This window comes from Thalassobaculum sp., assembly GCF_040219215.1.
GTDB lineage: Bacteria > Pseudomonadota > Alphaproteobacteria > Thalassobaculales > Thalassobaculaceae > Thalassobaculum_A.
In genome coordinates this window covers 112,581-166,694 of the sequence record NZ_JAVJSX010000019.1, presented here as the reverse complement: position 1 = coordinate 166,694, position 54,114 = coordinate 112,581, and the positions used below count along the sequence as shown (strand labels likewise).

At 65.4% G+C, this 54,114-nt stretch carries 61 protein-coding genes (2 of these 61 running past the window's edge); 28 read left to right on the top strand and 33 right to left on the bottom strand.

What is annotated here, in order from left to right; genetic code table 11:
* Positions 1-285, bottom strand: the 5' end (the start) of a protein-coding gene (locus RIC54_RS14970; protein WP_350084993.1) for a Zn-dependent hydrolase. 957 nt of this gene lie to the left of the window's left edge; the window shows 285 of its 1,242 coding nt (coding positions 1-285); its start codon is at positions 283-285; its stop codon lies beyond the left edge, outside the window.
* Between the two features lie 117 nt (positions 286-402).
* Between RIC54_RS14970 and RIC54_RS14965 the strand changes: the two genes are divergently transcribed.
* Complete coding sequence (locus RIC54_RS14965) at positions 403-603, top strand: hypothetical protein (protein ID WP_350084992.1); 201 nt, start codon at positions 403-405, stop codon at positions 601-603.
* 53 nt (positions 604-656) lie between these two features.
* A complete protein-coding gene (locus tag RIC54_RS14960; RefSeq protein ID WP_350084991.1) occupies positions 657-1,460 on the top strand; it encodes a phytanoyl-CoA dioxygenase family protein in 804 nt (267 codons plus the stop codon).
* 14 nt (positions 1,461-1,474) lie between these two features.
* On the opposite strand, the gene RIC54_RS14955 is transcribed toward RIC54_RS14960, so the two are convergent.
* The gene (locus tag RIC54_RS14955) at positions 1,475-1,852 is read right to left on the bottom strand and encodes an Hpt domain-containing protein (RefSeq protein WP_350084990.1); all 378 of its coding nucleotides are present in this window, start codon (positions 1,850-1,852) and stop codon (positions 1,475-1,477) included.
* Positions 1,853-2,058: 206 nt separating this feature from the next.
* Between RIC54_RS14955 and hemA the strand changes: the two genes are divergently transcribed.
* Positions 2,059-3,324 carry a 5-aminolevulinate synthase gene (gene hemA / locus RIC54_RS14950; protein ID WP_350084989.1) on the top strand — a complete coding sequence of 422 codons (1,266 nt, stop codon included), beginning with the start codon at positions 2,059-2,061 and terminating at the stop codon, positions 3,322-3,324.
* A 4-nt stretch (positions 3,325-3,328) separates the two neighbouring features.
* Here the strand turns inward: hemA and RIC54_RS14945 are convergent, their stop codons facing one another.
* Positions 3,329-3,787, bottom strand: coding sequence for an Lrp/AsnC family transcriptional regulator (locus tag RIC54_RS14945; protein ID WP_350084988.1), 459 nt, complete (start codon positions 3,785-3,787; stop codon positions 3,329-3,331).
* Between the two features lie 117 nt (positions 3,788-3,904).
* On the opposite strand from RIC54_RS14945, the gene RIC54_RS14940 reads away from it, so the two are divergent.
* Positions 3,905-4,150, top strand: a complete 246-nt coding sequence (locus tag RIC54_RS14940; RefSeq protein ID WP_350084987.1) for a DUF6356 family protein — start codon at positions 3,905-3,907, stop codon at positions 4,148-4,150.
* A gap of 31 nt (positions 4,151-4,181) precedes the next feature.
* On the opposite strand, the gene RIC54_RS14935 is transcribed toward RIC54_RS14940, so the two are convergent.
* Positions 4,182-4,532 carry a DOPA 4,5-dioxygenase family protein gene (locus RIC54_RS14935; protein WP_350084986.1) on the bottom strand — a complete coding sequence of 117 codons (351 nt, stop codon included), beginning with the start codon at positions 4,530-4,532 and terminating at the stop codon, positions 4,182-4,184.
* 214 nt (positions 4,533-4,746) lie between these two features.
* Here RIC54_RS14935 and RIC54_RS14930 point away from each other — a divergent pair, with 214 nt between their 5' ends.
* Positions 4,747-5,541, top strand: a complete 795-nt coding sequence (locus RIC54_RS14930; RefSeq protein WP_350084985.1) for a hypothetical protein — start codon at positions 4,747-4,749, stop codon at positions 5,539-5,541.
* On the opposite strand, the gene RIC54_RS14925 is transcribed toward RIC54_RS14930, so the two are convergent.
* A complete protein-coding gene (locus RIC54_RS14925; RefSeq protein WP_350084984.1) occupies positions 5,538-6,416 on the bottom strand; it encodes a hypothetical protein in 879 nt (292 codons plus the stop codon). The genes RIC54_RS14930 and RIC54_RS14925 overlap by 4 nt on opposite strands.
* Positions 6,417-6,576: 160 nt before the next feature.
* On the opposite strand from RIC54_RS14925, the gene RIC54_RS14920 reads away from it, so the two are divergent.
* The gene (locus RIC54_RS14920) at positions 6,577-7,224 is read left to right on the top strand and encodes a hypothetical protein (protein ID WP_350084983.1); all 648 of its coding nucleotides are present in this window, start codon (positions 6,577-6,579) and stop codon (positions 7,222-7,224) included.
* Positions 7,225-7,257: 33 nt separating this feature from the next.
* Positions 7,258-8,199, top strand: coding sequence for an acetamidase/formamidase family protein (locus RIC54_RS14915; RefSeq protein ID WP_350084982.1), 942 nt, complete (start codon positions 7,258-7,260; stop codon positions 8,197-8,199).
* Between the two features lie 22 nt (positions 8,200-8,221).
* Here the strand turns inward: RIC54_RS14915 and RIC54_RS14910 are convergent, their stop codons facing one another.
* From RIC54_RS14910 to RIC54_RS14885, 6 genes are all read right to left on the bottom strand, one after another.
* Positions 8,222-8,872 (bottom strand): hypothetical protein, encoded by a 651-nt coding sequence (locus RIC54_RS14910; RefSeq protein ID WP_350084981.1) that lies wholly within the window; start codon positions 8,870-8,872, stop codon positions 8,222-8,224.
* Positions 8,873-8,923: 51 nt separating this feature from the next.
* Positions 8,924-10,549, bottom strand: a complete 1,626-nt coding sequence (locus RIC54_RS14905; protein ID WP_350084980.1) for an ABC transporter ATP-binding protein — start codon at positions 10,547-10,549, stop codon at positions 8,924-8,926.
* A gap of 25 nt (positions 10,550-10,574) precedes the next feature.
* Entirely contained in the window at positions 10,575-11,504 is a 930-nt protein-coding gene (locus tag RIC54_RS14900; protein ID WP_350084979.1) for an ABC transporter permease, read from the bottom strand.
* Positions 11,505-11,519: 15 nt separating this feature from the next.
* Positions 11,520-12,461: an ABC transporter permease gene (locus tag RIC54_RS14895; protein ID WP_350084978.1), complete on the bottom strand. Its 942-nt coding sequence runs from the start codon at positions 12,459-12,461 to the stop codon at positions 11,520-11,522.
* 58 nt (positions 12,462-12,519) lie between these two features.
* Positions 12,520-14,124 (bottom strand): ABC transporter substrate-binding protein, encoded by a 1,605-nt coding sequence (locus tag RIC54_RS14890; protein WP_350084977.1) that lies wholly within the window; start codon positions 14,122-14,124, stop codon positions 12,520-12,522.
* Positions 14,125-14,254: 130 nt separating this feature from the next.
* Entirely contained in the window at positions 14,255-15,022 is a 768-nt protein-coding gene (locus RIC54_RS14885) for an AraC family transcriptional regulator (protein ID WP_350084976.1), read from the bottom strand.
* Between the two features lie 90 nt (positions 15,023-15,112).
* Between RIC54_RS14885 and RIC54_RS14880 the strand changes: the two genes are divergently transcribed.
* A complete protein-coding gene (locus RIC54_RS14880; protein ID WP_350084975.1) occupies positions 15,113-15,649 on the top strand; it encodes a peroxiredoxin-like family protein in 537 nt (178 codons plus the stop codon).
* A 7-nt stretch (positions 15,650-15,656) separates the two neighbouring features.
* On the opposite strand, the gene RIC54_RS14875 is transcribed toward RIC54_RS14880, so the two are convergent.
* The 3 genes from RIC54_RS14875 to RIC54_RS14865 all read right to left on the bottom strand — a co-directional run bounded on the left by RIC54_RS14875 (position 15,657) and on the right by RIC54_RS14865 (position 18,571).
* A complete protein-coding gene (locus RIC54_RS14875; RefSeq protein ID WP_350084974.1) occupies positions 15,657-17,177 on the bottom strand; it encodes an HAL/PAL/TAL family ammonia-lyase in 1,521 nt (506 codons plus the stop codon).
* On the bottom strand, positions 17,174-18,175 hold the full coding sequence (locus RIC54_RS14870; protein WP_350084973.1) for an ornithine cyclodeaminase family protein: 1,002 nt from the start codon (positions 18,173-18,175) through the stop codon (positions 17,174-17,176). The genes RIC54_RS14875 and RIC54_RS14870 overlap by 4 nt, the downstream gene beginning before the upstream one ends.
* Before the next feature lie 72 nt (positions 18,176-18,247).
* Complete coding sequence (locus tag RIC54_RS14865) at positions 18,248-18,571, bottom strand: YkgJ family cysteine cluster protein (protein WP_350084972.1); 324 nt, start codon at positions 18,569-18,571, stop codon at positions 18,248-18,250.
* Between the two features lie 635 nt (positions 18,572-19,206).
* Here RIC54_RS14865 and RIC54_RS14860 point away from each other — a divergent pair.
* Both RIC54_RS14860 and RIC54_RS14855 read left to right on the top strand, forming a co-directional pair.
* A complete protein-coding gene (locus RIC54_RS14860) occupies positions 19,207-19,794 on the top strand; it encodes a hypothetical protein (protein ID WP_350084971.1) in 588 nt (195 codons plus the stop codon).
* A gap of 343 nt (positions 19,795-20,137) precedes the next feature.
* Positions 20,138-20,836: a class I SAM-dependent DNA methyltransferase gene (locus RIC54_RS14855; protein ID WP_350084970.1), complete on the top strand. Its 699-nt coding sequence runs from the start codon at positions 20,138-20,140 to the stop codon at positions 20,834-20,836.
* Positions 20,837-20,843: 7 nt separating this feature from the next.
* On the opposite strand, the gene RIC54_RS14850 is transcribed toward RIC54_RS14855, so the two are convergent.
* The 4 genes from RIC54_RS14850 to RIC54_RS14835 all read right to left on the bottom strand — a co-directional run bounded on the left by RIC54_RS14850 (position 20,844) and on the right by RIC54_RS14835 (position 23,624).
* On the bottom strand, positions 20,844-21,071 hold the full coding sequence (locus RIC54_RS14850) for a hypothetical protein (RefSeq protein WP_350084969.1): 228 nt from the start codon (positions 21,069-21,071) through the stop codon (positions 20,844-20,846).
* Between the two features lie 115 nt (positions 21,072-21,186).
* Positions 21,187-21,942 carry a MauE/DoxX family redox-associated membrane protein gene (locus RIC54_RS14845; protein ID WP_350084968.1) on the bottom strand — a complete coding sequence of 252 codons (756 nt, stop codon included), beginning with the start codon at positions 21,940-21,942 and terminating at the stop codon, positions 21,187-21,189.
* Positions 21,943-21,959: 17 nt separating this feature from the next.
* Entirely contained in the window at positions 21,960-22,442 is a 483-nt protein-coding gene (locus tag RIC54_RS14840; protein ID WP_350084967.1) for a DUF305 domain-containing protein, read from the bottom strand.
* Positions 22,443-22,595: 153 nt separating this feature from the next.
* A complete protein-coding gene (locus RIC54_RS14835) occupies positions 22,596-23,624 on the bottom strand; it encodes a trans-3-hydroxy-L-proline dehydratase (protein ID WP_350084966.1) in 1,029 nt (342 codons plus the stop codon).
* A 145-nt stretch (positions 23,625-23,769) separates the two neighbouring features.
* Here RIC54_RS14835 and RIC54_RS14830 point away from each other — a divergent pair, with 145 nt between their 5' ends.
* Complete coding sequence (locus RIC54_RS14830; RefSeq protein WP_350084965.1) at positions 23,770-24,438, top strand: RT0821/Lpp0805 family surface protein; 669 nt, start codon at positions 23,770-23,772, stop codon at positions 24,436-24,438.
* Between the two features lie 64 nt (positions 24,439-24,502).
* Entirely contained in the window at positions 24,503-24,670 is a 168-nt protein-coding gene (locus RIC54_RS14825) for a hypothetical protein (RefSeq protein WP_350084964.1), read from the top strand.
* On the opposite strand, the gene RIC54_RS14820 is transcribed toward RIC54_RS14825, so the two are convergent.
* Together RIC54_RS14820 and RIC54_RS14815 are read right to left on the bottom strand one after the other, a co-directional pair.
* Complete coding sequence (locus RIC54_RS14820; protein ID WP_350084963.1) at positions 24,664-25,539, bottom strand: alpha/beta hydrolase; 876 nt, start codon at positions 25,537-25,539, stop codon at positions 24,664-24,666. The genes RIC54_RS14825 and RIC54_RS14820 overlap by 7 nt on opposite strands.
* Positions 25,536-26,756 carry an OpgC family protein gene (locus RIC54_RS14815; protein WP_350084962.1) on the bottom strand — a complete coding sequence of 407 codons (1,221 nt, stop codon included), beginning with the start codon at positions 26,754-26,756 and terminating at the stop codon, positions 25,536-25,538. The genes RIC54_RS14820 and RIC54_RS14815 overlap by 4 nt, the downstream gene beginning before the upstream one ends.
* 271 nt (positions 26,757-27,027) lie before the next feature.
* Between RIC54_RS14815 and mdoH the strand changes: the two genes are divergently transcribed.
* The 3 genes from mdoH to RIC54_RS14800 all read left to right on the top strand — a co-directional run bounded on the left by mdoH (position 27,028) and on the right by RIC54_RS14800 (position 30,553).
* Positions 27,028-28,917 (top strand): glucans biosynthesis glucosyltransferase MdoH, encoded by a 1,890-nt coding sequence (gene mdoH / locus RIC54_RS14810; RefSeq protein WP_350084961.1) that lies wholly within the window; start codon positions 27,028-27,030, stop codon positions 28,915-28,917.
* Between the two features lie 68 nt (positions 28,918-28,985).
* The gene (locus RIC54_RS14805; protein ID WP_350084960.1) at positions 28,986-29,771 is read left to right on the top strand and encodes a creatininase family protein; all 786 of its coding nucleotides are present in this window, start codon (positions 28,986-28,988) and stop codon (positions 29,769-29,771) included.
* The gene (locus RIC54_RS14800; protein ID WP_350084959.1) at positions 29,768-30,553 is read left to right on the top strand and encodes a RibD family protein; all 786 of its coding nucleotides are present in this window, start codon (positions 29,768-29,770) and stop codon (positions 30,551-30,553) included. Before RIC54_RS14805 ends, RIC54_RS14800 begins: the two co-directional genes overlap by 4 nt.
* On the opposite strand, the gene RIC54_RS14795 is transcribed toward RIC54_RS14800, so the two are convergent.
* The 4 genes from RIC54_RS14795 to RIC54_RS14780 are packed head-to-tail and all read right to left on the bottom strand — an operon-like array spanning position 30,537 to position 33,792.
* The gene (locus RIC54_RS14795; RefSeq protein WP_350084958.1) at positions 30,537-31,319 is read right to left on the bottom strand and encodes a class I SAM-dependent methyltransferase; all 783 of its coding nucleotides are present in this window, start codon (positions 31,317-31,319) and stop codon (positions 30,537-30,539) included. The two genes, RIC54_RS14800 and RIC54_RS14795, sit on opposite strands and share 17 nt — an antisense overlap.
* A complete protein-coding gene (locus RIC54_RS14790; RefSeq protein WP_350084957.1) occupies positions 31,316-32,377 on the bottom strand; it encodes a glycosyltransferase family 4 protein in 1,062 nt (353 codons plus the stop codon). Before RIC54_RS14790 ends, RIC54_RS14795 begins: the two co-directional genes overlap by 4 nt.
* Positions 32,378-32,383: 6 nt before the next feature.
* Complete coding sequence (locus RIC54_RS14785; protein ID WP_350084956.1) at positions 32,384-32,782, bottom strand: 6-pyruvoyl trahydropterin synthase family protein; 399 nt, start codon at positions 32,780-32,782, stop codon at positions 32,384-32,386.
* An 8-nt stretch (positions 32,783-32,790) separates the two neighbouring features.
* On the bottom strand, positions 32,791-33,792 hold the full coding sequence (locus RIC54_RS14780) for a zinc-dependent alcohol dehydrogenase (protein WP_350084955.1): 1,002 nt from the start codon (positions 33,790-33,792) through the stop codon (positions 32,791-32,793).
* 213 nt (positions 33,793-34,005) lie between these two features.
* Here RIC54_RS14780 and RIC54_RS14775 point away from each other — a divergent pair, with 213 nt between their 5' ends.
* Together RIC54_RS14775 and RIC54_RS14770 are read left to right on the top strand one after the other, a co-directional pair.
* The gene (locus RIC54_RS14775; protein ID WP_350084954.1) at positions 34,006-34,614 is read left to right on the top strand and encodes an NUDIX domain-containing protein; all 609 of its coding nucleotides are present in this window, start codon (positions 34,006-34,008) and stop codon (positions 34,612-34,614) included.
* Positions 34,615-34,676: 62 nt separating this feature from the next.
* Positions 34,677-35,021 carry a RidA family protein gene (locus RIC54_RS14770; protein ID WP_350084953.1) on the top strand — a complete coding sequence of 115 codons (345 nt, stop codon included), beginning with the start codon at positions 34,677-34,679 and terminating at the stop codon, positions 35,019-35,021.
* Between the two features lie 47 nt (positions 35,022-35,068).
* Here the strand turns inward: RIC54_RS14770 and RIC54_RS14765 are convergent, their stop codons facing one another.
* Both RIC54_RS14765 and RIC54_RS14760 read right to left on the bottom strand, forming a co-directional pair.
* Positions 35,069-35,965, bottom strand: coding sequence for a lysophospholipid acyltransferase family protein (locus RIC54_RS14765; RefSeq protein ID WP_350084952.1), 897 nt, complete (start codon positions 35,963-35,965; stop codon positions 35,069-35,071).
* Positions 35,966-36,051: 86 nt separating this feature from the next.
* Positions 36,052-36,723: a Fe2+-dependent dioxygenase gene (locus tag RIC54_RS14760; RefSeq protein WP_350084951.1), complete on the bottom strand. Its 672-nt coding sequence runs from the start codon at positions 36,721-36,723 to the stop codon at positions 36,052-36,054.
* A gap of 180 nt (positions 36,724-36,903) precedes the next feature.
* Between RIC54_RS14760 and RIC54_RS14755 the strand changes: the two genes are divergently transcribed.
* Together RIC54_RS14755 and RIC54_RS14750 are read left to right on the top strand one after the other, a co-directional pair.
* A complete protein-coding gene (locus RIC54_RS14755) occupies positions 36,904-37,560 on the top strand; it encodes a hypothetical protein (protein ID WP_350084950.1) in 657 nt (218 codons plus the stop codon).
* A gap of 189 nt (positions 37,561-37,749) precedes the next feature.
* Entirely contained in the window at positions 37,750-38,442 is a 693-nt protein-coding gene (locus RIC54_RS14750) for an aspartate/glutamate racemase family protein (RefSeq protein WP_350084949.1), read from the top strand.
* Between the two features lie 109 nt (positions 38,443-38,551).
* On the opposite strand, the gene RIC54_RS14745 is transcribed toward RIC54_RS14750, so the two are convergent.
* Positions 38,552-39,082 carry a hypothetical protein gene (locus RIC54_RS14745; protein ID WP_350084948.1) on the bottom strand — a complete coding sequence of 177 codons (531 nt, stop codon included), beginning with the start codon at positions 39,080-39,082 and terminating at the stop codon, positions 38,552-38,554.
* Positions 39,083-39,563: 481 nt separating this feature from the next.
* Here RIC54_RS14745 and RIC54_RS14740 point away from each other — a divergent pair, with 481 nt between their 5' ends.
* From RIC54_RS14740 to RIC54_RS14715, 6 genes are all read left to right on the top strand, one after another.
* The gene (locus RIC54_RS14740; RefSeq protein WP_350084947.1) at positions 39,564-40,481 is read left to right on the top strand and encodes a fatty acid desaturase; all 918 of its coding nucleotides are present in this window, start codon (positions 39,564-39,566) and stop codon (positions 40,479-40,481) included.
* A 119-nt stretch (positions 40,482-40,600) separates the two neighbouring features.
* Positions 40,601-41,782, top strand: a complete 1,182-nt coding sequence (locus tag RIC54_RS14735; RefSeq protein WP_350084946.1) for an iron-containing alcohol dehydrogenase — start codon at positions 40,601-40,603, stop codon at positions 41,780-41,782.
* 157 nt (positions 41,783-41,939) lie between these two features.
* Complete coding sequence (locus RIC54_RS14730) at positions 41,940-43,283, top strand: arylsulfotransferase family protein (RefSeq protein WP_350084945.1); 1,344 nt, start codon at positions 41,940-41,942, stop codon at positions 43,281-43,283.
* 42 nt (positions 43,284-43,325) lie between these two features.
* Entirely contained in the window at positions 43,326-43,610 is a 285-nt protein-coding gene (locus tag RIC54_RS14725; protein WP_350084944.1) for a hypothetical protein, read from the top strand.
* Positions 43,611-43,619: 9 nt separating this feature from the next.
* Positions 43,620-44,342, top strand: a complete 723-nt coding sequence (locus RIC54_RS14720; protein ID WP_350084943.1) for a hypothetical protein — start codon at positions 43,620-43,622, stop codon at positions 44,340-44,342.
* 3 nt (positions 44,343-44,345) lie between these two features.
* A complete protein-coding gene (locus RIC54_RS14715; protein WP_350084942.1) occupies positions 44,346-45,500 on the top strand; it encodes a sulfotransferase in 1,155 nt (384 codons plus the stop codon).
* Here the strand turns inward: RIC54_RS14715 and RIC54_RS14710 are convergent.
* From RIC54_RS14710 to RIC54_RS14695, 4 genes are all read right to left on the bottom strand, one after another.
* Positions 45,478-46,140, bottom strand: a complete 663-nt coding sequence (locus RIC54_RS14710; protein ID WP_350084941.1) for an HAD family hydrolase — start codon at positions 46,138-46,140, stop codon at positions 45,478-45,480. The two genes, RIC54_RS14715 and RIC54_RS14710, sit on opposite strands and share 23 nt — an antisense overlap.
* A gap of 12 nt (positions 46,141-46,152) precedes the next feature.
* Entirely contained in the window at positions 46,153-46,533 is a 381-nt protein-coding gene (locus RIC54_RS14705) for a VOC family protein (RefSeq protein WP_350084940.1), read from the bottom strand.
* Between the two features lie 71 nt (positions 46,534-46,604).
* Entirely contained in the window at positions 46,605-47,414 is an 810-nt protein-coding gene (locus tag RIC54_RS14700) for a phosphate/phosphite/phosphonate ABC transporter substrate-binding protein (protein ID WP_350084939.1), read from the bottom strand.
* On the bottom strand, positions 47,411-48,292 hold the full coding sequence (locus RIC54_RS14695) for a helix-turn-helix domain-containing protein (RefSeq protein WP_350084938.1): 882 nt from the start codon (positions 48,290-48,292) through the stop codon (positions 47,411-47,413). The genes RIC54_RS14700 and RIC54_RS14695 overlap by 4 nt, the downstream gene beginning before the upstream one ends.
* A gap of 310 nt (positions 48,293-48,602) precedes the next feature.
* Between RIC54_RS14695 and RIC54_RS14690 the strand changes: the two genes are divergently transcribed.
* From RIC54_RS14690 to RIC54_RS14680, 3 genes are all read left to right on the top strand, one after another.
* On the top strand, positions 48,603-49,430 hold the full coding sequence (locus RIC54_RS14690; protein ID WP_350084937.1) for a fatty acid desaturase: 828 nt from the start codon (positions 48,603-48,605) through the stop codon (positions 49,428-49,430).
* 80 nt (positions 49,431-49,510) lie between these two features.
* Positions 49,511-50,848 carry an NAD(P)/FAD-dependent oxidoreductase gene (locus RIC54_RS14685; protein ID WP_350084936.1) on the top strand — a complete coding sequence of 446 codons (1,338 nt, stop codon included), beginning with the start codon at positions 49,511-49,513 and terminating at the stop codon, positions 50,846-50,848.
* A gap of 271 nt (positions 50,849-51,119) precedes the next feature.
* Positions 51,120-51,593, top strand: a complete 474-nt coding sequence (locus tag RIC54_RS14680; RefSeq protein WP_350084935.1) for a helix-turn-helix domain-containing protein — start codon at positions 51,120-51,122, stop codon at positions 51,591-51,593.
* Positions 51,594-51,679: 86 nt separating this feature from the next.
* On the opposite strand, the gene RIC54_RS14675 is transcribed toward RIC54_RS14680, so the two are convergent.
* Both RIC54_RS14675 and RIC54_RS14670 read right to left on the bottom strand, forming a co-directional pair.
* The gene (locus RIC54_RS14675; protein ID WP_350084934.1) at positions 51,680-51,901 is read right to left on the bottom strand and encodes a hypothetical protein; all 222 of its coding nucleotides are present in this window, start codon (positions 51,899-51,901) and stop codon (positions 51,680-51,682) included.
* A gap of 93 nt (positions 51,902-51,994) precedes the next feature.
* Positions 51,995-54,114 carry the 3' portion of a dipeptide ABC transporter ATP-binding protein gene (locus RIC54_RS14670; RefSeq protein WP_350084933.1) on the bottom strand. It continues 13 nt past the right edge of the window, so only the last 2,120 of its 2,133 coding nucleotides appear in the window; its start codon lies off the right edge, out of view; it ends in the stop codon at positions 51,995-51,997.

The window sequence follows — 54,114 nt, the reverse complement described above, 5'->3', positions numbered from 1 at the left end:
GAACCGGCCACCGGCGGCCTGGGTGTCCAGGTGGCTGCCGACCAGCACCGGCGGCAGGCTGTCGTCAGAGCCGCCGCGCCGCACGAAGGTGTTGCCGAGCCGGTCGACCGTGACTGAGTAACCATCGGCTTCGGCCCAGGACCGGAACAGGTTCCGCACCTGCCCGTCTGATTCCGACAACGTTAGGCGGGCCAGACCGCCGCGTGAGCCTTTTCCGATCTCGGCCGACGCCATCAGGGTGTTCCAGAAGCGTTCGCCGTCGACCGGTGAGAGGTTGCTGGCCATGTGAGGATCCTGATCGGTGGAATGCCGATGTTAACTCTTCGTTCACCCTGTCTGCCAAGGCTTCCTTCATCACCGTCGGGCATTCTTGGGACGCAACGACGTACGAGGAGTTCCGATATGAGCGACGGCGCATCCGATCCGGTGGACCAGCTCCAGATCATCATCACCGGACCGACCCGGAGTTCCTCGCCTTCAGGACTTTCGCCACGTTTCAAAGGCGCAGCGGTGTCCGGCCAGGCAGGCTCCGGATCCGTTCCCCGGTCCAGCGGCACGACGACCGCCCGGCCCCGTGGACAGGCGGTGAATTTCGCCGCCTGACCAGCGCCTGCCAGCCGCTTCGCCGGGCGGGGGCGTTCTGCTAGAAACGCTTCATGAACCGCCGCCCGCTCGCCCCCGTTTCCTCTGAGGCCATCACCGCCTACGAACGCGACGGCATCGTCTGCCTGCGCGGCGTCTTCGATGCTGACTGGATCGCGTACATGGGCGAGGCCGTCGACCGCGCGATGGCCGCACCCGGCAGCCATGGCGAGGAATACGCACGTTCCGGCGGCCGTTTCTTCGGCGACCTGGAGATGTGGCGGCGTCACGAGCCGTTCCGTCGCTTCGTGTTCGAGTCCCCGGCGGCCGGGGTTGCCGGCGCCATCATGGGAGCCTCGAAGATCAATTTCTTCTACGACCAGCTTCTGGTGAAGGAACCCGGGACCTCGGAACGCACCCCGTGGCACCAGGACCAGCCGTACTGGGCCGTCGCGGGCCGGCAGGTGTGCTCGCTGTGGGTGCCGTTCGATCCGGTCGCCGAGGACACCTGCGTGGAGTACGTCGCCGGGTCGCACGCCTGGCCAGAGTTCAGCCCGTACCACTTTGCCGATGGCACGCTGTACGCCGACACCGGTCTGCCGCCGCTTCCAGACATCGAAGCGGAGCGTGACCGTCATCGGATCCTGCGTTTCGCGCTGGAGCCGGGGGACTGCCTCGTGTTCCAGGCAATGATCGTGCACGGGGCCCCCGGAAACCGAAGCGCCAACCGTCGGCGTGCCCTGGCGACCCGCTGGACCGGTGACGACGCGCGCTACTGCGTGCGGCCCGGTGAGGTTGGATTCCCGACCTCAGATCCGGGTCTGGCCCATGGCGACGTCATGGATTGCGAGATGTTTCCCGTCGTCTGGCAGGCGTGATGATGGCGGCCGTATCAGGTGTCGGAGGCGTGGCGTCCAGCGTCGGCGGTATCGGCCAGTTCGTCGGCCAGCCCGACGGCAACACCGGTCGCAGCGGTAATCGCTTGCCGGAATTCGCCAAGCGCGTCGTTCAGCTTGTCGGTCGGCATTTCCGCAACGTCCTCTTCCAGCCGACGGCCGATGGTTACCAGGGTCATGAACCCAAGGCTGCCGGCTACGGATGCAACGGCGTGGGCGTGGTCGGCGAGTTCCTGGCGTCTGCCGCATCGCGCCGCCACGTCGAGCGCGGCCCGTCGTTGCGACAGTTCGTGCACGAACATCGACAGGAATCGCGCGATCTTCTCGTCGCCGAAGGCTGAGCGCTGGTTGTCGAAATAGGGGCGGTCGAACATGATCGACGTCCTTGCGTCGTACGGTTGTATTAGCGAACGGTATCCTCATTGCCCACGGTTTGCAGTAGCGTCGTGCATCGTGGAGGCATCATAGGTGCGGCGTAACGCCCGGTTGCGATTCGGACACGCGATTGTTACCGGCACTTCCGTCAGCCAGCGGTGACAGTTCGCCGATTTGCTGGCCGACGCCGCGCAGGAGCACGACCATGCCGCATTCCGCCCGACCGGCGACGGCCCGATCCCCGGAAGCAACGCCGGCGGATCACCATCGGTTCTTCGCCGACGCGCTCGATACTCTGAGAGCGGACGGCAACTACCGGGTGTTCGCGGACCTTGAACGCCGTGCCGGTTCGTTTCCGCGCGCCGATCATCACGATGGCCCGGTCGCGGAAGTGACGGTCTGGTGCTCGAACGACTACCTCGGCATGGGGCAGCACCCGAAGGTGTTGCAGGCTGTGCAGGATGCACTGATGAAGTCGGGGGCCGGAGCCGGCGGCACCCGCAACATCGCCGGTACCAACCACAATCACGTTCTGCTGGAAGCATCGCTCGCCGATCTGCACGACAAGCAGGCGGCGCTGCTGTTCTCGTCGGGCTATGTCGCAAACATGGCGGCGTTGGCTACCCTGGCGGCGCGGTTGCCGAACTGCGTGGTGTTCTCCGACGCCGCGAACCACGCGTCGATGATCGAGGGCATCCGCCACTCCCGGGCCGACAAGGTGATCTTCCGCCACAATGATCCGGCTGATCTCGACCGACGCCTCTCGGCGGTCGCACCGGACCGGGCGAAGCTGGTGGCGTTCGAGAGCGTGTATTCGATGGATGGCGACATCGCGCCGATCGCCGAGCTGTGCGACGTCGCCGAGCGCCATGGTGCGCTGACCTATCTGGATGAGGTGCACGCGGTCGGGCTATACGGGCCACGCGGTGGGGGGGTCGCTGAACGCGATGGCGTGGCCGGCCGCCTTGATGTCATCCAGGGAACACTTGGCAAGGCGTTCGGCAGCTTTGGCGGGTACATAGCCGGAAGCCGCGACCTGGTTGATTTCGTTCGATCCTTCGCTTCCGGCTTCATCTTCACCACCGCCCTGCCGCCGCATGTCGCTGCAGGTGCCCGTATGGCGATCGAGCATCTGAAGTCGTCCCGGACCGAACGGGAACGCCATCAGGAACGTGCCGCGATGGTCAAACGCCGTCTGGCCGAGCTTGGCCTGCCGGTGATGGACAATCCGAGCCATATCGTTCCGGTGATCGTCGGCGAGGCCAATCTATGCCGGCAGGCCAGCGACCGGCTGTTGGCCGAGCACGCGATCTACGTGCAGCCGATCAACTACCCGACCGTGCCGCGCGGTACCGAGCGGCTGCGGATCACACCGACTCCGCTGCACGACGACGATGCGATCGAACGCCTGGTGTCGGCGCTGGACGAGGTTTGGCGGGCGCTGGATCTTCCCAGGCGGCCGGTTCGCTGACCGGTCATACGTAGGTGAGCGGCAATGCGGTGGTCAGCTTGATCTCTTCCATCGCGAAGTTCGAGCTGACGTCCATCATTGGGACGCTGCCGATCAGTTGCTTGTAGATGGCGTCGTAGCTGGTGATGTCGGGGACGACGACCTTCAGGACATAGTCGATATCGCCGCTCATCCGGTAGACCTCGACGATCTCGGGGATGTCGGCGATCGCCCGGGCGAACAGTTCGAGCCACTCCAGGTCGTGCCGGTTGGTTCTGATCCGCACGAACACCGTCACTCCGAGATTGATCTTGGCGGCGTCAAGCAGGGCCACACGGGCGCGGATGACACCGGCCTTCTCCAGGTTCTGGATCCGCCGCCAGCACGGTGTCGTCGACAGGCCGACCCGCTCGGCGATGTCGGCCAGCGCCAGGTCGGCGTCGACCTGGAGGAGGGTCAGGATTTTTCGATCAAGGTCATCCATGGAAAAAAATTCTACATATCAAGCTCGAAGATGGAAAGATCGCAAACTCTTTTCGCGAAACGGGCGGTATTCTGACCGTCAGAATGAAAGTGTGACGCGATGTTGGAGGATCGAGATATGGCCGGCCTGTTCACCGAGCACCCGCAGTCGGTTGGCGAGACCTATCCCGAGCACATGGGCGTGGCGTTCAGCTTTGGTGCGCGAATGGTGCTGGCGGGCCTTGCCTGTCTGGTTCACGGAATACTGCCGTTCCTGTTCGTGAAGACCGGCAGCCGCACGATCACCGTCCTGCATGACCGGATGGTAGCCAACCGCGCTCATAAGCGGGCGGACGACCACGCTGCCGGGCGGGCGCCAGCCTGATCGATCAATCGCTGAAGATCGACCTGATCGATCAATCGCTGAAGATCGATAGGTCCAGCGCGTAGGATTTGCCCAGAAACATCACGTGGGCCGAGTGATCGGAACGGCCGTTTCCGGTGTTCGGATGGACGAACACGTCCAGGTCGCCGCGGTTCAGGACCAGCCAGGGTACGATCTCGGCAAAGGATGCCGGGGCAAACGCGATCTGGTAGCTCCACATCGGATGCGGACCGACCGGCCGCTCGTGGAATCGCCCCATCTCGACATCGGGAAAGCCCGCCGTGACGCGATCGTACAACGCGCGGGCCGCCTCGCGCGTTTCCGCACCAAAGTAGACGTGCGCGTGCCAACTCTCGATGGCGCTGGTCGGTTGATCAGGCATGGGCTCCTCCTTGAGCCAGTATAGCGGCACAGATCGGCTTGCCAGGGTCAAATTCACGAGATCCGAGTCGCGGCAGGCGCGAAATTCACCTCCCTCAATCCCCCTAATCGCTGTGCCGAGTCGCGGGCGCTCCGTCGTGGTCGGCGCCGGTGCAGCCTAAGGTTACAAAGGAGCCGGATGTCCCGGTGTCCCTGTGACTTCCGGAGAGGGGGCCATGACAGAAACACCCTTGCTCGCTTCCATAGGGCCGATCCACGCCGACGTTCTCGACCAGCGGGCGGCGCTGGAAACGGTGTTCCCGTTGTTCGATCAGGATTTCCACGCCGCAGGCCTGGACCTGCAGATCACCGGCGATCTCGAGCACTTCAACGGCCTGGTCCGGTCGGTTGGCAAGTTCGTGCCGAATGCCTTTGATCCCAAGATCAAGCCGTTCCGTTCCGGCGATGCCATCGGCTTCGTGGTCCGGGATGCTGCGGGCATCGTCGCTACCTATGCGGTAAGGCTGTACCGTTTCGGTGTCACTACACTGGCCGACCACCTCACGACCCTCAGCCTGTTCTACGCCAATCCCGTGGAACAGATGGCCCGGGGCGAGCGGTTGCTCATTGAGGGGGAGGCCGATCGATACGCGTCGACGATTGACGACACGGTGGTCTGGGTCGGGGCGATGTGGGTTCGCCCGGACTACCGCGGGCGGGTGTCGAACCTGCCGACGGTCCTGGGGGTGCTGGGCGGCAGCGTCATCCAGGCCAGATGGGGGCGGCAGACGACGATCAGCATCGTGGAACGGGGCATCGTCGACCACGGGGTTGTCAAGCAGCGCTACCGTTCGCAATACGTGCTGGACCGAATCCGCTGGTTCCGCCCGCACATTCCGGATCGAACCGAGATGTTTCTGATCGCCAAGGAACCGCCAGTGACGTTTGCCCAGATCGACGAACTGATCGGCGGCGACACCCGGTTGCGGGTCAACGAGATCGACGGTTCGGCGGCCAAGGCGCGTGCCTAGGCCGCTTCGTCCTCGCGCCAGTCGGGCGACAGGACCATCAGCACGCCGTGCGGGGTCTGCGTCCGATCGTCGTCGGGAAGCCACACCGGGAGACTGATGCGATACCAGGCGAAATTCCGGATCCCTTCAGTGGCGAGTACCGGCCCCTTGCACCGTTCCAGACGAGGCGTTCGGGATCGCAGGACAAGTTCCCCGGCCCGCGTTACCGATGTTGCCAGCGACCGGTCGGGGACGATGTCGCGAACCGTTTCGCCAATGAACCGGTCCCAGACATTGCGGTCCCACGGCCCGGTTGGTGAACTGCGGTAGCGGTCAAATCGGAAGGTCGAGTCCGTCGGCACCATGACCTTGACGCTGCGGTCCGGGCAGTCGCGACCGATGGCCGTGTCCAGTTCATCGGTCAGCAGGCCGGCAGTGCTGCGCCACGCTTCGGCCACCGCCCGAACCTGCGGGTCGCCGAGGGTCCAGATCCGATCGATCGAGTAAGGTATCTGGTGCAGCACGGCGGCCGGATCACCGGCGCTGGCCCGTGCGCAGGCGTATTGCACGAACTTCACCAGGGACTCAACGTCGGACGAGGTCTGCTGCTGCCAGTTCTCACCGTCATAGACCTCGATCCGCAACAGCTGGTGGCTGTCGAACCGCGCGTGGCGCCTGAGGGCGTCAATCAAAGCCTCGATCGTGAGGTCGCGAGCGGACCGGGCGTCGAAGCTGAACTCCGAGTATCGGGAGATCTGAACAATCCGCACCCATCCGAGCGTGTGCAGCGCATAGGCGGAGACGTCGTCGCCCAACCGGCCAAGCCGGGCCCTAAGGTCGACGGTCTCGCCCGTCGAGTCGATCCACTGAGATGATATGGCAGCAAGGGGCTGCATACCGGATATCCACCTCTTCTACCCGCCAATGCTGGGAACATGTCACGATCCGGAGCTTGCTCCAAGAGTGCGTTTAAAAACAACGATTCAGCGAGTACTTCTACCACCGCTTGCTGTGTGCGTCGGTTCGCGAGACACTGCTGATGACCTGCCGCTCACCGTGACCCGCAACTGGGGCAACCGCCGTATGGGAGATATCCTGCTGCTCGCTGGACCGGCTACCAGACCGGACGAACTGCTGGTGTGCCTGGGGCGCCATCCCGAGATTGCGGCAGTCCCGGCCGTGGACATCGGTCAGCGCCTGTTCCGGGCGGCCAGAGCCAGGATCCGGTCGAGCCGTGCGAACCCTGAGGGAGCGAAGCCGCTTGACCTCGTCAGCTTGGGGCGGACCGAAGGGGTGGCGGAACTGAGCCGCTTGTTCGCCGGTGTCCGGGCCGAGAGTGGCGCGCGCATCGTGATTTTCCACGACCCGTCCGGCCCGTTGTTTCCGTTCCAGAATCCGCCGCCGATATCGCTGCTGGTGCTGGTCCGCAATGCCGAGGCCGCTGCCGCTGCGATCGGTGCGATCGGCATCGAGCGGGTGATTGCGGCGGCGCGCGACGCATTGGCCGCCTTTCAGGCCCGGGTCGGCGGTTTCGGCGTGCCGATCGACCGGATCATTACCATTCAGGAAGACCGCCTGGAGGCCGACCCGGCCGCCGGCCTCGCGGAAATCTGCCAAACGCTTGGCGTGGCATCGGATGCAGCCACGGTGTCGGCGATGCGAGAGCCGCCACGGGTCGACGTCCGCCGCGAGCGCGGTCCATAATCCCGCACCGCTGGATAGCTGAGGGAGATCGGCATGGCGCATCATCGGCTCGGCGCCAGCCCTGACACGGTTCATTGGGGCTGGTTCGACGCGGAACTGAAACCGACGCTGACCATCGACAGCGGCGACCGCGTTACCGTTGAAACGGTATCCGGCGGGCCGGCCAACCTGCCCGGCGATGGTTTCCATGTGCCACCGGAACTGTATGCGATCCATGAGCATGCTCAACGCAAGCTGCCGGGGCACATTCTGACCGGGCCGATTGCCGTACGAGGTGCTGTGCCTGGGGACGTGCTGGAGATCCGCATCCTGGACATCAAGCTGCGTCAGGACTGGGGCTACACGTTTGTCCGGCCGCTGGCGGGGGCGCTGCCGAACGACTTTCCGACCGGCGAGCAGATGATCATCGCGCTCGATCGCGAGCGCAACGTCGGCCGGCTGCCCTGGGGCACCGAGCTGCCGCTGCGACCATTCTTCGGCGTAATGGGCGTGGCCCCGCCCCCGGGCTGGGGTACGATCTCGACCATTCAGCCGCGCGCTCACGGCGGAAACCTCGACAACAAGGAACTGATCCCCGGCACCACGCTGTACCTGCCGGTATTCGCTGAGGGCGCCAAGTTGTCGCTCGGGGACGGCCACGGCGTACAGGGCGATGGCGAAGTGTGTGTCACCGCGATCGAGACGGCGCTGGAAGGCACCGTCGAGGTGATCCTGCGCAAGGACCTGGGCTGGACCTACCCGCGTGCGGAGACGCCGACGCACCGGATCAGCATGGGAATGGACCCCGATCTCGACGATGCGGCCAGCCATGCGTTGCGGCAGATGATCGACTGGGTCACCGCGACGTCGAACCTGTCACGCCACCAGGCGTTCATGCTGATGAGCCTTGCCGCCGACGTGCGGGTCACGCAACTGGTCAACGAGCACAAGGGCATCCACGTCATGCTGCCGAAGTCCGTTCTCGGCGGCGGATAGGCACCGCCCGGACCCGTGCGGCCTATGGCTCGCCCCGGGGAGCCAGCCGGAAGGTCTGCGCCAATGCCTCGAGGCGGAACGGCGTGTCGAAGCTGTTGTGGACGATGGCGCACAGATCGATCTCGGGATCACACCCGTCGACCACGCGCGCCAGATCGGCATCGATGATGGTGTGCCCGTCGCGGCCGTGCTTGGCGAGGACGAAGCCGAAATCCACGTCCGGCCCGATGACGTCCTCGTATCCGGCGCCGTCCGCCGACGCCATCTCCGGTATCGCGATCGTCTCATTCATGCCGCCCAGCACGACGTTCCAGGCACATCCCTTGACGCCGTAGCCGCCCATCGTCTGGTTCCGGCTGTCGAACTCGGTCACGGCGTCATGGAAAGCGCCGAGCAGCAGGGCCCGGGCCTTGTCCTCGCGCTCCAGCGTCGAGAAAACGATCTCGTCTCCGAGTGTCTTCCAGACCCGGTACTGGGGAACCTGCTCCTCGTCGACGAACCGCAGCGCCACCTTGCCGACCAGGATCAGCGGGAAGGTCTCGAACAGGTCGCGGAACAGCGGCAGCCATGACTCCTGGCGGCGAATGTAGGCCGTCTTCAACTGCTTTGATCGCACCATGTCCACCGACAGGAACATGACGCTGGGGGTGTCGCTGGTAGCGGATCCGGTCATCCGCGGATAATTTCACCGGTCGCGTGGATTGTCACTGCCGACGCCCCGTCCCTATGCCGCGGCGCCGCCGAACGCGAAGCCCCGACCCGGAGCGGCGGCGAACAGCGAGCGGGTGTAGTCGTGCTGCGGATTGCCGAAGACGTCGGCTGCTGTCCCGTACTCCACCACCTCGCCGCGATGCATCACTGCCACCGTGTCGCAGACCTGGGCGGCGACGCGCAGGTCGTGGGTGATGAACAGCATGGCGAGGTCGAGCCGTTGGCGGATGTCATCCAGCAAGTCCAGAACCTGGGCCTGGACCGATACGTCGAGCGCGGAGACTGCCTCGTCGGCGATCAGCAGGTCGGGCCCCATGGCGAGTGCACGGGCAATGCAGATGCGCTGGCGCTGACCGCCGGAGAATTGGTGCGGGTACCGGTCCAGGCTGCCGGGATCGAGGCGAACCAGGGTCATCAGTTCCTGGGCGCGCTTCATCGCATCCGCGTGGCTGGTACCGTAGTTCATCGGACCCTCGATGATCGAGGCGCCGACGGTCCGCCTGGGGTTCAACGACCGGTACGGATCCTGGAACACGATCTGCACCCGCCGCCGCAGGCTGCGCAGTTGGAACGGTGAGGCCTTGGCGATGTCGTCGCCGTCCAGGTAGACGTGGCCGCCGCTTGGGTTGATCAGGCGGGCAATGCAGCGCGCGACCGTCGACTTGCCGGAGCCCGACTCGCCGACGATCCCGAGGGTCTCACCCCTGCGAATCTCGACGGTCACGGCGTCGGCCGCGCGCACGGGCCGGGCCTTCTGGAAGAAACCGCCGCCGGTATACGTCTTGGACAAATTGTCGGTGGCGAGCACCACCGGTGCATCGGACTGGCGAGGGCGGATCCGCGGCGTGAAGCTGGGAACCGAGCCGATCAGCATCTTGGTGTAAGGGTGAGTCGGGCGGCGCAGCACGTCGTCGGCCGTGCCTTCCTCGACCACCTTGCCCCATTGCATCACCGCCACCCGGTCGGCGATGTCGGCGACCACGCCGAAATCGTGGGTGATGAACAGCACGGCGGTCTCGTGGGTCGCCTGGATTTCCTTGATCAGCCTCAGGATCTGCGCCTGCGTCGTGACGTCGAGCGCCGTGGTCGGCTCGTCGGCGATCAGCAATGCGGGTTCCAGCACCAGGGCCATGGCGATCATGATCCGCTGGCGCTGCCCACCCGACAGCTGGTGCGGATACGACGCCGCCATCCGCGGCGGATCGGGCAAATGCACCTGCTCGAGAATGTTCAGAATCCGTTTCTGCCGCTCGTCGGCATCATGCTCGGTGTGGGTCGTCAGAACCTCTTCGATCTGCTGGCCGCAGGTCATGGTGGGGTTCAGGGCGGTCATCGGTTCCTGGAAGATCATCGACATCCGGGCGCCCCGAAGGTCGCGCATGCGCGCCTCGTCGGCGCCGATCAGTTCCTCGCCTTCGAGCTTGATGGAACCGGCGATCGGCGCCATGTCCCGGCCGGGCAGCAGGCCCATTACCGAGAACGCGCTGACCGACTTGCCTGATCCGGACTCGCCGACCAGGCAGACGATTTCGCGGCGCCGGACGCTGATCGAGATGTTCTCGATCGCGTTCGCCCGATCCGCCCCCTTGGGCAGCTTGACGGTCAGATTGTCGATTTCCAGGACCGGCCGGTCGGTCATTGCGGCGCTTCCCACCTGCTACCCCTCAGAAACGCTTGGCCATGCGTGGATCGAGCGTGTCGCGCAATCCGTCGCCCAGCAGGTTCACCGCCAGAATGGTCAGGGCCAGGAAGACCCCTGGAAACAGGATGTTGTGCGGGAACACCTGAAACAGCACGCGCCCCTCGGCCATGATGTTGCCCCAGGTCGGCGTTTCCGGCGGGATGCCGACGCCCAGGAAGCTCAGGATCGCCTCCACCAGGATCGCCGACGCGCACACGTAGGTGCCCTGGACCAGCAACGGCGCCACGGTGTTCGGCAGCACGTGGCGGTACAGGATCGGGATCAGCGGCGTGCCGACCGAGATTGCCGCTTCGACATACGGTTCCTCGCGGATCGACAGCACGATCGAGCGCACCAGCCGCACGACCCGGGGGATCTCAGGCACGGCGATCGCAATGATCACGGTGACGACTCCGGCGCCCCACAGCGAGACGAGACCGATCGCCAGCAGGATGTTCGGGATCGCCATCAGCCCGTCCATCACCCGCATGACGATGCCGTCGAGCCATCGGATGTAGCCGGACACCAGTCCGATCACCAGTCCGATGGCAACCGAGATCAGGGCCACGAACAGGCCGACGATCAACGAGATGCGCGCGCCGTAGACCACCCGGCTGTACAGGTCGCGGCCGAGAGAGTCCGTGCCCATCGAGTGGATGAACGCGATATCCTCGCCGGACGGCGTGGTGATCGTCCGCTCGGTACCGGGCACCTTGTTGCGCCAGACCGGATCGATCGATGCCGGATCGATGGTCCCGAGAAAGGGCGCAAGCAGGCCGAGGACGACCATCGCCAGCAGCACCACGGTACCGAAGGTAACGCTGTGATTGCGCAGCAGCTGGCGAAACAGGCTCGGCCGCTGGGCGGATGCGGCCGCCTGTGCGGCGGAATCGACGAGATCGGGAGCGGTCATCGAACGTGCGCCCTATCAGTACCGGATGCGGGGATCGAGAAGCGTGTACGAGAGATCGATCAGCAGATTGATCAGGACGTAGACGAACGAGAACACCAGGATCACCGCCTGGATTGTCGGGTAGTCGCGTCCGAGCACGGCGTCGACCGTCAGTCGGCCAAGTCCGGGGATGTTGTAGACGCTCTCCGTCACCACCACCCCGCCGATCAGCAGGGCGATACCGATGCCGACGATCGTGATGATCGGCACGGCGGCATTGCGCAGCGCGTGGCGGACCAGGACGACGCGATTGGTCAGGCCTTTCGCCTTGGCGGTGCGAATATAGTCCTCGCCCAGCACGTCGATCACGCTGGCGCGGGTGATGCGTGCGATCAGCGCGATGTAGATAACGCTCAATGTCAGGCTGGGCAGGATCATACGGTGCAGGAACGGCCACAGCCCGGCCGTGATCGATTTGTAACCCTGCACGGGGAACCATTTCAGCTCGACCGCGAAGATGTAGATCAGCAGGTAGCCCAGCACGAACACCGGGATCGAGAACCCGGCGACCGACAGTCCCATCACCGCCCGGTCCAACCAGCCGCCCTGCCGGTAGGCCGCGATCACTCCGAGCGGTATCGCGACCAGCAGCGTGAACAGCATGGTCGTGGTAGCCAGGGCCAACGTCGGCTCCACCCGTTGGATGATCAGGTCGGTGACCTTCATTTTGAAGAAGAAGGATTCACCCAGGTCGCCCTGCAACAGCTTGCCGGCCCAGATGACCAACTGGGTTGGCAGCGGGTCGTTCAGACCGAGACGCTCGCGGATTTCCTCGATCTGGATCGGCGTGGCGTTGTCGCCGGCGATGATTGCCGCCGGATCGCCCGGCGTCAGTCGCAGCATGAAGAATACGAAGAGGGCCACCATCGCCAGGACGGGGATGGTGGCCAGCAGACGTCGCGCGACGAAGGCTAACATGCGCGTTCTTCCCCTCGGATATCTGCCATCTCTCTTCGTGCCCCGATGCTGTCGGCCGTCAGCCGCCCTTCTTGGTGATGTTCCAGAAGAACGGAGCCGGACCATTCAACATGCCGTCGACCTTGTCCGAGCGGATGGCGGTCGGCTGGTACCACTGCCCGGCATGGGCATGGGTTCCGATCGTCATCGCACGGATTTGGATCTGCTTGGCAAGATCCTTCTGCTTCGCAGCGTCGGTCTCGGTCGAGAACGAGTTGCGGAGCTTCTCCATCTCCTCGTCGCACGGCCAGCCGAACCAGGCCTTGTCGCAGCCGGTGTTGTAACCGGCGGCAGAGATCGGGTTCAGGATGTCGGCCGCGACCCAGGATGTCAGGAAGGCATTCCAGCCGCCTTCGGCCGGCTTTTCCTTCTTCGAACGACGAGAGACCAGGGTCTGCCAGTCCATGGACTGCATGTCGACGGTGAAGCCGCCCTTACGCAGCAGGTCGGCTGCGACCGGGGCGAGGTTGGTCAGAACGGCGAGGTCGGTGGAGTGCATCAGCACCACCGGGGTGCCGTCGTAACCGGCTTCCTTCAGCAGGGCCTTCGACTTGTCGAAGTCCGACTTGACCAGCGCATCACCACCTTCGGTGAACGCGAAGGGTGTGTCGCACACGAACATCGCCGGGCAGACCTTGTAGTACTTCGGATTGCCGATCACCGCCTGCAGGAACGGCTCCTGGGCCAGCGCGGCGATAGCGGCCTGCCGGACCTTCTGGTTGTCGAACGGCGGATGCAGCCAGTTCATGCGGAACATGTACTGGTTACCGAGCGGATTGGTGTTCAGCAGGGCCACGTCCGACGATCCCTCAAGGATCGGCAGCAGGTCGTGCGGCGGTGCCTCGAGGACGTCGATCTCGCCTGCGACCAGAGCGTTCACAGCGGTCTGGTGGTCCGGCATCGAGATCCACTCGACGCGGTCGACCTTGGCGACCTTGCCACCGGCGGCCCAGCTTCCGGGCTCGCTGCGCGGCTTGTAGTCGGCGAACTTGGTGTAGACGGTCTTGTCGCCCGGCTTCCACTCATCCTTCTGGAAGACGAACGGACCGGAGCCGATGTACTCGGAAATCTGGTCGCCCGGCGGGGTTTCGGCGACCCGCTTCGGCATCATGAACGGTACGTTCGAACTCGGCTTGGCCAGCGACAGCAGCACCAGGCCATAGGCCTCCTTGAGCTGCATGGTGAAGGTCTTGGCGTCGGTCGCCTTCATGTCGGCGACGAAGGACAGCAGCTTCTGTCCCATCGAGTCCTTGGCACCCCAGCGCTTGATCGAGGCGATGCAGTCCTCGGCGGTTACCGGCTGGCCGTCGTGCCACTTCAGGCCGTCGCGCAGGGTGAAGGTGTAGGTCAGCTTGTCGTCGCTGACTTTCCACGTATCGACCATCTGCGGCGTGACATTCAACTTCTCGTCCATCGCGAAAAGCGTGTCGTAGATCATGTAGCCGTGATTGCGGGTGATGTACGCGGTGGTCCAGATCGGATCGACGATTTTGAGATCCGAGTGCATCACCACGCGCAACGTGGTCTCGGCTGCTGCCGGTGTCGCGGTCGTAAGCCCCGCGATCATCGGCACCGCCGCCGCCGCCGCCAGCAGGCTGCGTGCGATCGAGCGTCCCCAGGTCATGAGCCCCTCCGTTGTTAAGGAGTTTTGGAATGGGGAGCCTAGAGGAATCTTTGCCCCCGGGTCCAGGGGCCTTCCCAGATGCGGAAGGACTTAACGGCCTATTGCACAATCCGTTCGCAATCGGTGACTGTCAGGCTTGCGGCGCGACCGGTTCTGCCGGCGGTGGGTTGTGGCGTACGGCCATCGGGTTGATGCCGTGCTGCCGGTGAAAGGCACGGGCAAGCGCTTCGGAACTCGCATAGCCGTAGCGCCGGGCCACCGTTTGCACGCGGTGGCCGCGGTCGAGGTCCTGGCGGGCCAGGGTCATGCGCCAGCGCCGCAGGTAGGCCTGCGGAGTCTCGCCGACCCGCGCCCGGAACGCGTCGGTGAACCGACTGAGCGACATCCCGGCGACCGCGGCCAGATCGCCGTTCGACCACGGCTGGCCGGGCGCCTCGTGCATGACGACGATCGCCCGGCTGAGTCTCGGATCGGCGAGACCCGAAACCAGGCCGGATCCGGTCGCGCCACGCTCGATCTCCGCACGCAGCAACCGGATTACCAGCACCTCAGCCAGCCGGCTCAGCACGACCCCGGAGCCGCAGCGCGCCGATCGGGCTTCGGTCAGCAACAACCCGATCAACGGCGCGGTGTCGTCACCGATCGACAGTGACATGCAGGTGGGCAGGGCGGCGACCAGCGGGTTCGCATCGCCTCCCCAACTGGCTTGGGCTTCGATCAGGACGGTCTCGCCGATGCCGTCCGGTTCCGGGGAACCACGCACATGAAGTGTCATCCGCGTCGGCGCGCCGGTACCGGCATCCCCCAGGATTCGCAGGTTGCCGGTTCCCGGCGCGGCATCGGCGACCCGCATCTCGAACCGAGCCATCAGGCTCGATAGACGGTCGTAGCGAATCATTGGGCGTCCTGATCGGATTATTGGAATTTTTCGGATCATACAGTCTGGTAGCTTGGTTGAGTACCCATTGCGTCGTTCAGGAGATCTCCAATGCTGATGCCCCGCCAGAAAACCCCAGGCCTGTCGGTCGAAACGCTGTCCAGCGGAACCTTCGATCTCGGCACGGAGAAGACCGAGCGCGGTACCGTGATCTGCTTCTACCGGGGGCTGCATTGCCCGATCTGCGCCAACTACCTGACCGAGTTGGAGAAGCGCACGCCGGAGTTCGCCGAGCGCGGAGTCGGCACGATCGCGATCAGCACCGATACCCAGGACCGGGCGCAGGGCATGGCCGACAAGATCGGCGCCAAGGCGCTGCGCTTCGGCTACGGCATGTCGCTGGCCAAGGCGCGCGAGTGGGGGCTGTACATCTCGACGTCGCGCGGCACGACCTCGATCGGCCTCGAGGAGCCGGCACTGTTCGCCGAGCCCGGCCTGTTCATGGTGACGCCGGAGCAGACCCTGTACTACGGGTCTGTGCAGACCATGCCGTTCGTGCGCCCGCACTTCTCGGAGTTGGTCTCCGCCCTCGATTTCGCCATCTCGAAGAACTACCCCGCGCGCGGCGAGTATACCGGCCCGGTCTGAGCGCCGCTCACACGGCGGCCAGCAGGTCGTTGGCGATCGTCTCGAACCGGCCTTCGGCAATCAGGAAGTCGAGGGTGCGGATGTCGGAGGCGGTCGCCCGGTCCTCACGCAGCATGACGACACGCTCGCGCACGGCGCGGTGGACGTCAGTGGTTCCGGTGCCGAGCACGGGAGCATCGCGCAGATCGCAGGCCTGAGCGGCGATCATCAGTTCGATCGCTGCCAGCGTCCGGATCCGGGTGACGATCTCGCGCGTCTTCTCGACCGTCGACAGGGCGAGGGTGGCGACATCCTCGACCCCGTCGGCGACCGGCATCACCCAGACCGGCATCGGCATGGCGGCGTGCTGGATTTCCGCCATCAGGGCCGAGGCGGTCTTCTGCACCGGCGCGAAGCCGCTGTGGCCGTTCTGGAGCGGGCTGAGGAAGCGCGGCAGGCTGCTCATGCTGTCGGACATCAGCTTGTGGGTGCGCATCCCGATGGTCGGTGCGACACGGGCGAGCGCCAGGTTCAGTGTCGCGAACGCCTGGGCCAGATGGGTGGAGTCGAAGTTGGCAGTCGGAACCACGCCGACGCCCGGAACGATCGCCGGGTTGTCGTCCGAGGCATTGAGTTCCAATTCGACCGCCGCGGTGGCGGCTTTCAAGGCGGCGGCCGCACTGCCGTAGACCGAGGCCACGCACCGAAAGCTCAGCGGATCCTGCAGGCGCCGTGCCGCTCCTGGCTGCGTCAGATCGCCACCGTCCAGCAACCCCAGCAGCGTGGACGCGACCGCCGACTGGCCGGGCGCCGGCCGCAGCGCGACCGACTCCGGGGCCAGCGGCGCGACATTGGCGCGAAACCCTTCGAACGACAGGGCCACCGCGGCAACCAGACCACCCAGCGCCTCGGTCGCCTCGATTACGGCCAGGGCGCCAAGGCCGGTGGATGCCGCGTTCGATGACACCAGTGCCAGGCCGTCCTTGGCGACCAGCGCAGGCGGCACGATCCCGGATCGTGCAAGGGCGTCGCCTCCGGCCAGAACCTCGCCGCGCCAGCGCGCCTCGCCGGCTCCGGCCACGACCGAGCCGATATGCGCCATGGCGGCCAAGTCGGCTTCGCCCAGCGACGCGGTCATCGGCACCAGCGGGTTCACCCCATGCCGCAGCAGGGCAAGCAGGCATTCCGCAACCGGCGGCGACACACCCGAGCGCCCGACCGCGAAGCCGGCGAGACGGGCGGTCATCATCGCGCGCACTTCGGTGTCGGTGGCGATGCGTCCGACCCCTACCGAGCGGCCAAGCACGACGCGGCGCTGCCGTTCGGCATCGTCGGCGGCAACCACAGTATCGGCGACCGCGCCCAGCCCGGTGGTGACGCCGTAGATCCTGGTCCCAGCTGCCGTCTGTTCGAGCAGCGTGTTGTGGCTCTCGGCGATGCGCCGGCGGGCGGCATACGCCAGCGCCGGATCTGCCCGGCCGCGCGCCACCGAAGCCACCGCCCGCGCGGTCAGCGGCTCATCGCCAAGGGTTGTCCTCGGTTCGGTCATGCGAAACGCAACCGCTGGCCGATGCCGAGGCGCTGGCTCTTCTCCAGCATGGCATGGCCAAGGGCGATGTCGGACAGCGACAGGCCGCGATGCCACAGCAGGATGGTCTCGTCGTCGTTCTCGCGGCCGGGCTTCAGGCCGGCGACGATCTGCCCCAGTTCGGCGTGCAGGGTCTGCTCCGACAGTTTGCCGGCTTCGACATGGGCGCGCAGGCTGCCGAACTGGCCGCCTTTGCACTGTCCCCAATCGTCGACCACCAGCTTCGCCATGATGTCGGTCAACGACAGCTCGACCGCGCTCATGGTGCCGTAGGGGATGACCAGGGCGCCGGGCTTGATCCAGTCGGTCTTCAGGATCGGCTCGGGCTGGCTGAGCCGGGAAGCTTCGACCACGATGTCGGCGCCCTCCAGGCAGCTCTTCCAATCGTCAGTGACGATCACCGGCTTGCCGAGATCCCGGGTCAGGCGCTCGCCAAACGCCTCGCGGCTTTCCGGGCGGCGGGAATGCACCCGGATCTCGTCGAAGTCGAACAGATGGTCGAGCAGCCGGACGTTCCAGTAGGCCGTGCCGCGGGCGCCGATGTGCCCGAGGATCCTGGAGCTCTTGCGGGCCAGGTACTTGGCGCCGATCGCGGTCACCGCGCCGGTGCGCATGTCGGTGATGCCGCTGGCGTCCAGGATGGCCCGCGGTGCACCCATCCGCGGATCCATCAGCAGCAGCACGGCAAGCTCGGACGGATACCCCAGTGTGTAGTTGTCCACGAAATCGCCGACCACCTTGACGCCGGCAAGGTCGACCGGTGGCTTCAGCGCGCCGCGCAGCACGTTGAAGTGGCCGTTTGCCACCTTCGGCTCCAGGTGCATGCGTGGCTCGATCACCGCCTCGCCGCGGCCCTGCACGGCCAGTGCGGTCTCGATCGCCTCCAGGATCTCGTCGTTGGTGAGCTTGAGCTCCTCGACATCCAGGCGGTTCAGGTAGGTGATGTAGATCGGGTCCATGGCTGCGGGCTCCGTCGGTTGATCGGCAGCGGCCGCAAAGCTTGTGCGGGCAGGGCGCGGATGTCGATTCCCCTACGCCCCGGCTGCGACCTCGATTGGCGACATTCCATGCCTCCGGCGGGCCATCAGGCATTCCTCGTCACCCGGCTGGCAGGACCGGCAGACCACCGGCCGTACCTCGTAGATCGAGCAGGCCGTCGCGACCCCGATGTCGCCGTCCAGCGCTGCGCAGCGGTCACCGTGGCATTTCATGCCGCCCTGATCCTCGTCGACCAGATAGCGGGGTATGCGTTCGATGTCCCCGTCGTCCTCGATCGTGAACCGAGGCCAGCTTCGGGAATAGGCGCAGCAGGCACCGCAGGTCTGGCACGGCGAGATTTCTTGGTGGTCGGGCAATCTGGTGCCTCGAAGGCTGCGGGTGGCCCGGCGACGCGATCCGGAGCGGCAGCAGGGTATCCCCGACCACCGGCGGTTCCCAGGAAAACCGGTCGATGACCGCGCCCGACCGGCCGGATGCATAAGTTATGGCCCGCGCGACTTAGCTTGGGCGCCTGAATGCCCTGTGATATCGTCAAAAAAACATCCGTTGGTTTAGGCGCTCGTGAATGTCGCTCCGTGACGGATGTGTTGGGCGGGTCGCCGGGGGGCGGGACATTGGACACGGAGAAAATTCGGGAGAGGCTGCAGTTCATCCGTCGGGCGCTTCGGTCGCAGTTTTCGCGAGGCTACCAGCCGGTCTCGCTACTAACGTGGATGAGAGCGGTCGAGGATCTCGATACCTTGATGCTTCGTGTGCGGAGCGGACCGCTTTCGGTGGTTGGCGAAGGGGAACTGATTGAGCATCTGAGGGTTATTCGGGCATCTGAAGCGGAGATTTTGGCGCGTGCTAGTGACACAGATTCTCCCGAGAATGTGGAGGTATTAGCTTATTATTTTAACGAATTCATATCGTTGGAGTACTTTATTGGTTCGGTGTATTATGTGTCACTGCCGCCGCGGGATGATGATCCTCCGACCAGAGGGTGAGACGAGTGAAACAAGCGACCTCAAAGTCGATTCGAACGAGCGATGCTCCCAAGGCCGACACGGCCTATGACCTTTGGGCGGACGCTGAGCGATCGGCCCGGTATCATGCCGAGAGGGCTGGCTTCTTTGACGCCATTCACCGAACCTTAAACTTCATTGTGTTTGTGACGGCAAGTTCTGCTGCGGTCAGTGTCGCAACACAATGGCTGTCGACTCCAGCCTACAATGCGGTCTTTATGCTTCTTCCGGCGGTCATTGCGGCCATTGAGGCGGCGTTCGGGATCAGTACAAAGGCCCGGCTTCATGACAGTCTGAGGCAGCGGCTTTTCGCATTGGCTGGGCGTATTGACCGTTTTGAAGACAGTTCCCACAGGATCCAAGAGTGGCACAACGAACTCTATGCGGCCTTAGCCGATGAACCGCCTACCGTTTACTACGCACTGAATGCGGCTTGCTACAACGCGGTTGCTCAAGTCATTGGCGCTCCTGGGGTGCGATACAAAAAGATTCCACCTTGGAAGCTCGCGTTGCGCAATATCTGGCCATTTCACCACGCTGATTTCCCGCGGATGGATCGGCCCTCAGGGTCGTAGTGCGTCGGACCGGACAGAATCTCCTCAACTTGATGTTCGATCGACCAATGGCCTGCTTCCGTTTGGGTCTAACCGGTAGCTTGCTTTCCCGTTGCTCGCCGCCACTGCACGCACTCGACGATCGAGCTCAGCTTGGTTGGGTTGGTCTTGGTGAATTTGGCTGAGAATCTATTCTTGGCAGACACGGTCATCGTCTTGCGCGACTATCCGAGCATCATCATCCTCGGTATCGGCGAAGACAGGGTCGCGGGGCTAAGCACGAGAGAGGTTGCATAAGTTATGCGCGGCAGCGGCCGGCCGGTGTGGGCTAACATCGCGGCTTCCTCAGCGAATGAGTGCCGCAATGGACTTCCGTCCCTTCGATACCCGCCACTACGAGACGGTTCCGGTCAAGGTTGGCTACAGCGAATGGGCCGCCACCTACGAGGGCACCGTTGTCGATCTGCTTGACTTGCGTCTGCTCGCCGACCTTACGAGCATCGACTGGCAGTCGTGCCGACGGGCTGCCGATCTGGCCTGCGGCACCGGCCGGACGGGTGTGTGGCTGAAGCAGGCCGGGGTTGCCGAGGCGCATGGCATCGACTGCACCCCGCAGATGCTGGAGATGGCACGGAGGAAGGGGGCTCACGACCGGTTGGTCCTGGGCGATCTCTCAGCGACCGGCTTCGACGGAGGCGCGTATGACCTCGTCGTCACGTCGCTGGTCGACGAGCATCTGGCGGATCTGCGGCCGTTGTACGCCGAGGCCCGGAGGTTGCTGGCGCCGGGCGGCCGGTTTGTCCTGGTCGGGTACCACCCGCATTTCCTGATGATGGGCATTGCCACGCATTTCGACCGGGCACCGGGACAGCCCGTCGCGATCGAAAGCCATGTGCATCTCGCCAGCGATCATGTGGCTGCCGCGCACGCTGTCGGTCTTCGGCTTGGCGAGATGGTCGAGGGGGTGGTCGACGAAGCCTGGGCCAGCGTCAAGCCGAAGTGGTTCGCGAAGTACCGCAGCCACCCGGTCAGTTTCGCAATGGTTTGGCAGGGACCGGGCTGATCGACGTCTACAGTGCGAGCTCGGCGTCGCTGCGCACCACCTTCACGACCAGGCGCTTGGCATCCTCGTCCTCGATGCCGATGGCTGCGGCGACATACATCGAGGCGGCGATGATGGCTTCCATGTGTGCCTTCAGCTTGGAGCCTCCGCGTTCCATCGTTTCCTGCGCCGTTTCCAAATAGGCCTCGCGGATCAGGTCCAGGGTGATGCCGTCGAGGTTCTCCAGCTTGGTCATGGTACGCTCCCGAGCGGGGTGGTCCCCCGACTCTGGCTGATTCGGATGAATGAATTGCTAAGAGGACGTGCTGATTGTCCCGCCAATGCGGAGTTTACGGAACGAGCCCCGATCCCTAGAGGAACCGATCCTTCGCCACCATCCACACCGCCATGCCGACCATCATGAGGTTCTCGGTCAACGAGACGGCTCCCAGCGGCACGTTCGTATCGCCGCCGACGCAGGCGCATTTGATTTCGCGGCGATCCACATAGACCGCCTTGATTACTGAGACCGCGCCGACCGTGCCGATGAACAACGCCACGGGAGCGGCCAGCCAGATCACGGCGCCGGCAATCATCAGCACGCCGGCCAGCGCCTCCGCAAATGGGTAGACGTAGCCGTAGCGCACCCAGCGCCGTGCCAGTAGGTCGTAGTTCAGAAACATCGTCGAGAAACCCTCGACGTCGCGCAGCTTCTGGATGGCGAGGATGCACATGCTGAAGGCGATGAACCATTCCGCAGTCCGCACGGTCAGGACGGAGTCGAAAGCCGCCCAACTGGTTGCCAGCGCCATCGCCGCGGCCGTCGCGAACACCGCAACAATGGGCTGATAGGTGACGTCATCGCCATCGGCGACCTTCAGGCCGAAATACCCGCGCAACTCGTCATGACCGCCGATCCTGGCGTCGCCGATGAAGGTCTGGGGCGTCGTGTCGACCCCATGCCGGTCCTGGAACGCATCGGTCTCGGCGCGGGTGGTCAGGTGATGGTCTTCGACCTCGAAACCGTGACGCTCCAGCAGATCCTTCGACTTCAAGCCGTACGGGCAGACATGGTCGGGCATGACCATACGGTAGAGGCGGGCGGTCTTCGTCTCTCCTTCCGCCATGGATGTCTCCTTGACTGCTATTTCCCATCGATCTCGGGCGTCGCCGCCGGTCCGCCGTTGAGGTCGGCGATCAGAGCCTTCATCTCGGCGATCTCGAGGCGCTGAGCCTTGATGATCTCATCGGCCAGGTGGCGCACCCGGGGGTCACGGATCTCGGCCCGCTCGCTGGTCAGGATTGCGATCGAGTGGTGCGGGATCATCGCCTTCATCCAGGAAACGTCCTGGACGGTCGCCTGACTGCGCAACAGGAACAGCGCGGCGGCGAAGACGATGATGCTGCCTGCAAACACCGCGATATTGGCCGAGCGGTTGGTGTACATGCCGAGCATGAAGGCCAGCATGATCACGGCCATCGTGGCGCCCATGTAGAGCGCCATGTAGCTGCGGGTTTCGCTGAAGAACACGTGATCGATCGCGTAGGTGTTCAAGTACATCAGGCCGAACATGACGATCGTCGACGTCGCGATCATCGCCAGGAAGCGGATGTAGGATCCTTTCACAGTTTCCTCCCGGTCGGGTGTCGGGTGGCGGCAATGCGCCGATGTCACATCTGGGAGGAATCACCTTCCTGCGCAGGAAGGTTCCGTAGATGTTGAATTTTGATGCTGGGGGTGCGGCGTAGGACCGGCTCGGTTCCGCCGCTGTCCTGCGCCTCAGGCACCGGGCCAAGTGTCGCTCAACCGGTAGCCTTGGGGCCAAGGATCGCTCGGATCGACCATCAACTGCCTTGTGTCGGTGATCCAGGCACGGCCTTCGATCGACGGCGTGACCCAGGTCTTGCCGGCACGCTGCTCGACCGCCTCGATGCGGCCGTCGAACCGGGAGTCGATCAGCGAGGTGGCGACGAACGGCTGTCCGACGGCGAGTTGTCCACGGGCGTGCAGCACCGCCATGCGCGCTGAGCAGCCGGTGCCGGTCGGGGACCGGTCGATCTTGCCGGGCCGGATGACGACGGCGTTCTTGCCTGTATAACCGTCGTTGAGCGGAAGGACCGGTCCCGCCACCTGGCAGAACGAATAGTGCGTCCACTCCGGCAGATCGGGATGGCTGAAGGGCAGTTGTTCGGTCGCGGCCGCGGTGATCCGGGTGCCAACCGCCGCGATATCGCGTGCTTCATCGGGGGTGAGCGCGAAACCGAGGTCGGCAGCCGGCACGATCACGAAGCTGTCGCCTCCGAACGCGGTATCGACGGTGAGGGTGCCGAGGCCTGCCACCTCCATCGTGGCGTCAAGCCGGTCGGCGAACGACGGGATGTTGCGGATCCGCACGCGCTCGACCTTCCCGCCACGACAGGTCGCGGTCGCCTCGACCAGGCCGCCCGGTGCTTCCAGCAGCATCGTGGTCACCGGCTCGGTCATCGGGACGATACCGGTTTCCAGCAGGACCGTGGCGACGCACAGGCTGTTCGAGCCCGACATCGGCGGCGTGTCCGCCGGCTCCATGATGATGAAGCCCATGGCGGCCCGCGGGTCCTTGGGCGGGACCAGCAGATTGACGTGCCTGAACACTCCGCCGCGCGGTTCGTTCAGCACCAGGTTCCGCAGCTTCGCGTCGCGGGCGATGAACCGTGACTGCTCCCACAGCGTGCCACCTGGCGGCGGGGCGACGCCCCCGACGATGACGTCGCCGACCTCGCCCTCGGCGTGGCAGCCGACGATGTGGATGAGGGTGGAACTGCGCATGGGACCTCCACGGAAAGCTGCGAAACGATGCCCGGTCGTGGCTGGCCGTGCGACGGAAATCGACTGAAGCGTCGTTTGGACACTGGGGAACCGGGATATCCGCTGGCGGTTCGTGTGCCAGCGTCAACGTGAACGGAGGTTGTCCATGCGACCGATCTCTCGCCGGTTTGCAACCGCTGCGGCGGTTCTGATGATCACGGCGGCCCCTGTGACGATGGCCTACGCCGATCCCCCGCCCTGGGCACCGGCCCATGGTTGGCGTGCCAAGCATGAACATCGGCACAAGCATCGGGACAGGCATCGCGAAGTGCATGTCTATCATCACTACGACCGGCCGAACCGCTATGCCGGACCCACGTACTATGACCAGCCGGTGATCGTTACCCGAGGTGCGTCCTACGGATGCGATCGGTCGATGCTGACCGGGAACAAGACCCTGCTGTCGCAGATCCTGGGCGGTGCCGGCGGTGCCGTCGTCGGTGCGCAGTTCGGCAAGGGCAATGGCAAGCTGGCCGCGACCGCCGGTGGTGCGCTGCTCGGCGTGCTGCTTGGAACCGAAATTGGCGGCTCGCTCGATGCCGCCGATGCGGCCTGTGCCAACCAGACGCTGGAGTTGGCGGACACCGGACGCCCGGTGGTCTGGAACAACCCGGACGCGGGCGCGCAGTACACGATGACTCCGACCCGAACCTACGAGGCTTCCGGTACTTTCTGCCGGGAGTACACCACGCGGGCCCGCGTCGGTGGCCGCTCCCAGGAGGCGTACGGCACGGCCTGCCGTCAACCCGACGGCAGCTGGCGCATCGTTCAATAGGGAACCGATGGCACGCTACTTGCGTTGCCTTGAGCAGAACAGGCGCTGCACCCAGGAGGGACAGATGCGACACTTGCCGAAGTTCTCTGACGATTATGGGCCGATGACGGGCGAACTGATGAGTTCTGCGATCCTGTCAGCCGATCACGAGGAACTGATCGACGCCTATGGCGACGACTGGTCGCTTGCGGAAACCGACGAAGTCGAGGTGTTCGGCGTCACGACTCACTGAGCAGCGGAGCGGTCGGCGCGGATTACCGCGCCGATCCACCGCAGCACGGGCGCCAACTCGTCGCGCCAGAGACGCCATTCATGGTCCCCATCATGGACCCGCAACTCGGCGGCGTGGCCGGCTGAACGGGCGGCTTGAAAGAACCGCAGCGTGCCGCGCCACAACCCGAAACCGTCATCGTCCCCGGTCATCAGGTAGAAGGCCGTTGGCGCACCACTGGTCCGGTCGGCGAGTGACGTCAGCGGCGTAAAGACATTGCGCTCGTTGAACACTGCCGGCTGCAGCGGGTCGCCGAACGCACCGGCAAAGAACTGGATCTGGAAGTCTGGAAACGCCGCGGCATCGTCGACATCCTCGAAGATCGCCGGGCTCAGCGCTGCCGCCGCCCGGAAACGGGTCGGATGGTGCACCGCCAGATGCAGCGCTCCATACCCTCCCATCGATAGGCCGGCGACGAAGCGACCGGCGCGCCGGGTGTCCGTCGGGTAGCTGCGGTCGACCGCGGCCATCAGGTCGATGGCGATCGCGGCATCCCAGTTGCCATAGCGCATTGAGTCCACGTACCAGGAATTGCCGACGCCCGGCATGATGATCAGCATCGGCACCGCATCCGGCTCGGCAAACACCGCGTCTGCGGTCGACAGGACATCGGCGTTGGTCCAGTCGCGCTGATTGCCACCGTAGCCGTGCAGCAGATACAGCACCGGCAGGGGGCCACCGTCATGGTCCGGGTGAAAGACGACCGCCGGCAGGTCGCGACCCAGCGCCGGGCTGTGAAACGTGCGACTCTCCAGCGTGCCGGCCGAAGCCGGGCCTACGGCGACGGTTGCAAACAGCGCCGCACCGGCAAGGACGCTCCGAGTGGTCATTCCGCGGGGGCGACGCCTGCCGGGTAGCTAGCCGAAGAGTGGGCGGTGACGGCCCGGCGTTCCTGCCCGGCGGCTGTCCGCGCGGCGTGTTCGGCCTCGCGCCGCCGCCAGGGTTGGCGCTTCAGGAAGGTGCACCAGTACGCAAACCCGATCAGGATCGACAGGCCACCCAAATTCACCAGCATCAGCGTCAGCGGAGTACGGCCGATGACATCGAGAACCATGCCGGCGATCCGCGCAAGACCCATCGACAGCAGGAAGATCGGCAGCGAGTTGCGGCCGACGGTGATCAACGGCCGGGCCCAGTCGGCGAGCAGGAGGTGTTCGCGGCCCTTCACCAGGGCGATGGCCAGATAGGCGAGGGCCAGGAAATGGAGGTAGCGCAACAGGCCGAAATCCGTCTTGTCCTGCCACACCCAGATCACCTCGCGCAGGGCGCGCAGGGTATCGAAGTTCTGGGCGGTTCCCCAGTGCGCCGCCGGGATCGTCAGCACCACGAAGCCGCCCGCCAGCCACAACAGCGGCCGGGAGATCGGCGGCGGCGACACCCACCCCATCGAAAGCCCGAAGCCCGTGAAGAACAGCAGCTGCCAGGCCATCGGATTGAAGAACCACTCGCGGTCCGAGAACGGCTCGGCCGGCACCCCCCAGCCATACAGCCAGTTGGCCGTATACAAGGCCGCACAGAACGTCAGCCCTGCCCACGGATGGATTCGTGACAGCGCCATGACTACCGGCACCAGGACCAGGGCACCGATGTACATCGGAAGAATGTCGAAATAGTTCGGGACGTAGCTCAGGGTGAACAGGCCGATCAGCCCGTCCATCGGATTCTGAATGAACCAGTGCAGATTCAGTTGCTCCACATAGTCGTTGCCCAGCAGGCGGGTTCCGACGACCACAAGCGCGGCGATGAAAAAGAACATGCCGAGATGCGCCGCATAGATCTGCCAGACCCGATACCCGATCCGCGCCGTGCCATAGCCGAAGCTGGCTTTGACGAATGTTCCCCCGAACGCGATTGCCGCGGCAAAGCCGGAGCAGAACACGAACATCTCGGTGGCGTCGGACCAGCCGAACCGCGCCGGGATGTATTCGTTCCACAAATTGTCGGGAACATGCGCGATGAAGATGATGAGCATCGCGACGCCGCGAAAGAAGTCGAGCCGCGGGTCGCGTACCCGAAGACCTCCTGGTGCGGGGGCGCTCGCCGCCATGTGAAAACCTCGTCATCAGCGCTGTAGACCGGAACAGCCTAAGAGATCGGGTGCACCTTCGGCCAATCAACTCGGATCAAGCCTTCTGACGGGATTGTGAGGGATTGGAACTGCGGAGACCGGGGCCCGGTCAAGCAATTCAGTTCATATCGCCTCACGATCCCGTCATGCCTTTTTTGCGCATCTGGATTCGCGCCATGCGGGCCCACATAGTCCGGCACGATTGGGACGCCCGACAGCCGGGCCATGCCGCCGTGAAAGGACGCCAGGGATGTCCAGCATCGATCTGCCGTCGCACTCCAGCACGAATCTGGCGCCGGATGCCGATCGCATCATGCTGCGCCGGCGCATCGGGTTCTTCACCCTGGTGTCGGCCACCTGTCTGGCGCTGTTCGGGTGGATGACCCGACTGGTCGGTGCCGACGGCATCGACGTGTTCGACGCTCTGATCCTGGCAATGTACGGCGGCACGCTGCCCTGGGTGGTGATCGGCCTGTGGAACGCCGTGATCGGCGTCGCCCTGATCTACCTGAGGCGCGATTGGCTGCAATCGGTGGTGCAACTGCAGGGGCTGGAAGACACGAGCAGCCCCATCACCACCCGTACCGCCATCGTCATGCCGGTGTTCAACGAGGACCCGGAGCGGGTGTTCAAGCACCTGCGCGCCGTCGAGGCATCGTTGGGGCGCAGCGGTCTGGCCGAAGCGTTCGAGCTGTTTCTGCTGTCCGACAGCAACGTGCCGGCGATCTTCGAAGAGGAGGAACGGCGTTTCGAGCAATGGCGCCTGACCTCGCCGCACCCGGAGCGTCTCCACTACCGGCGCCGGCTGGAGAATGCCCGGCAGAAGGTGGGCAATCTCGAATCGTTCTGCGACAGCTGGGGGGGCGCGTTCGACCACATGCTGGTGCTGGACGCCGACAGCCTGATGTCCGGCGACGCCATCCTGCGGCTGGTGCGGCTGATGCAGCACAACCCCCGGCTCGGGATTCTGCAGACCCTGGTGGTCGGGCTGCCGGCAGCCAGTGCGTTCGCCCGGGTTTTCCAGTTCGGCATGCGCCACGGCATGCGCACCTACACCACCGGCAGTGCGTGGTGGCAGGGCGACAGCGGTCCGTACTGGGGCCACAACGCCATCCTGCGCCTGGCACCGTTCATCCAGCACTGCCGCCTCCCGCGCCTGCCCGGCGAGGGGCCGCTCGGCGGCGAGATCCTCAGCCACGACCAGGTCGAGGCCGCGTTGATGCGGGCAGCCGGCTACGAGGTGCGGGTCCTGCCGATCGAGGGCGGCTCCTACGAGGAGAACCCGCCAACGTTGCCGGACTTCATCAAGCGCGACCTGCGCTGGTGCCAGGGCAATATCCAGTACTTCCGGCTGATCAGCTGGAAGATCTGGCGCCCGCTCGGTCGCCTGCAACTGGCGTTGGCGATCCTGATGTACCTGTCGCCGGTGATGTGGATGGGCTTCCTCCTCACCGGCCTGCTGCGGATGGTGGCGGTCACGCTGTTTCCCGAGACCAATTTCGCTTTCATGGAAGCGGTCTGGGAGCGTGCGAACTCGAGCGAGGGCATGGCCCTGTTCGCCACCATGATGACCATCGTGTTCGCACCGAAGATCTTCGGGGTGCTCGACGTCATGCTGTCCGCCGCAAAGCGGCGGCGGTACGGCGGTGGCGGCCGGATGATGCTGGGCACCGTCGTGGAGTTGCTGTTCGGCGTGTTGCTGTCCCCGGTCATCGCCGTGGCGCAGACCGTGTTCGTGATCGGCCTGATGTTCGGCAAACGGGTGCAGTGGAATGTCCAGGCGCGCGACCTGCGAACGGTGGCCTGGGGTCGTGCGGTGCGCGGATTGTGGGTGCAGACCCTGTGCGGGGCCGTGTTCGCGGGTGCGCTTTGGGCATGGGCGCCGGGGGCGTTGCCGTGGGCCACTCCCCTGCTGGCGGCGTGGCTGCTTGCGGTGCCGTTCGCCGTGCTGACCTCTGATGCCGGGCTCGGCCGGTGGCTTCGGCGCATCGGCCTATGCGCGGTGCCCGAGGAGCTTGATCCGACGGTTGAAGTCGCCGAGGCCATGACGCCAGCCCCGTTGTCGAATCTCGGCCCCGCAGCCGCATTGGCACCGACGATGACGCTGCACCACACCGTGCCCTCTCGGCCGGACGTCTGAGTGACGGCGCGCACGCGGACGAGGCTCTCAGTCTTGACGTCGGTCTGCCCTCGGCGTTCTGTCACGGCATGACGTGGCGGCACTGGGAACACCTGACGACAACCGATCTGGCGGGCGGCGCATACCGGAACGCGGTCGCCGTTCTGCCGGTTGCAGCTGTTGAGCAGCACGGCCCGCACCTGCCGCTCGGTACCGATGCCATCCTGACCGACGGCGTGCTCGATGCTGCGCTGCCTCGCCTGTCGGATACGGTGGACGTGCTGCGCCTGCCGACCCAGCGGATCGGCCTCAGTCCCGAGCACGCCAATTTTGACGGCACGCTGTCGTTCGGCGCTGAGACTCTTATTGCGCAATGGACCGCGATTGGCCGGGCGGTGGCACAAGCCGGAATCCTTCGTCTGGTGCTGCTCAACGGGCATGGCGGACAGACGGCGCCGGTCGACATCGTGGCAATGCGGCTGCGGTCCGAGTTCGGGATGACCGTGGTGCGCTCGACCTACTTCGCGCTGATGGGCGCTCATCCGGCGATCGACGCGCGCGAGCGCGCTTTCGGCTGGCATGGCGGGCTGGTCGAGACCGCGCTGATGCTGGCGATCCGCCCGGATCTCGTCCGGGACGGCGAGGTCGCCGATTTTCGCTCGGTCGCCGAAGACATCGCGGCAGATCATTCGGTTCTGCGGGTCGAAGGCGAGACCGGCCTGGGCTGGATGGCAGAGGACCTGAACCGGTCCGGGGCGACCGGCAATGCGGCGGCGGCGACCGTTGAGATCGGCCGGGCCCTGCTCGATCAGGCGGCGGGCCGGTTGGCGACACTGCTCACCGAACTGCACGCCTATCAGGGCATCGCCCGGTGAGCAACGCGTGGTCGACCATCCGGGTGGCGATGGCGACTGCGCGAGCGGTGCGACGAGGCGAAGCGCTGTTCGACGATCTTGACCGAACACTGCAATCGCTTCGAACCCGTGGCGACCTGCCGCCGGCCGGCGGAGCGCTGCTCGATCTGGTCGCCCTGGCGGCCCGTGGTCCCGTGGCGGTCGGGCAACTGGGTCAGACCCTGGACGGCCGCATCGCAACGGTCAGCGGCCATTCGCACTACGTGAACGGTTCCGAGGCGCTGGATCATTTGCATCGCCTGCGTGCCCTGGTGGACGCGGTGGTGGTCGGGGCCGGTACCGCCGTCGACGATGATCCGTCGTTGACCACCCGGCGGGTCGAGGGGGCCAACCCGGTGCGGGTGCTGCTCGACCCGTCCGGCCGGGTGCCGGCGGACCGCAAGCTGTTCAAAGACGGTCAGGCGCCGACGTTGGTCAGCGGGCCGGCGCGGCCGGGGGCCGAAAGACTCGGCACGGCTGATGACCCGGAAGCCCAACCGACACCGCGCGACGTCCTGGCCGCGCTGTCGGCCCGCGGCCTCGACATCGTGCTGGTGGAGGGCGGAGCGAACACCGCGTCGCGTTTTCTTGAAGCGCGATGCATCGACCGGTTGCACCTCCTGGTGGCGCCGACCCTGCTCGGCTCGGGGCGCCCCGGTATCGTGCTGCCGGAGGTGATGACGATGGACGGTGCACGCCGGTTCGACAGCCGCCGCTACACCCTTGGGGACGACACGCTGTTCGACCTCATGCCAGTGGGGTGATCAACTGGTCGACATGCCCGACAGTCAGTCGGGCGTGGCGGTCCATTGACCGGCTTCGCCAATCGCCAATCGCCGCGCTTTCGTCCGGTGCGATCTCAAGCGCAGCGGATGCCCAACCGTCGACCAACGCCTGGCGCATCGCCGTCTCATTCGCCTCGATGATCCAGTCGCTGGTCTCCTGGACCACCTGCTGTCGGGCCAGTTGCGCCAACATCGGGGCTGCATCGGGACCCAGGGCAGGGCCGAAGCCCTTGTCGGACCGTTGGTGGCGGTTGACCAGTTCCAGAATGCGGTCGTCAAGCGGTTCGGATGGCTCCCATCGGGTTCGCCCATCATAGGTCAGGACCACCAGCAGGGCGGCACCCAGCGTATCGACGCGGGCCACCAGGCGCTGAAGCCAGGCCGCCGATACCAGGTCGACCAGGGCAGACGCCGTCACGAGATCGGTGCCGACGGGAAGCGCGTCCTCCAGGTCTGTCGCGAGATCGACGGTCTGGACGGCGACGGACGGTGCCGCGCGCTGCGCCGCCTCCAGTAGCGCCGCGTCGGCGTCAGCCAGGGTCCACGTTTGTTCGACGGGAAGGCGGGAGTGCAGGTGTCGACGGTTGTTGCCGGAACCCGCACCCAGATCGACCACGGACAGCGGCCGGCCGGTCCGGGCGACGCGCTGCGACGTCCAGGTCGCAAGCCGCTCCTCCAGTGCGCGGGATCGTGCCCGAGTGTCGAATCCGGCCCGCAGGCCCAGCCAGTCTTCCGAGAAGCTCACAACCCCTCCGTCGCGGCGATGGCGAACTCGGCCGCCGTATCGGACCATCGGCGCAGTCCGGCTGCTGCACGGATCGCACCAGCTGACAGCCGATTGCGCTCGGCAGGATCATCGAGGACGCGGGCGAGGGCGGCAGTCAATGCGCTCAGATCGTCCGGCGGGACCAGGATCGCCGCTTCGGACGGCACGGCCTCCGGTATGGCCCCGGCGGTAGTGCCGATCACCGGCAGGCCCCACCGCACCGCCTCGACGAAGGCGATGCCCCAGCCTTCGTGGCGGCTGGGCAGCACGAACAGGTCGGCGCGCCGCCAGAATGGTTCCAGCCGGTCGTGCGAAACCGCGCCGTGCAGGGTGATCCGGGTGCCGAGCCGGCTATCGGCAATCCGGTCGGCCACCCGGCGCGCGTAGTCCGGATTGCGGGCATCACCGACGAAATCGGCGGTCCATTGCCGGTCGGCGAGGTTTGCCAGAGCCCCAACCAGCAGGTCCTGGCCCTTGCGCGGCACCAGGGTGGCGACCGTCAGCAGCCGAACCGGTCCGTCGGGACTGCGGGTCTCTCGGAACGCGAGATCGATCAACCCGTCCACGCCGGGTGGCACGGCATGAACGATCGATCGATCGATCCCGAGTTCGGCCAGACGCGTGACGGTGGTTCGGCTGGTTGTGATGATCCGTCGCGCGACCGCCAGGGCCGCGACTTCGGCGTGCAGCCAGCGGGTGCGCTCGGCAGCATCGAGCCCGGTCTCGTCGCCCAGCGGGTGGTGGACCAGGGCCACCAGGGCCAGCCGGCGGGCGTGCGGCCGGATTACCTCGATCAGCGGCGCGAATCCGAGGCCGTCGACCACGACGATGGCATTGTCGGGGATGGCAGCAATCGCCGCTGCCGCTTTGGACAGCGTGTCGCTGTCGGTTGCCGGAAACGGGCCGTCGATCCTGACCACGGCACCGAGGCATCCGGCCTCGGCCAGACCACGAACCGCGTGTCGGTCGTAGACGAACCCGCCGGTCGGCGTGTCCGGATCGCCCGGTATCAGGAAATAGACCGGGGCACGCTCCATGCCGGCTCAGAGGTTGCCGCTGTAGCCGGCGGAAGCGACATGCGACTCGTTCAGCACGACCTCGATCGAAGCGATCTCCGATGCCGGCCGGCCAAGCGACCCGGCGCGTGCCGCGGCAGCCAGCTTGTCGAACACCGCCTTCGCCAGGAATTCGGTGGTGGTGTTGACGCCGGCGAACTCCGGCAACTCGTCGAGATTGCTGTAGGCCCAGGGGGCGAGCGTGTCCTTCAGCGCCTGATGGGCGGCGCCGATGTCGATCACCACGCCGTTCGGATCCAGTTTCTCGGCCCGGAATGTCACGTCGATCACGTAGGTGGCACCATGCAGCGCCTGGGCCGGGCCGAACAGGGCGCCGCGAAACGAATGTGCGATCATCACATGGTCGCGGACGGTAACGGTGAACATCGCAGCATTCATCCTTCGGCGGCGGGGAAGCGGACGCGATGACATAAGGCGGTCATCCGGCCATCGGCAAGCGCTGCCATTGTGGCCGGCAAATCGGAGAACCGGCTCTCACCATCGATCAAGATGTCGAGAACCGGGTCGGCCAGAAGTTCCAGCGCCTTGGCCATGCGCCGTGCGTAGCTCCATCGTCCACGCTGGGCGGTGGCGACCGAGCCGGCCTGACTGGACCGGATGGTCAGCCGGCGGGAGTGGAACGCCTCCCCCAGCGGTACCGCTACCGGGGTCGAGCCGTACCAGCTGAGATCGACGATGGTCGCCTCGAAACCCGCGAGCCCGAGCGCGGTCACCAACCCGTCCGGATGGCCGCTGGCGTGGACCACCACGTCGAACTCGTCGCCGGACGGCGGGGCCTCGGCAAAGCTTAACCCCAGCGCCCCGGCCACGGCACGCCTGGACGGGTCGATGTCGAGGGCGAGCACGTCGGTTCCGGGTATCCGCGATGCCAGCCAGGCGACCAGCAGGCCGACTACGCCCAGGCCGATGACGCACACCCGGTCGCCGGGCCGGATGGCGGCGTCCCACACCCCGTTCAGCGCCGTTTCCATGTTGGCGGCCAGCACCGCTCGCGATGGCGGCAGGGCGACGGGCAATGCACTGACGGCCTCGGCCGGGACGACGTAGCGGTCCTGGTGTGGATGCAGGCAGAACACATCGCAGCCCGACAGTTCGCGCGGCCCTTCAACGACGCGACCGACCGAGCAGTAGCCATACTTGACCGGTCCGGGGAACTCGCCGGTCTGGAACGGACAGCGCATCGTGGTGCGTTGGCTGACCGGAACCCGGCCCGCGAACACCAGGGCCTCGGTGCCGCGGCTGATGCCGGTGTACAGGGTCTCGACCAGTACGTGCCCCGGACCGGGACCGGGCAGCGGTTCGGTCCGGAGCTCACCCTGGCCGGGTCTGGCGATCCAGAAGGCGGTCGCCTGGGCCTCTGTCGTCGCTGCCTGCATGGCTCGCAGTCTCCGGTTCGTCCGCTGGGTCGCTCGGATCGGCGCCCGGTCCACTGCTGTACGACGGCGGGCCCGGAGCGTCGAGGGTGTCGGGCCGAAGGTTGCGCCCGGCTGCTGAACGGACCGTGCAGTGTTGCCGGCGGAGGACGGTTCAGCCCTTTCGGCTGCGCCGTTGGAACGGTATGGTCGCGCCGCAATTGCATGAGGGTCGAAATGGCCGACCAGCAACGCCGCGGGCCTTGGACCATACGGAACACCCGCCAAGTGTACGACAACCCCTGGATCGGGGTCGCCGAACACGATGTGATCCGCCCGGACGGCAGCCCCGGCCTGTACGGCGTATGCGCGATGAAGGGCATCGCCGTCGGCGTGGTGCCGATCGACGCTGACGGTTCGACCTGGCTGGTCGGCCAGCACCGCTTTCCACGCGACTATTATTCATGGGAACTGCCCGAAGGCGGTGGCGACCCGGCGCTGCCGCCGATCGAGTCCGCCCAGCGCGAGTTGCGCGAGGAGACCGGTATTACGGCGCAGGGCTGGCAGGAACTGCTGCAGCTCGACTTTTCGAACGCGGTAACCGACGAGATCGGGTTCGGCTTCCTGGCCTGGGGCCTTGACGCCGGTGCCACCGATCCGGACGAGGGCGAGGTCCTGGAGATTCGCCGCCTGCCATTCCGCGCCGCACTGGAGATGGTCATGTCCGGCGAGATCCGTGACGCGTTCTCCCAAGTCATGCTGCTGAAGGTCGATGCCCTGGGCCGGCGCGGTGAACTGCCCGACCCGGTTGCGAGCGCTCTCGGCTACGCCCGGCAGGACGTTTGACAGAAGCAGCGCGGAGCGCTTCGTTCCGTGCCTCAGAACGACCCAACCCCCAGGAGACCCCCATGATCACCAGACACATGCGCACGCCAATCATGCACCGCGCGGTCGAGCACGCCGGCACGGTCTATGTCGCCGGCGTGATCGGCGATGACGTGACGCAGTCGATGAAGGGCCAGACCGCATCGGCCCTCGCCAAGATCGAGAAGGTCCTCGCCGAGGCGGGCACCAGCAAGAAGAACCTGCTGTCGGCCACCCTCTACATCACCGACATGAGCCAGAAGGGCGCGATGAACGAAGCCTGGAACGAATGGCTGGCGCCCGACGACCTGCCGGCACGAGCCACGATCGGCGTGGCCGACCTCGGCGAGAACGTGCTGATAGAGATTGTCGTTACCGCGGCGCGCTGAACATCCGGGGCGGCCTGCGCGGCACCGATCTCGTCGGTGCCGCGCGCCTATCCCTTCATTCGCTTCGACGGATCCTGGCCGCCGAGTTCGTAGGTCACGCGGCGCAGATACTCGATCAACTCGCGGCGGTCGGTAAAACGTTCCAGCGTGGCGTAGGGCATGGCTTGGCCGATGCGGATCGGCACGTCGGTACCGATACGGCGGGCGATCTCCTTGAACAGCAGGGACTCCCGGGCGGTCTGGCTGATGTTGCTGGCAATCTGGAACAGCCGGCTGTTCTGGCCCTCGAAATACACCGGTACCACGGTCGCCTTGCCCTGGGCGATCAGCTTCGATGTAAACGGCTTCCAGTCCGGGTCGAAGGCTCGGCCGAACGGCGGGGTCGCGGTCGAGACCGTGCCGCCCGGGAACACCACGACGGCACCGCCTTCCGACAGTTCGCGCAGCGCCTGGCGGCGGGATTCGATGTTGGTGGCCAGCGCTTCGCGGGTCTCGGCAAAGTCGATCGGCAGCAGGAACGGCTGGACCTCCGGTGCTCGAAACAGCACCGAGTTGGTCAGGACCTTGAAGCGCGGCCGGATCCGCGAGGTCATGTAGCTGATGATGATCCCGTCGAGCACTCCGAACGGGTGATTGGCGACGATGACCAGCGGGCCGTCCTTGGGCACGGCATCCCAACGGGTCCTGTCGTAGACGAGGTTGAGCTGCAGCTTGCGGACCGCGGCGCTCCAGAAATCCTCATCGGGAATCGGTGCCAAGCGATGCTCAAGATACAGCCGCTTCAGCTTGGGCTGGCCGGTCAGCCGCTCCACGACCTGGATGACGAAGCGCTTGAGCAGCGGATGCTCGTGGGTCGCATACGAGAAATCCGGAAGGTCAGCCGGTGCGCTTGGCTTTGATCGTGCCAATCGTTTGAGAAGCGCGGAGGCGCGGCCAGTCTCCATGGCGTTTCCTCAAATTGAACCGGTCTTCTGCCGGCTCCAGCGCAAATGCTCGCGCGTGCGGGGTGGTGGGTCAAGGCGCCGGTGGATTAGGTGTCGGCCCACATGCGCAACAGATTGAGACGCGCCTTCTCCACCCGGCGAATGATCTCGCCATCCGCCGCGTCGCGGACCAGCTTGTCCATTGCCTCTGCCAGATCCTCGATGATCTCGCGTTGGGCAGGGTCCCGTATCATGCTCTCGATCCAGGTCACGATGGCCAACCGCCGGCCGCGGGTGACCGGGTTCACTCGATGGACGTAGTGAGTGGGATAGAGGACGGCATCGCCGGCGGCCCGCTTGTATACTTGCTCGCCGAACGCAGTCTTCAATACCAGTTCGCCGCCGTCATAGGCGCCGGGGTCGTTCAGGAAGATGGTGATCGACAGGTCGGTGCGCATGCCGGGGTACGGTCCCATCAGGGCGGCGTCCACGTGTTCGCCGTACCGGTTGCCTTCGACGTAGGACGCGAAGATCGGCGACAGGATACGCTTGGGCAGGGCGGCAACCGCTACCTGGTCGTTCTGACGCATGGCCCCCAGGACCAACTGCGACAGCTCCCGGTACTCGGGGCTCTGCGGAGATACCTGCGTGTTCTTCTTGATGGCTTCGCCCAGCGGGCCGCCGCTCAGGGTACCATCGACAAACTGGGCGCCGAACAGTCGCTTGGCGATGGTCTGTACCTGTTCCTTGGACAGCAGCCCTTCGATAACCGCGACCATTCATCCTCCCTGCGCACAGCGGCGGCGTTTTACGAATTCCGGCGCGGAACGTATCAGACGTCGGATCGGCAGGCGACGATTCAGCGTCAGGCTCCGGGGTGGCATGCCACTTGCTTTGTCTGTTGCGAGAACAAGCGCGACGGATTCGGCCGGCGCGCGGACGAGACCAGGGAGACGCAAATGTCGCTTGCCGCTGCGCTGAAGAAAGGCCAAGCCGCCATCGATACCCTCGGTGACTGGGATCCGTTCCCGGAGACCGGGAACGAGCGGGCGGCTCAGGCCAAGCTCCCGGCACCCCGGTCCGCACCTGCCAACGTGAACGCAGCGGCAGAACGCTCGCCGGCACGGCTGCGGGCAGTGCGGTCGGCGGCCGAGAAGCCTGAAGCGGCACGGGCGGCTCCGGCGCCAACCCAGGCCCGGGCAGTGCTTTCCAGCAAACCCGCCGCCAAGAACGTGGCGGCGTCCAGGAATCGCGGGAAGGCGTCGTGGCTGCACGAGGGCCTGCCGCAGCACGGGCGGGTCAACGCCGCGCAATACATTCGCGAGTTCGAGCGATTTTCAGCCGAGGAGTCGCGCCGGGCCGTGGCAGACATCGTTATGGACGTGAATCCGAACGAGATCGAAGGGGTGGCCAAGCTGGCCGCCCGCATCAAGGGGCGATATCTCGCCAAACTCCTCGATCTCGGCAACCCCACGAAATCAACCGTTCAGGACACCGAGGTCCGCGAGCTGACCCGCTACCGCGAGACCTATGAGGAGCTTGCTCGCGGTCTCGACATCCTCAAGAGCGCGATCGAGGCCGGCGACGTGGGTGTCTCCGGCATGGTTCGCCGCTGAGGATCGCGACGAGCCTTTTCATTCCCCCCAAACTTCGCGGGCCGCTTCCGGGCGGCCCCTTTTTTGTGTGATGTCGGCCGGGCGGGTCTTGAAATCCTCGCCACACGACGCAACCGTCTAGTGTCATGACCCCTGCGGCCGTCCTGACGACCGGTCGGCATTCCGTCATATCAAAGGACAATGCCCGTAATGACCAAGCACATCGGTATCGTCGGCTGCTCCGCCGAAGGGGCGGCACTGTGCTATCGGACCATCTGCGTGGAAGGTGCCGACCTGATGGGCTCGCACGCCCATCCCGAAGTCTCGATGCACACGCCGTCGCTGGCCGACTACGTGAGCTGCCTGGAGCGCAGTGATCTGCAGGGTGTTGGCGACCTGATGCTTGCGTCGGCCCACAAATTGGCGGCTGCCGGTGCCGACTTCCTGATCTGCCCCGACAATACCATTCACCAGGCGTTTGAGCATGTCGCCGCGCGGTCGCCGCTGCCCTGGCTGCACATCGCCCAGGTGGTGGCGGAGGAGGCAACGGCACGCGGGATGCGACGCATCGGGATTACCGGCACCCGCTGGCTGGTCGACAGCGATGTCTATCCCGAGAAGCTGTCGGCGCTGGGGTTGGAATATGCGCGCCCGGACGTGGCCGATCGCGAAGAGATCAACCGCGTCATCATGGATGAACTGGTCTACAGCGTCTTCAAGCCGGAGGCGGTAACAACGTTCCAACGCGTCATGGCCAAGCTGAAGGCCGACGGTTGTGATGCCGTGGTGCTCGGATGCACCGAGATTCCGTTGATCATGGATGACGGAAACTCCCCCCTGCCGACGCTGGACTCCACGCGCTTGCTGGCGCGGGCCGCGCTGCGACACGCAATCGCTCCGTAGCACGGCTGGAGCATGCCCCACAGAAAACGGCCGCTCCCGAGGGGAACGGCCGAGTTGGGGAGGGAGCTAGGCGAAGAAGCCGTCCTGCAGGACGGGTAGGCAACACGGCTCAGTTGAGGAGCAGCGCGCGGGGCGTGGTCTGGCCGAGGAACTGCTGTGCGGCGAGCTTGTGGTGGGCGTGCACGCTGTCCATGTAGACCCGTGCCTGATCCAGATCGGCGATCGGCCGGCCATCCTCAAGGCGCTCCAGCAGGCAGGTGAAGCCGATCTCCTTGAGGCCTTCGTACGCGTCTTCGGTCATGTCCGGGATGTTGGCCTCGAACTGATCGGCGAACACCTTGGCGAAATGGCCCATGATCTCGCGGCGGAACCGCCAGGGCTGCGCCATCAGCTTGGCGGCCCACTCGTCAACCGCTTCGCGGATCACCCGCGGCAGCTGGTCGAACAACTGTCCGCCGCCGATGTCGGATTCGTCGTCGAATTGCGTGTTCTGGTTGGCCGGGGCGATCTCGATCGGGCCGGCGGCACGGCCGCACATGTCAATCGCCGACCGGCTCCGGACGTCTGGGGCTGGACCGTCGACCACGGCGGGCCAAGCGGCGGTGGTGCTGTCGATGGCGCGCGGATCGTAGTCGGACATTGTCTTGCTCCAGCGATTGGTGTTCGGTCGCTGAAGACAACGCAAGGCTCGGGCCACGCGGCTGGCCGATAAAATATTCAGTTAGTTCAGTAAGTTATTCTGAGGCGTCGGAGGTGGCGGCAGAACTTGCCGGGGAACCGGCCTCCGCGGCCCCGGCAAGGCTTTCCGGCTCGGTCCGAACTTTCCGGCTGCGACTGCCTGACAGGGCGACGTTTCGCTGTTTGCACCGGTAGGCAAAGCCGTTGGCCAAGGGATAGCATGGCGGCCGAACGGGCTGGAATCCCGCAATGCGGCACTTGGCGCAGAAAAAAGGGCCGCCTTGCGGCGGCCCGAGTTAAGGGAGGAAACGCCCAAGAAGTAAAGCAGCACGTTGGGCAGTCGTGCTGCACTGCAAAATCTGGTCTCCCGCGCCGCGTATGGCAAGTGGAAAATTTGTGAGCGGACGCAAAAAGTATTTTGGTCGATTGGAAACGAGCTTGATGTGACTGATTTGCAACAGCAAAAATTCCCGGATCGGGCGGCTCTGAAGAAGCTGTCGGAGCGTCGCGATGCGCCGGGACTCCGTCGGATCGCGGCTCATCTTGGTTTGCTGGCGCCGACCGGTGCGGCGGTTCTGGCGGCTCCCGGCGCGGGGTGGTGGCTGGTTCCGGCCCTGGTCCACGGGATCATCATGGTGTTCCTGTTCGCGCCGCTGCACGAGTGCGTGCACCGGACGGCATTCAAGAGCGGCTGGATGAATCGCTGGGTCGGCGATCTCGCTGGGTTCCTGCTGATTCTGCCTCCGCGTTGGTTCGCCGCGTTCCATTTTGCACATCATCGCTTCACCCAGGACCCGGCGCGCGATCCGGAACTCGCGAGCCCCAAGCCGACGACTCTGCTGGACTATGTTTGGGTGGTGTCGGGGATCGAGTATTGGCAGCGCACCATCCGCGGCCTCGTCCGGCGGGCGTTTGGAATTGCGCCCGATAGCTTCCTGGACGACCGGTTGCGGACCCGCGCGATCCTGGAAGCCCGGATATACTTGGTGCTGTACGGGGCGCTGGCGATCGGCTCCATGGCACTCGCCACCGATGTCGTGCTCAAGATCTGGGTGGTACCGGCATTGCTCGGCCAGCCGTTCTTGCGCCTGTACCTGCTGAACGAGCATTGGGGCTGCCCTTCGGTGAAGGACATGTGGGCCAACACCCGGTCCACGGTGTCGGTCGCTCCGGTGCGCTGGCTTGCCTGGAACATGCCGCACCATGCAGAGCACCATGCCAACCCGGCGATCCCGTTCCATGCGTTGCCGGACTACTCTGAACTGATGAAGGGCGCGCGCGTGAACGAGGCAAGTGGCTACGCGCCGTTTCACGCCTCGCGGATCGCCGACTTGTCCGCTGGTCGTGCCGAGCCGCTCTGACCCGATCAATACCGAGTTGGGTGCCTCAATGCTGGAAGCGACGCGGGATGACGCTCCTGCGCGCGCAGATCCCCGCGCTGTCCGGCAGTCTCACACTTAATTCTGTTTGAGAGACGGTCATGCTTGAAGCGTTCACCCACGATCCGTCACCGTCGATGACCTTCGGGGTCGATCGTCTGGCACAGCTTCCGGGCGATGTCGCCGCGCTCGCCGGCCCCGCCGCCAGGGTGCTGATCGTGACCGACGGCGGACTGATGGCAACCGGCCTGCCGACTGAGGTAGCGGAGCGGTTGCGAGACGCCGGACATTTTGTCGAGTTGTTCTCCGACGTCCGCAGCGATCCGAGTGCCGCATCGATCGACGCTGCGGCAGCTCGGGTACGCGCGATCTCCGCCGACCTGATCATCGGGCTCGGCGGCGGCTCGCCCCTGGACGTGGCCAAGCTCGCCGCCTGCGTTGCGGTCGCGGACATCCCGGCGGAGGGCTATGCCGTGATGGCCCGGCCGCTGCCCGACAAACCGATCAAGAAGATCCTGATCCCGACGACCTCGGGAACCGGAGCGGAAATGACCCGCACCTCGGTCTATGGCATTGGGGAGGGACGCAAGGTGTGGGCCTGGGGGCCGACGCTCAAGGCAGACCTCTCGATCCTCGATCCGATGGTCACGCGCGGGTTGCCGGCGCCATTGACCGCCGCGACAGGCCTTGACGCGCTCGTGCACGCGATCGAAGCCTGTACCCACCGCCGGGCCACACCGGTGGTGGAGGGAATGGCACTGCAGGCGATCCGGCTTATGGCCGGTAATCTGGAGCGGGTCATTGCCGAGCCGGGTGATCTGGAGGCTCGCGGACGGGTGGCCCTCGGCTCGGCCATCGCCGGCGTCGCGATTGACGCCTGCGGGACGGGGATCGCCCACGCGTTCGGGCACGCGCTGGGTACCTTGGCGCATGTCCATCACGGCCGGGCGGTGGCCCTGGCGATGCGGGTGGCTCTGCCATGGGCCTGTGCGGCGCGACCGGATCTCTATGCGCCGGTCGCGCTGGCGCTCGGCGTGGATCCGCGCGGTACGGCCGACGAGCGCGAACTGGCGATGGCGGGCGCGAGTCGGTTCGAAGCCCTGCTGCGGGCCGTAGGACTGCCGGTGTCGCTCGCGGGTGACGGGCTGGGCGAGACGGATGTGGCGCGCCTGGTGACGATAACCGTGGCCATCGAGAACAAGCCGATGGTCGAGTCCAACACGGTGCAACCGACCGATGAAGACCTGGTGGCGCTGGCGCGGGCGATCTTGACGGCTGTCTGAGTGTTCAAGGGCGTCATTGTGTCAATTTCGTGGGATGCGTGCGTGTTGCGTCCACGGCTGTAAACAAGCCGTGAACTTGTGACCGGCGCGAAGGTGTGGATGCAACACGGGGCCGGTTCGGTCGTTAGCAGCAGGTAGCAACTGCTGTGGTCGGACGATGGCTTCGCGTACTGAGGATTATTCGAGCGACTCGCTCTCCGGTATCGACCGGGTCATGCGCGCAATCTCGATTGGTGGATTCGCGCTCCTGCTGTTCGTCGGCGGCGTCCTGGTCGCCATTCTCGGCGTGTTTCCGGCACCACTGCTGAAGGACGCCTACAACGGCGGCATGGCGCTGTACGCCAAGTGGACGCAGTACGGCGACATTATCCAGACCGATTTGTGGCGTGAATCCCGCACTGACGCCCGCGGGGTGGTCATCAACGATCCGGCGCAAGTCCAGCCGGGCTACACGCTGTACAGTTCCGGCCATGAAGCGACCGCCTATCTGCTGTCGTCGGACGGTGCGGTGGTTCACAGCTGGACCCGGCCATACAGCACGGTTTGGTCCGATGCGACTCCCGTCCGCAACCCGCTACCCGACCAGAACGTCTACTTCCGACGCCTGAAGGCGTTTCCGAATGGCGACCTGCTGGCCATCTACGAAGGGGCCGGTGACACACCTTACGGCTATGGAATGGTCAAGCTCGACCGGGAGTCGAATGTCCTGTGGTCGTACTTCGGACGAACCCACCATGATTTCGACGTTGGTCCGGACGGCGCGATCTACGCGCTGACCCATGAGAATCGTACCAAGGCGCTCAAGGGCATGGACCATCTGGAAGCGACCCGGCTGGACGACTTCCTGGAAATCCTGAGCCCCGCAGGCAAGCTGCTGAAACGGGTCTCTCTGCTGGAGGCGGTGGCCGGATCGCGGTTCCTGCATTTGCTGCACACCGTGCCGGCGCATTCGCTTGCCGACCCGCTGCACACCAACACGGTGAAGGTGCTGACCCCTGAAATGGCAGCGGCGATCCCGGGTACCAAATCCGGGCAGATCCTGCTGTCGTTCCGCGATATCGGCGCCGTCGTCGTGCTGGATGTCGAGAGCGAGGACATCGTGTGGGCGTTGCGCGGTCCCTGGTATGGCCAGCACGACCCGGACATCCTGCCCAACGGCAACCTGCTGATCTTCGATAACCTCGGCCAGTTCGACCAGCCGAGCGGCAAGTCGCGGGTGCTCGAGATCGATCCGCGAACGGCGGCGATCGTCTGGCAGTACGGCGGAACGGACGATCGGCCCCTGGACAGCGAGATCCGTGCCGATCAGCAGCGCCTGCCAAATGGAAACACCCTGATCAACGAGTCGAACGGCGGCCGGCTGCTGGAGGTCACGCGTTCCGGCGAGGTGGTCTGGGAATACGTGAACCCGGTCCGCCGCGGCGACAGCAACGAATGGATTCCGATCATTGCCGGCGGCGAGCGCCTGGAGCCGAGCTTCTTCGAGCCCGGTGTGCTCTGAGCCCATCCCGCCCCCTCGGACCCCTGAACGGAGGACTGACCCATGAAGTTTCGAGACACCGCAACCCTCTGCCTCATCGTCGCTCTGGCCGGCATGCCGAGCATGGCGTCGGCCTATGTCGGCCCAGGTGCCGGTCTCAGCCTGGCCGCGGCGTTCTGGGCCATCCTGGTGGCGGTTGGAACCATCATGGCCTTCACCCTGAGCTGGCCAGTCCGCCGGTTGCTGCGGCGCCGGGCCGCCGAGAAGCAGTCGGCGGCAGCAGTGCGTCGGCGCGATGCGTCGGACCCTGACGACATGGCGCACGACCGCGGCGTTCACAACTCGTGAGGATGAGTCATGACCATGGGCCTTCTGGACGTTCCAGGACCGCTGTTCGGCGCCGTCGAAAGCGCGCTCGCGGATTTCATGCCGCCGATCTTGCGATTGTGCCTGTGGGCGGCGTTCGGCGCCTGGATGTCGATCGAACTGTACCGCCTGCTGTCGCCGCAACGGCGCATCAGCGCGGCGGCGCAGGACCTGCGGCACGCCCAGACGGAACTGGCGGGATTCGACGGAGAGTTCCAGGACGCCATGCCGCTGATGGGGCGGATGATCCGGGCGTCGGGCCATCGGCTGCTGCTGGTGTTTCCGGCGGCGATCGCGGCCTCGCTGCCGATGCTGGCCCTGCTGGTCTGGTTGGACGGGACCTACAGCGCCCGTCTGCCCGCGCCAGGCGAACCGGTGGCAGTGAAAGCTGAACCGGCGACCCTGGATGCGCGCTGGCAGGACGGCTCGGTCGGCCAGGTGGTCGTAACGGACCAAGCGCGCCAGCCGGTGATCAGCGCGGCGGTGCCGGCCCCGGTGCCCACCATCCACAAATGGCAGTGGTGGAACGCGCTGGTCGGCAATCCGGCGGGGTACCTGCCGAACGAAGCGCCGCTCGAACGGATCGACATTGATCTACCGCGGATCGAGGTCCTCAACGTCGGGCCGGGCTGGGTCCGTGGCTGGGAAGCGCCATTCTTTGCGGTGTTCATGATCTTCGCGCTGTTCGCGAAATGGGCGCGGAAGGTGATCTAGCGCATGTCGGACAGGGCGGACGGTGATACCCGGTACCATGTGCCGGCGTGGCTCGACATCCTCGGCGGGCTGGTCGAGCGCTGGCCGGAGGCATGGACCCGGCTGGGCGACGTGGAGACCCGGCGCCTGCAGGCCGAACTTGCGGACCAGGCGGTCGATCGCCCCGTGTACGTGACCGGGCTGGCGCGGGCCGGCAGCACGGTGCTGCTTGAGCTGTTGTCGCGCCATCCGGATGTCGTCACGCACCGCTACCGGGACTTTCCCATGGTCCATATCCCGTGGTTCTGGAACCGGTTCGTGGACTCCAACGCCAAGACGCCGGAACGCCCGCAGGAGCGCGCCCACGGCGATGGCATCGCGGTGACGGCGGAGAGCCCGGAGGCCTTCGAGGAGGTCCTGTGGATGACGTTCTTCCGGAATGCCCACAACCCCGTGGTCAGCAATGTCCTGGGGCATGAAGACAGCAACCCGGAGTTCGACGCGTTCTATCGCGATCACCTGCGCAAACTGCTCTGGATGCGCCGGGGACAGCGGTATCTCGCGAAGGGAAATTACAACGTCACGCGCCTCGGCTATCTGCGGCGGCTGTTTCCGGACGCCCGCTTCATCGTCCCGATCCGGGATCCGATCAGCCATGTCGCGTCGCTGATGCGGCAGCACGAGCGGTTCCAGCAGGTCGGGCGCGAGCACCCGCGGGCCCGACGTCATATGCGTCGGGCAGGCCACTACGAGTTCGGCCTGGATCTGCGACCGATCAACGTCGGTGACCAGGATGCCATCGTGCGTATCCAGCGCCTTTGGTCGTCCGGCGAAGAGGTCGAAGGCTGGGCCCGATACTGGTCGATGATCTATCGGCATGTGGCAGATGTCTGCGACGCCGACCCGGATGTCCGGATCGCCACTTTCGTGGTGCGTTTCGAGGATCTGTGCCGTGCACCGGGCGAGGTCATGCAATGGGTCCAGCGTCATGCCGGACTGCCCAGCAAGGAACTGCCGAACCTGGCCGAGCAGCGGATTCGCGCGCCCGACTACTACCGTCAGCCGTTCACGCCGGAACAGCGCCGGTTGATCTGGGAGTGCACCGCGGAGACCGCAGGCCGCTTCGGCTACGCCGGACCGGACGCCGAGGCGTCGGTCACCGCGGCTGGCGCAGCCTGACAAGCAGGTTGCCGAGCTCAGACACGCTGTCGACCAAGTAATCCGCGCCGGCCTTGGCAAGCGTGTTGCTCGGGTTGTAACCCCATCCGACACCGATCGCGGTCACACCCGCGGCGCGGGCCATTTCCATGTCGAAGACCGAATCGCCGATCATCACCGTGTCGCCTGCCGATCGGGCGGTCTCGGCCAGCGCGTTTCGAATCAAGGTCGGGTCGGGCTTGCTCGGACCGCTCTCGGCGGTCTGGATCGTCGCGAACCGATCGCCCCAGCCCGTGTGGACGAGCATATGGTCGACGCCGGCGCGCTTCTTGCCGGTTGCGATGCCAAGGGTGAAGCCCTGCGCTGTCAGCGTCGCGAGCAGGCCGTCCATCCCATCGTAGGGCGCTTCGGCATCGGGACGTTCGGCGCGCAATGTCCAGAACGCGTCGACGAACCGTGCCGACAGGTCCAGCCGCTCGTTCTCGGTCCGCTCCGGGAACAGCCGGTCCATCATGCGCTCGGGCAGCAAGCCGATGGTTGCCAGGAACGCGTCGTCACCGGGATAGGGGATCGCGCTTCCGGCAAAGGTCCGGCGCGCGGATTCCAGGATGAAGTCGCGGCTGTCGATCAGCGTGCCGTCGACATCGAAGATCAGCAGCACGTCAGTGCCGCTTCAAGGATGCGGCGTCGCGTTGGCCTGGAAGTCCGGGCGTTGCGGCTTGACCACGCAGAACCGGTGCCCGCTCGGCGCCTCCAGCACCACCCAGCCCTTGAGACGGGTTACCTCGGTCGCGCCGAGGTCGATGAGCCGCTTCACCTCGGCCTCGATGTCGTTGGTTTCGACGTCCAGGTGCACGCGGCTGTCGTGCTCGACCTTCTGCAAGATGATCTTCACCTCGCCGCTTGGACCGGCCAGGCTGACGTAGCGGCCATCGGGATCGGGCTGTCCTGGGGCGACGCTGTAGCCAAGCGCTCCGGTCCAGAACGCGGTCGCATCGGCCAGATCGGCCGTCTTGCAGTCGATAACCAGGGCGCCGAGGCGGCTCTTGTGCATGGTTCGATCCTCCAGCTGAATCGGCCGCAGTATGACCAAGCCGAAGTCGAACCGAAACCGTTCGTGGAGACCTAGGCGAGCTGCGGGTAGCCGAGGCGTTCCGCCGTCTGGCGCATCCCGGGAATCGAGGAATAGTCGCGGTCGTCGACCTCGGAGACACCATCGATCAAAAGTGTCGCGCGGGCGTCGGCGCCTGCCGGATCCTCGGCCGCGCGTAGCAGCCCGGCCGTAAGCCTTGCCCGAGTGACGGGGTCGATGCTGCGCCGCGTCGCGTAGGGCAGGGCGGGCGCATCGGCGCTCCAGTCCAGCACCCGCAACCCGCTGGTTTCATCGGGAGCGTGTCGGGTAATCAGGGCAAAGGAGACCGCGTCGACCGCGGCGATGTCGGCCCTGCCGGACCGGACGGCGGCGATGCTGGCGCGGTGCGTTCCGCTCCAGATCACTGCGGAGAAGAACCGTCCGCCACGGGACAACGGCGCAACCGCGGCGCGCAGCGCGTTGCAGCCGGACTGCGAGTCCGGGCCGTTGGCGGCAACCCGTCGGTCGCGGAGATCCTCCAACTCGGCTGCGGGATCGTCCAAGCGGACCAGAAACGCGCTGCGATAGCGCCCGGGAGTGCAGCCATCGGCGGCATAGGTCGGAACGGCGATCGCCGTCAGTGAATTGGCGAACTCGTGGGTCAGGGGATAGCCGCAGGTCTGGCTCAACACCAGCAGCGGATCACGCCAGATCGCTGCCACCGGGCGCGAACGGTCGAGTGCCGACGGGACGTCGGGTACACCTTCGGCGCGCAGCGAGGCGGCGATGGTGTTCCACCACGCGTCGGTTGCGCCTCGGATCTCCGGCAGGTCGTACATCGAGAGCGCAGCGATTCCGGTCATGTGGTGCCGCCCTGCAGTTCGTCGATCTGCCGGCGGACGAAGTCCGGCACCTCATGCGCCTGGATCACGGCGCGCCGGATCAGATCGTCGAACCGCCGGGTCAGTACCCGGATGTGATCGGTTGTGGTGAACACCAAGTACATGTTGCCTACGTAGAGCGCCGCGCGTTTGGGACCGAAAATGGTGACCGGGACCGCATACTCGGAGCGGCCATCGTACAGGTACCATCGCAGGCTCGGGTACAGTTCGTCGATAAGATCGGCGATGTGGGTGAGTTGGCGGATGCGGATCGCGACGTCCAGATCCTCCCAGATGCCCTGCCCAAGCACAAAGCCACGGAGCATCTGGATCGACGTGCAGATCTCGATGTCGGTTTCCGGTTGCCGGGCATAGTCCAGCCGATCCAGTGAACGCCGCATGGCTTGGTCGGCGGACAGCCCATGAGCCTCCCGGTACTCATGGCTCACGACCTCTGTGATTTTCAGGGGATCGGGAAGGTTGGTGGGGACGTAGCGGATCTTGTAGCCAGCGGCTTCGGCATACCATCGCCGCAGGTTCTCATCCTCGGGCGCTCGGCTGCGCGGCGAAATCTCCGGAGCCCGCTCCAGAATGTCGGCGCCGAGTTGATTGCTCTCGGTCAAGCCGAGTAGCCAGTCCAGGCTGACCTGCAGCGCGCTGGCGATGGCGGCGACAGTGTCGGCCCTCGGCAACCGGACGCTTTCCGACGACAGCACCTGGGACAGTGTCGACCGGTCGACGCCGATGCGGCGGGCCAGTCCGGCGCGTGTGGTTCCGGCTCGATCCATGGCCTGCTCCAACCGTTCCCGGAACAACTGGACGGTGAAGCGCTTGTCGGTTGGCGTGGGGTTGGCTGACATGCATCTCTCTGATGTATTTTATCACCGTAATGTATGTTTTATCACCAATGTCAACATAAGTTGTGCGAAGGCGCGTTGTCACAACGGAGTTCGGTAAACTAGCGTCGGTCTCATGATACCAACTCATGAGACATCATCCTTCGGCGCCGTCGCGCCGACTGCAGCAGGGGATCCCCTGGGACAAGGGGCCGCGGCCGGATTTGCCGTACCCACTGCGCCGACGGCCGCTTCGATTCCCCGGCGAGCGGAGCGTGTCGAATGGCCCACCGTTGCGCTGGCAGCGGGAATATACGCGGTCTGGGCAGGGGCGATGCTGGCCGCGGGCAGCGGCGCGGTTCCGCCGGTCGTGTGGGTGCCGGTGGTTGCCTGGTGCGTCGCCTGGCAGGCATCCCTGCAGCACGAGGTGATCCACGGACACCCGACGCCAAGCGTGTCCTTCAACCGCTGGATCGCCGGTCCTCCCCTGGCGCTGTGGCTGTCCTATGATCGATACCGCGCCACCCATCTGCAGCATCATGTCGACGAGCGCCTGACCGACCCATTGGACGACCCTGAGAGCTTCTACGTGACCGAACGGGACTGGCAGGCCGCCGGTCCGGTCGGACGCCTCGTGTTGTGGTCGCTTAACACTCTGGTCGGCCGGCTGGTCCTTGGCCCCCCTTGGACCGTGGTTCGATTTGCGCTTTCGGAGGCGAGGGCGGTTTGGCGCGGCGACCCGACCCGTCGTCGCGACTGGATTCGCCACGGCGTGGCCACCGCCCTGGTCGCGATCGTTATCGACCTCGGCTTTGGTGTGCCGCTCTGGCTGTACGCACTGGCCGTGGTTTGGCCGGCCACATCGCTGATGCTGCTGCGGTCGTTCGCCGAGCATCGGTTGGCGGCCGACCCGGCGCATCGCAGCGCCATTGTCGAGAGCAGCGGCCCGCTCGCGTGGTTGTTCCTGTCCAACAATCTGCACGCGTTGCATCATGAGCGGCCGGGCCTGCCGTGGTTCGTGCTGCCCAAGATCTACCGCGCCAATCGCGAGACGGTGCTGGAGCGCAACGGCGGCTATCGGCTGTCGGGTTACGCCGAAGTGGCCCGGCGCTGGTTGGTTACGCCGCGCGATCATCCGCGGCACCCTGGCCGGGCGTCGTAGCGTCAAGCGAGGTTGAGAACGACGCCAGATCTGCCAACACCCCGGCCCGACAGCGGCCGGATTCGACCGGGAGAGAGTTCATGACCGATACACTGCCGTCTTCGATCGGATACTGCGTGGTGGGAGCCGGCGTGCACGGCCTGTCGACCGCTTGGCATCTTGCGATGGAACTGGAGACGACAGGCCGGGGTTCCGGCCGTGATGTGATCGTCATCGACAAGACCGCGCCCGGCGCCGGTGCCTCCGGCATCGCCTGCGGCTGCGTGCGCAACATGTACATGACGGAGCCGCTGCACGCGATCCTGCGGCACTCGGTCGATGTCTGGATGGCGGACCCGGTGCGGTTCGGCTTTCAGCAGGTTGGCTACATCTCGGCGGGCGAAGGCAACCAACTTGCCGACTATGAAAAGATGGTCGCCCACCACAACGAGGTCGGCTACCGCTCGGACCTGTATGTCGGCAAGGAGGCGAAGGCCTTCCTGAAGCGGCTGTGGCCGGACTTCAAGACCGACGGCATCGATGTCTGCCATATGGAGCACCCGAGCGGATACGCCGGCACCCGTCAGGCGATTTCCGGCTTGGCGGAGAAGTGCGTCGAGCGTGGCGTGCGGATCTACTCGGGCGTCGAAGTGACCGGCTATGACATGGCCAACGGCCGGGTCTCGCGGGTGCTGACGCCAGAGGGCGCGGTCGGGGTCGACGTGGTGGTCTGGGGCCTCGGCGCTTGGACCCCGAAGCACTGGGACATGCTGGGCCGGGGCGACCGGATCGCGTGCAGCTATCCGGACGGCACCTCCGTCGAGAAGGACATGTGGACGTACTGGCGCCTGCTGGAGGGCGAGGTGTACACCGACCGTCCGTACCGCACTGCCGATGACCGGGATCCGCCGGTGCTGCATGTCGAACTGATGAACACGCCGGTCGTCGATCCGCGCACCGGCAAGGAACTGGACGACCATCTGTACGTCTACTGGAAGAACGGCGCCGAACGCATGGACGGCTATGGCATCCAGGGAGGCACCATCCCGATCAAGATCGGCGCGGAAGCGCTGGTCGAGCCCTACGGCCACGCCAGCGATGCCTACCAGGCGGAAGACTCCTTCGCCGACTACATGACCGCGGCGATGGGGCAGTTGATGGGCCGCTTCGAAGGCAATCGCGACAAGTTCCGGGACCGGCGCAATGGCGGCATTGGCGCGTTCACGCCGGACAACGTGCCGATCTTCGACTGGGTCGCGGACAATGTGTACATGGTTGCCGACTCCAACCATGGCTTTAAGATGCTGGGCGTGGGGAAGTTGCTCGCCCGGCAGTTGGTGCGCGGCGAAACCGTCTCGGAACTCACCCCGTTCCGGTTGTCGCGATTCGGAGAAGGCGCCACGTTCGGCGCATCGAACAGCCATTGCCCCTGGGTCTAGGTGCCTGGACCGTCATTGAACGGTCATTTTGATTGCGTTCCAATTCCGGGAACCCTATACCGCCCGCGACGGTTGTTGGACCGGCGGTGCGGCAGTTGACAGCTGTGCATCTCACAGTTCTGTGATCTCGGTTGCCGTCCAAGTACTGGGGAGCGACTGTGGAAAGTACTGATAGATTTGCCGGGTCGCTGCGCTACCGTTAACTGAAATTTCAGCATATGCTGGTAGTCGTTCTGGCAATGCATTGCGACGTGGAGGTTAAATTAGTCACATGGCACAAGTGAAAGCCGAAAATCGACGTGACGATCCGAACTATCAGATTACCAACAACAATCCGATCGATGTTCACGTCGGCCGCCGTGTCCGACTGCGCCGTACGCTTCTTGGCATGAGCCAGGAACAGCTTGGCGATGCGCTGAACATCACCTTCCAGCAGGTCCAGAAGTACGAACGTGGAAGCAATCGGATCAGCGCTTCCAGGCTCTGGGACATCGGCCAGATCCTCGATGTGCCGGTCAGCTTCTTCTTTGACGACATCTCGGACGATACGGCCGCCCATTCGCCGCGCCGCATGAAGGCCGGCGGCGTGAAGGACGAGTACGAGGAGAATCCGGCCGATCCGATGGCGCGCCGCGAGACCCTTGAGTTGGTGCGGGCCTACTACTCGATCAAGAATCCGAACCTGCGCAAGCGGATCACGGAAATGGTCAAGTCGGTCGCGACGGCGCTTCCCGAAGAAGCCTGAGCGTCCTCTTGGACGCATGAAAAGAAGAGGGCGCGCCGCTTTCTGCGGCGCGCCCTTCTCTTATGCACCCTCGTTTTAACGAGGGGTCAGGCGAAGATGTCGACCGTCTGGCCGCGGTTCGGGTCAACCGAAGGCGCCGGTGTGGTCGGGGTAGCGGTCGAGGATGCCTGGGCGCCTTCAGCAATCTGCTGGGCTCCCTGAATCAGTTGCGAGATTCCGGCACCGAGGGTGCGGACCTGCTCATTGGCTGCGCGCACGCCAGCGACGCTGGTGGTGCTCAGGGTGCTGCCGATCCCATCGATTGCCATCAGGTTCCTCCGTCGGTCGGATGGTCAGCGGCCACACTATCGAGAATCGATGAACAGGACGTTAACGATGCCGACTGCCGCGTCGCGGCGAAGTCACTGGGCTTGCGCCGGCCGGTTCGGTGCACCATCGGTCGGCGGCGTGTCGGCGATCACATCGAAGAACACCGGCTCGACCCGCTTGAGCTCGTCCAAGGGGATGTGGCAGGCGATCCGGTGAGTGCCGCTGACCGTATGGACCGGCGGGCGCTTGTCGGCGCAGATCGCTCCTATTTTCCGCGGACAGCGGGTGTGGAACGGGCAACCGATCGGCGGATTGACCACGCTCGGCAGGTTGCCTTCCAGAACGATCTTGCGTTTGTCGACCGTGGTATCGGCGATCGGCACCGCCGAGAGCAGTGCCTCGGTGTAGGGGTGATAGGGTGGGGCGAAGATTTCGTCGGTCGTGCCCTGTTCCATGATCTGGCCGAGATACATGACCACGATCCGGTCCGACAGGTAACGCACGACCGACAGGTCATGGCTGATGAACAACAGGGTCGTGCCGTGTTCTCGCTGGATGTCCATCAGCAGTTCGGTCACCGCCGCCTGAACCGATACGTCGAGCGCTGATACCGGTTCGTCCGCGATGACCATCGCCGGGTTGCCGGCAAACGCCCGGGCGACGCCGACGCGCTGCTTCTGGCCGCCGGACAACTGGCGCGGACGGCGATGGTAGAAGTCGCGGGGCAGCTTCACCATGTCGAGCAGCCGCATCACCCGGTCGTGGACCTTGTCCGGATCGGCCTCGACCCCGAACTTGCGGATCACCCGGCTGATCTGGCCGCCGATGGTCATGGACGGGTTGAGGGTGTCGTTCGGGTTCTGGAAGACCATCTGCAGCGAGGCGACCTGCTCGCGCGGGCGGTCCTGTACCTCGGTGCTTTCGATCTCGTCGCCGTTGAAGGTGATCGTGCCCTCGCTGGCGGTCTCAAGCCCCATCAACACCTTGGCGAAGGTCGACTTGCCGCATCCGGACTCGCCGACGATTGCGACGATTTCGGCCTTCCGGGCGCTGAAGCTCAGGGTCTCGTTGGCCTTGACGTAGCGCACCCCGTCGCCTGACAGCATGGCCTTGATCGAGCGGTCGTGCAGTTCGTAGTACTTGCGCATGCCATCGACGACCAGCACCGGTTCGCCCGGCTCGATCGGCTCGTTGACCTTGCCGGCGCTGAGCGGCGCGTCCCAATCGATTGTCTCGAAGCGGTTGCAGCGGCTCTGGTGCGGGTCGGCCTGGCTCGGCACATCGCGCATCGGCACCGGCGCCGGGGCGCAAACGCCTTCCTGGAAGTAGTCGCAGCGCGGGCCGAAATTGCAGCCCCGCGGGCGTTGGTGCGGCAGTGGCAACTGCCCGCGGATCGCCACCAGCGGCCGGTCGTTCTTGTTGGCGCTGGGCAGCGGAATCGCGCCGAACAACCCGCGAGTGTACGGGTGGCGCATCTTCGTGAACACGTCGCTGATGGTACCGGTCTCGACGGCCTCTCCGGAATACATCACGCAGATCCGGTCGCAGGTCTCGCGCACCAGCCCCAGGTTGTGGCTGATGAAGACCTGTGCGGTTCCCGACTTCTTGGCGATCTCGGCAATCAGGTCGATGATCCCGGCCTCGACCGTCACGTCGAGCGCGGTGGTAGGCTCGTCGAGCAGCAACAACGACGGCTTGGACAGCAGAGCCATCGCGATCACCACGCGTTGCTGCTGGCCGCCCGAGATCTGGTGCGGGTACGCGGCCATGACCCGGTCGGCGTCCGGCAATTTGACGTCGCCGAGCATCCGGCGCGACCGGTCGTAGGCCTCCTGTTCGGAAACGCCCTCGTGGACGATCGGCACTTCCATGAGCTGGGCGCCGATCGTCAGCGACGGGTTCAGCGCCGCCATGGGTTCCTGGTAGATCATCGCGACCTCGGAGCCGCGCATCTGGCGCAGTTCCTCGTCGGACATGCCGACGATGTCACGGCCCTTGAAGCGGATGCTGCCGCCGACGATGCCGCCGTTGCTACCGAGATAGCGCATGATCGCCATCGCGACCGTCGACTTCCCGCAGCCGGATTCACCGACCAGCCCGACACTTTCGCCCTCGTAGATCGTCAGGTTGAAGTCGATCACCGCCGGTATCTCGCCGGCCCGGGTGAAGTACGAGATGCACAGGTTCTCGATCTCGAGGACCGGGGTACGGG

What these genes read in the sequence shown, in the direction of transcription:
- RIC54_RS14965 (WP_350084992.1), top strand. Translation starts at nt 403, where the DNA reads ATGAGCGACGGCGCATCCGATCCGGTGGACCAGCTCCAGATCATCATC.
- RIC54_RS14960 (WP_350084991.1), top strand. Translation starts at nt 657, where the DNA reads ATGAACCGCCGCCCGCTCGCCCCCGTTTCCTCTGAGGCCATCACCGCC.
- RIC54_RS14955 (WP_350084990.1), bottom strand. Translation starts at nt 1,852, where the DNA reads ATGTTCGACCGCCCCTATTTCGACAACCAGCGCTCAGCCTTCGGCGAC.
- hemA (WP_350084989.1), top strand. Translation starts at nt 2,059, where the DNA reads ATGCCGCATTCCGCCCGACCGGCGACGGCCCGATCCCCGGAAGCAACG.
- RIC54_RS14945 (WP_350084988.1), bottom strand. Translation starts at nt 3,787, where the DNA reads ATGGATGACCTTGATCGAAAAATCCTGACCCTCCTCCAGGTCGACGCC.
- RIC54_RS14940 (WP_350084987.1), top strand. Translation starts at nt 3,905, where the DNA reads ATGGCCGGCCTGTTCACCGAGCACCCGCAGTCGGTTGGCGAGACCTAT.
- RIC54_RS14935 (WP_350084986.1), bottom strand. Translation starts at nt 4,532, where the DNA reads ATGCCTGATCAACCGACCAGCGCCATCGAGAGTTGGCACGCGCACGTC.
- RIC54_RS14930 (WP_350084985.1), top strand. Translation starts at nt 4,747, where the DNA reads ATGACAGAAACACCCTTGCTCGCTTCCATAGGGCCGATCCACGCCGAC.
- RIC54_RS14925 (WP_350084984.1), bottom strand. Translation starts at nt 6,416, where the DNA reads ATGCAGCCCCTTGCTGCCATATCATCTCAGTGGATCGACTCGACGGGC.
- RIC54_RS14915 (WP_350084982.1), top strand. Translation starts at nt 7,258, where the DNA reads ATGGCGCATCATCGGCTCGGCGCCAGCCCTGACACGGTTCATTGGGGC.
- RIC54_RS14910 (WP_350084981.1), bottom strand. Translation starts at nt 8,872, where the DNA reads ATGACCGGATCCGCTACCAGCGACACCCCCAGCGTCATGTTCCTGTCG.
- RIC54_RS14905 (WP_350084980.1), bottom strand. Translation starts at nt 10,549, where the DNA reads ATGACCGACCGGCCGGTCCTGGAAATCGACAATCTGACCGTCAAGCTG.
- RIC54_RS14900 (WP_350084979.1), bottom strand. Translation starts at nt 11,504, where the DNA reads ATGACCGCTCCCGATCTCGTCGATTCCGCCGCACAGGCGGCCGCATCC.
- RIC54_RS14895 (WP_350084978.1), bottom strand. Translation starts at nt 12,461, where the DNA reads ATGTTAGCCTTCGTCGCGCGACGTCTGCTGGCCACCATCCCCGTCCTG.
- RIC54_RS14890 (WP_350084977.1), bottom strand. Translation starts at nt 14,124, where the DNA reads ATGACCTGGGGACGCTCGATCGCACGCAGCCTGCTGGCGGCGGCGGCG.
- RIC54_RS14885 (WP_350084976.1), bottom strand. Translation starts at nt 15,022, where the DNA reads ATGATTCGCTACGACCGTCTATCGAGCCTGATGGCTCGGTTCGAGATG.
- RIC54_RS14880 (WP_350084975.1), top strand. Translation starts at nt 15,113, where the DNA reads ATGCTGATGCCCCGCCAGAAAACCCCAGGCCTGTCGGTCGAAACGCTG.
- RIC54_RS14875 (WP_350084974.1), bottom strand. Translation starts at nt 17,177, where the DNA reads ATGACCGAACCGAGGACAACCCTTGGCGATGAGCCGCTGACCGCGCGG.
- RIC54_RS14870 (WP_350084973.1), bottom strand. Translation starts at nt 18,175, where the DNA reads ATGGACCCGATCTACATCACCTACCTGAACCGCCTGGATGTCGAGGAG.
- RIC54_RS14855 (WP_350084970.1), top strand. Translation starts at nt 20,138, where the DNA reads ATGGACTTCCGTCCCTTCGATACCCGCCACTACGAGACGGTTCCGGTC.
- RIC54_RS14850 (WP_350084969.1), bottom strand. Translation starts at nt 21,071, where the DNA reads ATGACCAAGCTGGAGAACCTCGACGGCATCACCCTGGACCTGATCCGC.
- RIC54_RS14845 (WP_350084968.1), bottom strand. Translation starts at nt 21,942, where the DNA reads ATGGCGGAAGGAGAGACGAAGACCGCCCGCCTCTACCGTATGGTCATG.
- RIC54_RS14835 (WP_350084966.1), bottom strand. Translation starts at nt 23,624, where the DNA reads ATGCGCAGTTCCACCCTCATCCACATCGTCGGCTGCCACGCCGAGGGC.
- RIC54_RS14830 (WP_350084965.1), top strand. Translation starts at nt 23,770, where the DNA reads ATGCGACCGATCTCTCGCCGGTTTGCAACCGCTGCGGCGGTTCTGATG.
- RIC54_RS14825 (WP_350084964.1), top strand. Translation starts at nt 24,503, where the DNA reads ATGCGACACTTGCCGAAGTTCTCTGACGATTATGGGCCGATGACGGGC.
- RIC54_RS14820 (WP_350084963.1), bottom strand. Translation starts at nt 25,539, where the DNA reads ATGACCACTCGGAGCGTCCTTGCCGGTGCGGCGCTGTTTGCAACCGTC.
- RIC54_RS14815 (WP_350084962.1), bottom strand. Translation starts at nt 26,756, where the DNA reads ATGGCGGCGAGCGCCCCCGCACCAGGAGGTCTTCGGGTACGCGACCCG.
- mdoH (WP_350084961.1), top strand. Translation starts at nt 27,028, where the DNA reads ATGTCCAGCATCGATCTGCCGTCGCACTCCAGCACGAATCTGGCGCCG.
- RIC54_RS14805 (WP_350084960.1), top strand. Translation starts at nt 28,986, where the DNA reads ATGACGTGGCGGCACTGGGAACACCTGACGACAACCGATCTGGCGGGC.
- RIC54_RS14790 (WP_350084957.1), bottom strand. Translation starts at nt 32,377, where the DNA reads ATGGAGCGTGCCCCGGTCTATTTCCTGATACCGGGCGATCCGGACACG.
- RIC54_RS14785 (WP_350084956.1), bottom strand. Translation starts at nt 32,782, where the DNA reads ATGTTCACCGTTACCGTCCGCGACCATGTGATGATCGCACATTCGTTT.
- RIC54_RS14780 (WP_350084955.1), bottom strand. Translation starts at nt 33,792, where the DNA reads ATGCAGGCAGCGACGACAGAGGCCCAGGCGACCGCCTTCTGGATCGCC.
- RIC54_RS14775 (WP_350084954.1), top strand. Translation starts at nt 34,006, where the DNA reads ATGGCCGACCAGCAACGCCGCGGGCCTTGGACCATACGGAACACCCGC.
- RIC54_RS14770 (WP_350084953.1), top strand. Translation starts at nt 34,677, where the DNA reads ATGATCACCAGACACATGCGCACGCCAATCATGCACCGCGCGGTCGAG.
- RIC54_RS14765 (WP_350084952.1), bottom strand. Translation starts at nt 35,965, where the DNA reads ATGGAGACTGGCCGCGCCTCCGCGCTTCTCAAACGATTGGCACGATCA.
- RIC54_RS14760 (WP_350084951.1), bottom strand. Translation starts at nt 36,723, where the DNA reads ATGGTCGCGGTTATCGAAGGGCTGCTGTCCAAGGAACAGGTACAGACC.
- RIC54_RS14755 (WP_350084950.1), top strand. Translation starts at nt 36,904, where the DNA reads ATGTCGCTTGCCGCTGCGCTGAAGAAAGGCCAAGCCGCCATCGATACC.
- RIC54_RS14750 (WP_350084949.1), top strand. Translation starts at nt 37,750, where the DNA reads ATGACCAAGCACATCGGTATCGTCGGCTGCTCCGCCGAAGGGGCGGCA.
- RIC54_RS14745 (WP_350084948.1), bottom strand. Translation starts at nt 39,082, where the DNA reads ATGTCCGACTACGATCCGCGCGCCATCGACAGCACCACCGCCGCTTGG.
- RIC54_RS14735 (WP_350084946.1), top strand. Translation starts at nt 40,601, where the DNA reads ATGCTTGAAGCGTTCACCCACGATCCGTCACCGTCGATGACCTTCGGG.
- RIC54_RS14730 (WP_350084945.1), top strand. Translation starts at nt 41,940, where the DNA reads ATGGCTTCGCGTACTGAGGATTATTCGAGCGACTCGCTCTCCGGTATC.
- RIC54_RS14725 (WP_350084944.1), top strand. Translation starts at nt 43,326, where the DNA reads ATGAAGTTTCGAGACACCGCAACCCTCTGCCTCATCGTCGCTCTGGCC.
- RIC54_RS14720 (WP_350084943.1), top strand. Translation starts at nt 43,620, where the DNA reads ATGACCATGGGCCTTCTGGACGTTCCAGGACCGCTGTTCGGCGCCGTC.
- RIC54_RS14715 (WP_350084942.1), top strand. Translation starts at nt 44,346, where the DNA reads ATGTCGGACAGGGCGGACGGTGATACCCGGTACCATGTGCCGGCGTGG.
- RIC54_RS14705 (WP_350084940.1), bottom strand. Translation starts at nt 46,533, where the DNA reads ATGCACAAGAGCCGCCTCGGCGCCCTGGTTATCGACTGCAAGACGGCC.
- RIC54_RS14700 (WP_350084939.1), bottom strand. Translation starts at nt 47,414, where the DNA reads ATGACCGGAATCGCTGCGCTCTCGATGTACGACCTGCCGGAGATCCGA.
- RIC54_RS14695 (WP_350084938.1), bottom strand. Translation starts at nt 48,292, where the DNA reads ATGTCAGCCAACCCCACGCCAACCGACAAGCGCTTCACCGTCCAGTTG.
- RIC54_RS14690 (WP_350084937.1), top strand. Translation starts at nt 48,603, where the DNA reads ATGCTGGCCGCGGGCAGCGGCGCGGTTCCGCCGGTCGTGTGGGTGCCG.
- RIC54_RS14685 (WP_350084936.1), top strand. Translation starts at nt 49,511, where the DNA reads ATGACCGATACACTGCCGTCTTCGATCGGATACTGCGTGGTGGGAGCC.
- RIC54_RS14680 (WP_350084935.1), top strand. Translation starts at nt 51,120, where the DNA reads ATGGCACAAGTGAAAGCCGAAAATCGACGTGACGATCCGAACTATCAG.
- RIC54_RS14675 (WP_350084934.1), bottom strand. Translation starts at nt 51,901, where the DNA reads ATGGCAATCGATGGGATCGGCAGCACCCTGAGCACCACCAGCGTCGCT.